The sequence below is a fragment of the Actinoplanes sp. NPDC026670 genome, assembly GCF_040638175.1.
GTDB lineage: Bacteria > Actinomycetota > Actinomycetes > Mycobacteriales > Micromonosporaceae > Actinoplanes.
In genome coordinates, this window is the sequence record NZ_JBEZXU010000034.1 from 1 (window position 1) to 56,727 (window position 56,727).

General features: G+C 70.6%; 51 protein-coding genes and 2 pseudogenes (1 of these 53 only partly in view). 21 read left to right on the forward strand and 32 right to left on the reverse strand.

The genetic code is table 11. The features are described 5' to 3' along the window. Positions 1–555: 555 nt before the first annotated feature. Both AB0E94_RS29595 and AB0E94_RS29600 read right to left on the reverse strand, forming a co-directional pair. Positions 556–963, reverse strand: a complete 408-nt coding sequence (locus tag AB0E94_RS29595; RefSeq protein ID WP_360332594.1) for an NUDIX domain-containing protein — start codon at positions 961–963, stop codon at positions 556–558. After that, positions 960–1,445, reverse strand: a complete 486-nt coding sequence (locus AB0E94_RS29600; RefSeq protein ID WP_360332597.1) for an NUDIX domain-containing protein — start codon at positions 1,443–1,445, stop codon at positions 960–962. Before AB0E94_RS29600 ends, AB0E94_RS29595 begins: the two co-directional genes overlap by 4 nt. Before the next feature lie 46 nt (positions 1,446–1,491). Here AB0E94_RS29600 and AB0E94_RS29605 point away from each other — a divergent pair, with 46 nt between their 5' ends. Next, the gene (locus AB0E94_RS29605) at positions 1,492–1,971 is read left to right on the forward strand and encodes a signal peptidase I (protein ID WP_360332599.1); all 480 of its coding nucleotides are present in this window, start codon (positions 1,492–1,494) and stop codon (positions 1,969–1,971) included. Here AB0E94_RS29605 and AB0E94_RS29610 read toward each other — a convergent pair. The 7 genes and pseudogenes from AB0E94_RS29610 to AB0E94_RS29640 form a co-directional block, all read right to left on the reverse strand. Further along, on the reverse strand, positions 1,937–2,716 hold the full coding sequence (locus tag AB0E94_RS29610; RefSeq protein ID WP_360332602.1) for an HAD-IIA family hydrolase: 780 nt from the start codon (positions 2,714–2,716) through the stop codon (positions 1,937–1,939). The genes AB0E94_RS29605 and AB0E94_RS29610 overlap by 35 nt on opposite strands. After that, the gene (locus AB0E94_RS29615; protein WP_360332604.1) at positions 2,713–3,744 is read right to left on the reverse strand and encodes a ferrochelatase; all 1,032 of its coding nucleotides are present in this window, start codon (positions 3,742–3,744) and stop codon (positions 2,713–2,715) included. The genes AB0E94_RS29610 and AB0E94_RS29615 overlap by 4 nt, the downstream gene beginning before the upstream one ends. A gap of 20 nt (positions 3,745–3,764) precedes the next feature. Continuing rightward, a complete protein-coding gene (gene fabI / locus AB0E94_RS29620) occupies positions 3,765–4,532 on the reverse strand; it encodes an enoyl-ACP reductase FabI (protein WP_360332607.1) in 768 nt (255 codons plus the stop codon). 34 nt (positions 4,533–4,566) lie between these two features. Further along, a complete protein-coding gene (fabG, locus tag AB0E94_RS29625; protein ID WP_360332610.1) occupies positions 4,567–5,271 on the reverse strand; it encodes a 3-oxoacyl-ACP reductase FabG in 705 nt (234 codons plus the stop codon). Between the two features lie 475 nt (positions 5,272–5,746). Next, on the reverse strand, positions 5,747–6,697 hold the full coding sequence (locus tag AB0E94_RS29630) for a VWA domain-containing protein (RefSeq protein WP_360332613.1): 951 nt from the start codon (positions 6,695–6,697) through the stop codon (positions 5,747–5,749). Then, the gene (locus tag AB0E94_RS29635) at positions 6,694–7,707 is read right to left on the reverse strand and encodes a DUF58 domain-containing protein (RefSeq protein ID WP_360332616.1); all 1,014 of its coding nucleotides are present in this window, start codon (positions 7,705–7,707) and stop codon (positions 6,694–6,696) included. Before AB0E94_RS29635 ends, AB0E94_RS29630 begins: the two co-directional genes overlap by 4 nt. Before the next feature lie 419 nt (positions 7,708–8,126). Next, positions 8,127–9,155: pseudogene (locus AB0E94_RS29640) on the reverse strand (MoxR family ATPase); the annotation flags it as partial. A 357-nt stretch (positions 9,156–9,512) separates the two neighbouring features. Between AB0E94_RS29640 and AB0E94_RS29645 the strand changes: the two are divergent. From AB0E94_RS29645 to AB0E94_RS29660, 4 genes and pseudogenes are all read left to right on the forward strand, one after another. Continuing rightward, positions 9,513–9,734 carry a hypothetical protein gene (locus tag AB0E94_RS29645; protein WP_360332618.1) on the forward strand — a complete coding sequence of 74 codons (222 nt, stop codon included), beginning with the start codon at positions 9,513–9,515 and terminating at the stop codon, positions 9,732–9,734. 9 nt (positions 9,735–9,743) lie between these two features. Next, complete coding sequence (locus AB0E94_RS29650; RefSeq protein ID WP_360332621.1) at positions 9,744–10,259, forward strand: PH domain-containing protein; 516 nt, start codon at positions 9,744–9,746, stop codon at positions 10,257–10,259. A 254-nt stretch (positions 10,260–10,513) separates the two neighbouring features. Continuing rightward, a pseudogene (locus tag AB0E94_RS29655) lies at positions 10,514–11,764 on the forward strand (PH domain-containing protein); the annotation flags it as partial. A gap of 318 nt (positions 11,765–12,082) precedes the next feature. After that, entirely contained in the window at positions 12,083–12,475 is a 393-nt protein-coding gene (locus AB0E94_RS29660) for a hotdog domain-containing protein (RefSeq protein ID WP_360332623.1), read from the forward strand. Between the two features lie 906 nt (positions 12,476–13,381). On the opposite strand, the gene AB0E94_RS29665 is transcribed toward AB0E94_RS29660, so the two are convergent. After that, positions 13,382–14,389 (reverse strand): carbohydrate kinase, encoded by a 1,008-nt coding sequence (locus AB0E94_RS29665; protein WP_360332626.1) that lies wholly within the window; start codon positions 14,387–14,389, stop codon positions 13,382–13,384. A gap of 94 nt (positions 14,390–14,483) precedes the next feature. Between AB0E94_RS29665 and AB0E94_RS29670 the strand changes: the two genes are divergently transcribed. The 4 genes from AB0E94_RS29670 to AB0E94_RS29685 all read left to right on the forward strand — a co-directional run bounded on the left by AB0E94_RS29670 (position 14,484) and on the right by AB0E94_RS29685 (position 20,331). Further along, positions 14,484–15,029 (forward strand): superoxide dismutase family protein, encoded by a 546-nt coding sequence (locus tag AB0E94_RS29670; RefSeq protein WP_360332628.1) that lies wholly within the window; start codon positions 14,484–14,486, stop codon positions 15,027–15,029. Between the two features lie 80 nt (positions 15,030–15,109). Beyond that, on the forward strand, positions 15,110–16,579 hold the full coding sequence (locus AB0E94_RS29675) for an aminopeptidase P family protein (protein WP_360332631.1): 1,470 nt from the start codon (positions 15,110–15,112) through the stop codon (positions 16,577–16,579). Positions 16,580–16,600: 21 nt separating this feature from the next. Further along, the gene (locus AB0E94_RS29680) at positions 16,601–19,318 is read left to right on the forward strand and encodes a BTAD domain-containing putative transcriptional regulator (protein ID WP_360332634.1); all 2,718 of its coding nucleotides are present in this window, start codon (positions 16,601–16,603) and stop codon (positions 19,316–19,318) included. A gap of 53 nt (positions 19,319–19,371) precedes the next feature. Beyond that, a complete protein-coding gene (locus tag AB0E94_RS29685; RefSeq protein ID WP_360332636.1) occupies positions 19,372–20,331 on the forward strand; it encodes an alpha/beta hydrolase in 960 nt (319 codons plus the stop codon). An 82-nt stretch (positions 20,332–20,413) separates the two neighbouring features. On the opposite strand, the gene AB0E94_RS29690 is transcribed toward AB0E94_RS29685, so the two are convergent. Together AB0E94_RS29690 and pulA are read right to left on the reverse strand one after the other, a co-directional pair. Beyond that, a complete protein-coding gene (locus AB0E94_RS29690; protein ID WP_360332639.1) occupies positions 20,414–20,944 on the reverse strand; it encodes a hypothetical protein in 531 nt (176 codons plus the stop codon). 211 nt (positions 20,945–21,155) lie between these two features. After that, complete coding sequence (gene pulA / locus AB0E94_RS29695; protein WP_360332863.1) at positions 21,156–24,332, reverse strand: pullulanase-type alpha-1,6-glucosidase; 3,177 nt, start codon at positions 24,330–24,332, stop codon at positions 21,156–21,158. A gap of 207 nt (positions 24,333–24,539) precedes the next feature. Between pulA and acnA the strand changes: the two genes are divergently transcribed. Then, the gene (gene acnA, locus AB0E94_RS29700; RefSeq protein WP_360332642.1) at positions 24,540–27,326 is read left to right on the forward strand and encodes an aconitate hydratase AcnA; all 2,787 of its coding nucleotides are present in this window, start codon (positions 24,540–24,542) and stop codon (positions 27,324–27,326) included. A gap of 109 nt (positions 27,327–27,435) precedes the next feature. On the opposite strand, the gene AB0E94_RS29705 is transcribed toward acnA, so the two are convergent. After that, entirely contained in the window at positions 27,436–28,026 is a 591-nt protein-coding gene (locus tag AB0E94_RS29705; protein ID WP_360332645.1) for a sugar O-acetyltransferase, read from the reverse strand. 59 nt (positions 28,027–28,085) lie between these two features. On the opposite strand from AB0E94_RS29705, the gene AB0E94_RS29710 reads away from it, so the two are divergent. Beyond that, a complete protein-coding gene (locus tag AB0E94_RS29710) occupies positions 28,086–28,331 on the forward strand; it encodes a DUF2630 family protein (RefSeq protein ID WP_360332648.1) in 246 nt (81 codons plus the stop codon). A gap of 39 nt (positions 28,332–28,370) precedes the next feature. Here the strand turns inward: AB0E94_RS29710 and AB0E94_RS29715 are convergent, their stop codons facing one another. Next, on the reverse strand, positions 28,371–29,255 hold the full coding sequence (locus AB0E94_RS29715) for an RIO1 family regulatory kinase/ATPase (protein ID WP_360332866.1): 885 nt from the start codon (positions 29,253–29,255) through the stop codon (positions 28,371–28,373). Positions 29,256–29,457: 202 nt separating this feature from the next. After that, complete coding sequence (locus AB0E94_RS29720) at positions 29,458–30,105, reverse strand: HAD family hydrolase (protein ID WP_360332651.1); 648 nt, start codon at positions 30,103–30,105, stop codon at positions 29,458–29,460. Between the two features lie 164 nt (positions 30,106–30,269). On the opposite strand from AB0E94_RS29720, the gene AB0E94_RS29725 reads away from it, so the two are divergent. From AB0E94_RS29725 to mug, 5 genes are all read left to right on the forward strand, one after another. After that, positions 30,270–30,848: a helix-turn-helix domain-containing protein gene (locus tag AB0E94_RS29725; RefSeq protein WP_360332654.1), complete on the forward strand. Its 579-nt coding sequence runs from the start codon at positions 30,270–30,272 to the stop codon at positions 30,846–30,848. 5 nt (positions 30,849–30,853) lie between these two features. Continuing rightward, positions 30,854–31,603 carry an SDR family oxidoreductase gene (locus AB0E94_RS29730; protein WP_360332657.1) on the forward strand — a complete coding sequence of 250 codons (750 nt, stop codon included), beginning with the start codon at positions 30,854–30,856 and terminating at the stop codon, positions 31,601–31,603. Between the two features lie 60 nt (positions 31,604–31,663). Continuing rightward, complete coding sequence (locus tag AB0E94_RS29735; protein ID WP_360332660.1) at positions 31,664–32,443, forward strand: helix-turn-helix transcriptional regulator; 780 nt, start codon at positions 31,664–31,666, stop codon at positions 32,441–32,443. Further along, complete coding sequence (locus AB0E94_RS29740) at positions 32,424–33,185, forward strand: SDR family oxidoreductase (protein WP_360332664.1); 762 nt, start codon at positions 32,424–32,426, stop codon at positions 33,183–33,185. Before AB0E94_RS29735 ends, AB0E94_RS29740 begins: the two co-directional genes overlap by 20 nt. Before the next feature lie 113 nt (positions 33,186–33,298). After that, positions 33,299–33,886 (forward strand): G/U mismatch-specific DNA glycosylase, encoded by a 588-nt coding sequence (gene mug / locus AB0E94_RS29745; protein ID WP_360332869.1) that lies wholly within the window; start codon positions 33,299–33,301, stop codon positions 33,884–33,886. A gap of 1,237 nt (positions 33,887–35,123) precedes the next feature. Here mug and AB0E94_RS29750 read toward each other — a convergent pair. From AB0E94_RS29750 to AB0E94_RS29770, 5 genes are all read right to left on the reverse strand, one after another. Beyond that, positions 35,124–35,339 (reverse strand): hypothetical protein, encoded by a 216-nt coding sequence (locus AB0E94_RS29750; protein WP_360332667.1) that lies wholly within the window; start codon positions 35,337–35,339, stop codon positions 35,124–35,126. Then, positions 35,339–37,207: an ABC transporter ATP-binding protein gene (locus AB0E94_RS29755; protein ID WP_360332670.1), complete on the reverse strand. Its 1,869-nt coding sequence runs from the start codon at positions 37,205–37,207 to the stop codon at positions 35,339–35,341. Before AB0E94_RS29755 ends, AB0E94_RS29750 begins: the two co-directional genes overlap by 1 nt. A 74-nt stretch (positions 37,208–37,281) precedes the next feature. After that, a complete protein-coding gene (locus AB0E94_RS29760; RefSeq protein ID WP_360332673.1) occupies positions 37,282–38,073 on the reverse strand; it encodes an enoyl-CoA hydratase/isomerase family protein in 792 nt (263 codons plus the stop codon). Further along, positions 38,070–38,297, reverse strand: coding sequence for a helix-turn-helix domain-containing protein (locus AB0E94_RS29765; protein WP_020510159.1), 228 nt, complete (start codon positions 38,295–38,297; stop codon positions 38,070–38,072). The genes AB0E94_RS29760 and AB0E94_RS29765 overlap by 4 nt, the downstream gene beginning before the upstream one ends. A gap of 405 nt (positions 38,298–38,702) precedes the next feature. Beyond that, positions 38,703–40,307, reverse strand: a complete 1,605-nt coding sequence (locus tag AB0E94_RS29770; protein ID WP_360332676.1) for an ABC-F family ATP-binding cassette domain-containing protein — start codon at positions 40,305–40,307, stop codon at positions 38,703–38,705. Between the two features lie 271 nt (positions 40,308–40,578). Here AB0E94_RS29770 and AB0E94_RS29775 point away from each other — a divergent pair, with 271 nt between their 5' ends. Next, positions 40,579–41,484: a neutral zinc metallopeptidase gene (locus tag AB0E94_RS29775; protein ID WP_360332678.1), complete on the forward strand. Its 906-nt coding sequence runs from the start codon at positions 40,579–40,581 to the stop codon at positions 41,482–41,484. A 64-nt stretch (positions 41,485–41,548) separates the two neighbouring features. On the opposite strand, the gene AB0E94_RS29780 is transcribed toward AB0E94_RS29775, so the two are convergent. After that, positions 41,549–42,181 carry an acVLRF1 family peptidyl-tRNA hydrolase gene (locus AB0E94_RS29780; protein WP_360332681.1) on the reverse strand — a complete coding sequence of 211 codons (633 nt, stop codon included), beginning with the start codon at positions 42,179–42,181 and terminating at the stop codon, positions 41,549–41,551. Positions 42,182–42,351: 170 nt separating this feature from the next. Between AB0E94_RS29780 and AB0E94_RS29785 the strand changes: the two genes are divergently transcribed. Further along, positions 42,352–43,074, forward strand: coding sequence for a DNA alkylation repair protein (locus AB0E94_RS29785; protein ID WP_360332684.1), 723 nt, complete (start codon positions 42,352–42,354; stop codon positions 43,072–43,074). A gap of 10 nt (positions 43,075–43,084) precedes the next feature. On the opposite strand, the gene AB0E94_RS29790 is transcribed toward AB0E94_RS29785, so the two are convergent. After that, a complete protein-coding gene (locus tag AB0E94_RS29790; RefSeq protein WP_360332687.1) occupies positions 43,085–43,684 on the reverse strand; it encodes a LysE family transporter in 600 nt (199 codons plus the stop codon). Positions 43,685–44,381: 697 nt separating this feature from the next. Here AB0E94_RS29790 and AB0E94_RS29795 point away from each other — a divergent pair. The 3 genes from AB0E94_RS29795 to AB0E94_RS29805 all read left to right on the forward strand — a co-directional run bounded on the left by AB0E94_RS29795 (position 44,382) and on the right by AB0E94_RS29805 (position 47,237). Continuing rightward, the gene (locus tag AB0E94_RS29795) at positions 44,382–45,065 is read left to right on the forward strand and encodes a histidine phosphatase family protein (RefSeq protein WP_360332690.1); all 684 of its coding nucleotides are present in this window, start codon (positions 44,382–44,384) and stop codon (positions 45,063–45,065) included. A gap of 61 nt (positions 45,066–45,126) precedes the next feature. After that, positions 45,127–46,413 (forward strand): MFS transporter, encoded by a 1,287-nt coding sequence (locus tag AB0E94_RS29800; protein ID WP_360332693.1) that lies wholly within the window; start codon positions 45,127–45,129, stop codon positions 46,411–46,413. A gap of 74 nt (positions 46,414–46,487) precedes the next feature. Beyond that, positions 46,488–47,237, forward strand: coding sequence for an alpha/beta fold hydrolase (locus AB0E94_RS29805; RefSeq protein ID WP_360332696.1), 750 nt, complete (start codon positions 46,488–46,490; stop codon positions 47,235–47,237). On the opposite strand, the gene AB0E94_RS29810 is transcribed toward AB0E94_RS29805, so the two are convergent. The 10 genes from AB0E94_RS29810 to AB0E94_RS29855 all read right to left on the reverse strand — a co-directional run. Continuing rightward, the gene (locus AB0E94_RS29810; protein WP_360332699.1) at positions 47,206–48,066 is read right to left on the reverse strand and encodes an LLM class flavin-dependent oxidoreductase; all 861 of its coding nucleotides are present in this window, start codon (positions 48,064–48,066) and stop codon (positions 47,206–47,208) included. The genes AB0E94_RS29805 and AB0E94_RS29810 overlap by 32 nt on opposite strands. Further along, positions 48,063–49,637 (reverse strand): glycosyltransferase, encoded by a 1,575-nt coding sequence (locus AB0E94_RS29815; protein WP_360332702.1) that lies wholly within the window; start codon positions 49,635–49,637, stop codon positions 48,063–48,065. Before AB0E94_RS29815 ends, AB0E94_RS29810 begins: the two co-directional genes overlap by 4 nt. Further along, positions 49,618–50,397, reverse strand: a complete 780-nt coding sequence (locus AB0E94_RS29820; RefSeq protein ID WP_360332705.1) for an inositol monophosphatase family protein — start codon at positions 50,395–50,397, stop codon at positions 49,618–49,620. The genes AB0E94_RS29815 and AB0E94_RS29820 overlap by 20 nt, the downstream gene beginning before the upstream one ends. Beyond that, positions 50,394–51,479 (reverse strand): glycosyltransferase, encoded by a 1,086-nt coding sequence (locus AB0E94_RS29825; RefSeq protein ID WP_360332708.1) that lies wholly within the window; start codon positions 51,477–51,479, stop codon positions 50,394–50,396. The genes AB0E94_RS29820 and AB0E94_RS29825 overlap by 4 nt, the downstream gene beginning before the upstream one ends. Continuing rightward, positions 51,472–52,536 (reverse strand): alcohol dehydrogenase catalytic domain-containing protein, encoded by a 1,065-nt coding sequence (locus tag AB0E94_RS29830; protein WP_360332711.1) that lies wholly within the window; start codon positions 52,534–52,536, stop codon positions 51,472–51,474. Before AB0E94_RS29830 ends, AB0E94_RS29825 begins: the two co-directional genes overlap by 8 nt. Next, positions 52,533–53,786 (reverse strand): aspartate aminotransferase family protein, encoded by a 1,254-nt coding sequence (locus AB0E94_RS29835; protein ID WP_360332714.1) that lies wholly within the window; start codon positions 53,784–53,786, stop codon positions 52,533–52,535. The genes AB0E94_RS29830 and AB0E94_RS29835 overlap by 4 nt, the downstream gene beginning before the upstream one ends. 226 nt (positions 53,787–54,012) lie before the next feature. Then, positions 54,013–54,768 (reverse strand): maleylpyruvate isomerase family mycothiol-dependent enzyme, encoded by a 756-nt coding sequence (locus AB0E94_RS29840; RefSeq protein ID WP_360332717.1) that lies wholly within the window; start codon positions 54,766–54,768, stop codon positions 54,013–54,015. A 79-nt stretch (positions 54,769–54,847) separates the two neighbouring features. Beyond that, on the reverse strand, positions 54,848–55,213 hold the full coding sequence (locus AB0E94_RS29845; RefSeq protein ID WP_360332872.1) for a metal-sulfur cluster assembly factor: 366 nt from the start codon (positions 55,211–55,213) through the stop codon (positions 54,848–54,850). 200 nt (positions 55,214–55,413) lie between these two features. Then, a complete protein-coding gene (gene sufU, locus AB0E94_RS29850) occupies positions 55,414–55,869 on the reverse strand; it encodes a Fe-S cluster assembly sulfur transfer protein SufU (protein WP_360332720.1) in 456 nt (151 codons plus the stop codon). After that, positions 55,869–56,727, reverse strand: the 3' portion of a protein-coding gene (locus tag AB0E94_RS29855) for a cysteine desulfurase (RefSeq protein ID WP_360332722.1). The gene runs 371 nt beyond the window's last position; the window shows 859 of its 1,230 coding nt (coding positions 372–1,230); the start codon falls outside the window, past its right edge — the gene reads right to left on this strand; its stop codon occupies positions 55,869–55,871. The genes sufU and AB0E94_RS29855 overlap by 1 nt, the downstream gene beginning before the upstream one ends.

The following is a 56,727-nucleotide window of genomic DNA, read 5'->3' on the forward strand; positions in this document are numbered from 1 at the left end:
ACCGCCCCCGCGAAACCCTCAACTGGCGCACCCCCACCGAAAAACTCAACGAGTTCCTCACCAGCACCGATGCAACCACCCCTTGACTCCAAGCCGGCGAGAAGAAAGCTGCAAGGTCTCCCCGGCGCAGTAGACCTTGCACGACAAACCACGCCCAGACCTGAAGAACCATGCAAGATCGCCGCGAAGGTGGAGAACCGTGCAAGATCCACGAGGCCGAGCCGGACCAAATCCTCGGAGAACAGAACATTTCGGCCCGGTGTCCCGGTCGCATGCGTGACCGGTGCGACAGTCCGAAGGCCGGGGAGGCCCGGGCAGGCGCGCAATCACCGCACGGCATAGGGATTCACCGTGGACACGGCGAAGCCTTGAAGGAGCTTCCCCGTCTCGCGGAGCTTCACAAGATCAACAGGAGATCCGGGCTCGACGGCCACCACCGCCAGGTCCACGACCGGCGACGGGCTCCTCGTCGCGGCGGCAGTCTCTCAGCACCGGGTGTGGTGACCTGTGGTGTGGATCGGACCGTAGGTCGGCACGTGGGTTGGAGCGGTGTGGTCAGTCGATCTGGCCGGTCGACTGGAGTTCGTGCAGGACCAGGCGGATGGCGGGGGCGCAGCGGGCGGCGTCGGCCGAGGTGAACCAGGCCAGCTCGGCGATCTCGGCGGCCGGGTGTGGGGTTCCGGTGGCGTCGCCGGTGAAGCAGATCAGGTGGACCCGGGTGCCGGGCGGGCGGTTGTGGGCCGGCGCGTCGAACGTGGCGAACGGTCGCAACTCGGCCGGGTCGATGGTCAGGCCCACCTCTTCGAGGACCTCGCGGGCTGCGGCCTCGGCGTCCGACTCGCCCGGCTCGGGTTTGCCGCCGGGCAGGTAGAAGGCGTCCGAGCCGTTCGCGCGGACGGTGAGGACCCGCCGGTCCCGGACGTGCACCCAGGCCGCCGCCACGACCACGTCGACGGCCGTCATGCGAGCACGAACGGTTCGCCGGCCTCGAAACGGGCCAAGTGGTCGAGGGTCACCGGCACCGCCGCGGACAGGTCGCCGGGCAGCGCGTCGAGGGCGAAGAACCCGGCGTCAAGGGTCTCGTCGGTGACCCGGACGAGGTCACCAGACCACGAGTCGACCCGGACGGCCAGGGACACGTGCTGGTACGTCGCCCCGAACACATTGGTGTGCAGGTGCTCACCGGAATAGAGGGCGAACGGCGTGACGGTGTGCGCGGTGAGGCCGGTCTCCTCATACACCTCGCGGATCGCGCAGTCGCGCAGAGTCTGGCCGAGCTCCATGGTCCCGGCCGGCCACGACCAGCGGCCGTTGTCGTTGCGCTGGATCAGCAGGATCCGGCCCTCCGGGTCGCGGACCACGGCTCGGGCCCCGATCGTCATCAGGACCGGCTCGGCTCCGGTGATCGCCCGTAACTTCCCCAGGTACGACTCTTCCCACGGCACGGCAGAAGGCTACCGGGCTCAGGCTGGGAGGGTTTCGGCCGACCGGATGGGTGTGATCCGCGTGCTCCTGGCCGTGGCGGGGGTGCTGCTGGTCGGCGGCGCCGTCCCGGCCCGGTTCGGGTGGTCGTCGTCGGTGGTGATCTCCGGTTCGATGAGCCCCGTCGTCGAGGCGGGTGACGTCGTCGTCACTTCACCGGTGCCGGCGGACCGGCTGCGGGAAGGGCTGGTGATCCGGTTCCACGACCCGCGCCGGCCCGGACGGTACGTGCTGCACCGCATCGTCGGGACCACCGCGGACGGGCGACTCGTCACCAGAGGCGACGCGAACACGGTGGCCGACGCGGCCCCGGTGCCGAAGGGGACGGTCACCGGGGTGTGGCGTCTGCGGGTGCCCCGGCTCGGGCTGCCGGTGCTGTGGTGGATCGAGGGCCGGCACCTGTACCTGGTGCTGACGGCGCTGGCTCTGGCCGTACCCCCGTGGTGGTTGTGGTTTAGATCTCGTCGATCAGATCGGCGACCGAGTTGATGATGCGGGACGGCCGGTAGGGGTACGTCTCGCTCTCCAGCCGGCTGCTGATGCCGGTCAGCACCAGGATCGTCTCCAGCCCCGCCTCGAGACCGCAGAGGACGTCGGTGTCCATCCGGTCGCCGATCATCGCGGTGGTCTCGCTGTGCGCGCCGATCGCGTTGAGCGCCGAGCGCATCATCATCGGGTTGGGCTTGCCCACGAAGTACGGCTTCACGCCGGTCGCCTTGGAGATCATCGCCGCGACCGAGCCGGCCGCCGGGAGCAGGCCCTCGTTGGACGGCCCGGTGGCGTCCGGGTTGGTGCAGATGAACCGCGCGCCGCCGCTGATCAGCCGGATCGCCTTGGTGATCGCCTCGAAGCTGTACGTCCGGGTCTCGCCGAGGACCACATAGTCCGGCTCGAACTCGGTGAGGATGTAGCCGGCCGCGTGCATGGCCGTGGTCAGGCCGGCCTCGCCGATCACATACGCGGTGCCGCCGGGCCGCTGGTCGGCGAGGAACTGCGCGGTCGCCAGCGCGGCCGTCCAGATCGACTGCTCGTCCACGTCGAACCCCATCCGGTGCAGGCGGGCCTGCAGGTCGCGGGGCGTGTAGATGGAGTTGTTGGTGAGGATGAGGAACGGCTTGCCGCTCTCCTTCATCCTGTTGACGAACTCGGGTGCGCCCGGCACCGGCTCACCCTCGTGGACGAGAACACCGTCCATGTCGGTGAGCCAGCTCTCGATCGCCTTGCGCTCCTTCATCGGGGGGCTCCTCGTCGCACGGGGGTGGGACAACAATCGGCTTGGCACGTGTCCCAGGTCGGAAGCGTACCGAGAGCTGACCGGGATTGATCATCGGTCCGCTCCTGGACCAACTCGCGGACCAGGGACACGAAATCGGGGTGAACTCCGGGCGTCGCGGCCCGCGCGTAACCGAGGCCGAGCCGGGCCGCGGTGTCCTTCGCCTCGTTGTCGAGGTCCCAGATGACCTCGAGATGGTCGGAGACGAAGCCGATCGGGCTGACCACCACGTCGGTGACGCCCTTCTCGGCGAGGATCTCCAGGTGGTCGTTGATGTCCGGCTCCAGCCACGGGATCTGTGGCGGGCCGGAACGGCTCTGCCAGACCAGGTCGTAACCCAGGTCGGCGGCGGCCGCGGCGTGCACCAGACCGGCGGTCTCCTCCAGCTGGGCGTTGTAGCGGCCACCGGTCGGACCTGCTGCATTCGCCATGCTGACCGGAATTGAATGGGCCGTGAAAACCAGGCGAGTGGAGGCCCGGCGGGCCGGATCCAGTTTCGCCAGAGCCTCCTGCACGCCGGCCACGTGCGGGTTCACGAAACCCGGATGGTCGTGGAACTGCCGCAGTTTGGCAATCCGTGGCGCGCCGGCGCCTACATGCCGACGGGCCGCGTCGATGTCCTCCCAGTACTGCCGGCAGGACGAATACCCGCCGTACGCGCTGGTGGCGAACCCGAGCGCGTGCTCGACACCGTCGTCGCGCATCTGGGCCACGGTGTCGGCGAGCATCGGGTGCCAGTTGCGGTTGCCCCAGTAGGTGGGCAGCTCGATCCCGTACTCCTGAAACTCGGTCTTGATCGCCGAAAGGAGGTCACGGCACTGCTGGTTGATCGGGGACACCCCGCCGAAGTGCATGTAGTGCTCGTACACCTCGGCGAGGCGCTCATCCGGAACGCCCCGCCCGCGGACCACGTTCCGCAGGAAGGGCATCACGTCATCGGGTTTCTCGGGGCCGCCGAAGGAGAGCAGGACGAACGCGTCGTAAACCACCCGACCATCCTGCCACCGGGTCAGGCCCCGATCGCGTGGTAACCCCCGTCAACGTGCACAACCTCACCTGTGGTGGCCGGGAACCAGTCGGACAGCAGCGCGCAGATGGCCTTGCCGGCGGCGCTGGTGTCGTGCAGATCCCAGCCGAGCGGCGACCGCTCCGCCCACGCCTCCTCGAACTGCTCGAAGCCGGGGATCGACTTGGCGGCGATGGTGCGCAGCGGGCCGGCCGCCACCAGGTTGCTGCGGATGCCCTGCTTGCCCAGGTGCAGCGCGAGGTAGCGGGAGGCGGACTCGAGGCCGGCCTTGGCCACGCCCATCCAGTCGTAGACCGGCCAGGCGCTGGTCGCGTCGAAGGTCAGGCCGACGATGCTGCCGCCCGACGACATCAGCGGCAGGGCCGCCGTGGCCAGCGACTTGTACGAGTACGTGGAGACGTGGACAGCGGTGGCCACGTCCTCCCACGGCGCGTCCAGGAAGCCGCCGCCGAGGCAGGACGGCGGAGCGAAGCCGATCGAGTGGACCACGCCGTCCAGCCCGTCGACGTGCTCGCGGACCTTGTCGGCCAGCCCGGCGAGGTGTTCCGCGTTGGTCACGTCCAGTTCGATGACCGGCGCCGGCTCCGGCAGCCGCTTGGCGATCCGCTCGACCAGGGACAGGCGGCCGAAGCCGGTCAGCACGACCGTCGCCCCCTGCTCCTGGGCGATCTTCGCCGCCGAGAAGGCGATCGAGGCGTCGGTGATGACCCCCGTGATGAGCAGCCGTTTTCCGGCCAGCAGTCCAGACACTTTGATTACTCTCCTGAAAAAGTTTCCCGAGCTTTCAGTGGCCCATTCCGAGGCCACCGTCGACCGGCAGCACGGCGCCCGAGATGTAAGCCGCACTGTCGCTGGCCAGGAAGGTCACCGCCGCGGCGACCTCGTCGGTGGAGGCGAGACGCGCCGCCGGGACGGCCTTGATGATCTCGGCCTTGCGGGCGTCGGTCAGGACCGCGGTCATCTCCGTCTCGATGAAGCCGGGGGCCACCACGTTCGCGGTGATGTTGCGGCCGCCCAGCTCACGCGTGATGCTACGGGCCATGCCGACCAGGCCGGCCTTGCTCGCCGCGTAGTTCACCTGGCCGGGACCGCCGTACAGGCCGACCACCGACGAGATGAAGATGATCCGGCCCCACCGGGCGCGCAGCATCTTCATGCTCGCCCGCTTCGCCACCCGGAACGCGCCCGTCAGGTTGGTGTCGATGACCCGCTCGAACTGCTCGTCACTCATCCGTGGGAGCAGCGTGTCGTCGGTGATGCCGGCGTTCGCCACGACCACCTCGACCGGGCCGAGCTCGTTCTCCACGGTCGTGAACGCGGCGTCGACGGCGGCCGAGTCGGTGATGTCGCACTGCACGCCGAACAGGCCCTCGGGCGCGCCGGAACCACGGTGGGTGACGGCCACCCGGTCGCCCTGCTTCGCGAACGCACTCGCGATGGCCAGGCCGATGCCGCGGTTTCCTCCGGTCACCAGAACGGTGCGAGCCACAACACACTCCATTCGACAGGCGTTACTCACTCAGGGTCACTCAAGAGCGAGACTATCGGCCCGCCGTCCCACCTCGGAGGGACGGTCCCGCCGACTTACGGCCCGTTCAGTGCGGGGCCGATTTTCTTAAGTTGCGATTAAGGAGTACGCTCCCAACCGGTTCCCAGGCCCGACGAGCTGATGGAGGTGATCGCTGTGCGAGATAGCGATCCTCCTAGTCGTGGCCGGGACGCTCGTCAGCGTTTCTGACCGCTGACCAGACGACTCCCCATCTGCACGCCCACCGGCTTTCCGCCGGCCTTTTCGGCGTGCGATGGTTTCCGGCCGCGACCGACCACAGCGCCCTTTGCTCAGTCGCCAGCGGAAGACGGTTCAACCATGCGTAACTTCGTCGCGCCCCTCGGATTCACCCTGCTCTCGGCATGGGTCCTGGTGCTCTTCGTGCTCGCCCACAACACGCCCTGACCGGCACCGGTCAGGGCAGCCGGGACGTCCACAGCAGGCTCATCGCCGCCCCGGCCAGCCCCAGCAGCAGGCCGATCGCCGCATACCACTGCGTCACCTCACGTGGCTCGGTGCGATGCCCGATCGAACTGCCCATGTCCTCGTAGACCTGCTTCAGCTCGCTGACCGACGCCGCTTCGTAGAAGTAGCCCTTCGTCTGCTCGGCGAGGTCCTGCAACGACAACCTGTCGACGGGCACCCGCTGCACCGAGCCGCGGATGTCCACCACACCCGTGTCGGTGCCGAACGCGATCGTCGACACCGGCACGTTGGCCTGCACGGCGGCGGTCGCCGCGTCCTCGATCGACCGGCCCGACGTGCGGTAACCGTCCGAGAGCAGCACGATCCGGGCCGGTGGGGCGCCGTCCGCGCCGTCCGACGGCACCATCCGGATCGCGTCCAGCGAGGTGAACACCGCCTCACCCGTCGCGGTCGCCTCGGCCAGCGTCAGCCCGTCGATGGCGGAGATCACCGCGGACCGGTCCTTGGTCGGCGCGACCAGCACGTTCGCCGCCTTCGCAAAAGACACCAGACCCAGGTTGTACGTCGGGGGCAGCTCGCTGACGAACGCCTTCGCCGCCTCCTGTGCCGCCTCGATCCGGCTCGGCTCGACATCCTCGGCCTGCATCGACAGCGACACGTCGATGGCGAGCATCACAGTGGCCCGTTCCAGCGGTTCCTCGGTGTCCACCGACGGGCGGGCCGTCGCCGCCGCCAGCGCGCCCAGCATCAGCAGGAACGCGGCAGCCGACACGTGCTTACGCCAGCCCAGGCCCTTCGGCGCCAGCGTGCGCAGCAGGTCGACGTTGGTGAACCGCATCGCGTACTGCCGCTTGCGGAACTGCCGCCAGACGTACGCCCCGGCCATCGCCAGGACCGGCAGCAGGGTCAGCAGCCACCACGGCTCCAGGAAACGGATCATCGTGTGGTCCCTCGGGTACGGGCGTGGCGCGAAGCGGCCACGAAGCGGACCATGTCGAGCAGCCAGTCGGTGTCGGTGCGCAGCCGCAGATGGCTGGCGCCGGCCGCACGCAGCGCACGGGCGATCGCGGCACGCTGCCGGCCGGCCGCCTCGGCGTACCGATGGCGCAGTTTCGCATCGGACGTCTGCACCTCGTGCAGCGCCCCGGACTCCGGGTCGGCCAGAGTCAGCACGCCGACGTCCGGAAGCTCCAGCTCACGCGGGTCGACCACCTCGATCGCCAGCACGTCGTGCCGGACCCCCAGCTTCTTGACCGGCCGGGCCCAGTTGTCCACCGGCGCCAGGAAGTCGGAGATCACCACGGCCACGCCACGCCGCCGCGGCGGCCGGTTCAGCATGTCGATCAGCGCGCCCAGGTCGGCCCGCCCGGGTTTGATCTTCGTCCCGGCGATCGCCCGCAACAGGCCCTGCGCCTCCTTGCGGCCGGGCCGCGCCGGCAGGCGCAGAATCGGAGACCGATGCGTCGGCTCGGCCTGCGCGGCCGGCTTCCGGCGCCACCAGCTTCCGCCAGACCCCTTCTCCGGTACGCCGGACCCGGTGCCCACCACAGCCCCGATCCGGTTGCCGCCCCGGACGGTCAGATGAGCCATCGCCGTGGCGGCCGCGATCACCAGATCCCGTTTCAGCCACTTGGCGGTGCCGAAGTCGAGGCTCGCCGACAGGTCCACGGCCAGCCACGTCTCCAGCTCGCGGTCGGCCACCGTCCGGCGCACGTGCGGCATCGTGGTGCGGGCCGTCACCGGCCAGTCCATCCGGCGCACGTCGTCGCCCGGACGGTACTCCCGGGACTCGCCGGCCTCGGTGCCCGGACCGGGCAGCAGGCCCGCGTAGTCGCCCTGGAGCAGGCCGTCCAGTTTGCGGGTGATGAGTAGTTGCAGCCGGCCGAGGACGGCCTCGGCGCGGGCCGCCTCCTCCGGGGCGACGGGCATCGCGGCGCCCGGCGGGGTCATGACTGGCTCGGCCAGGCGCCGTTACCGCCCGGTTGCGGGGGCCGGCTGTCGAAGGTGGCCGCGGGGACGCCACTGGTCGGCTGCGCTCCCGCCGGGCCGGCGTTTCCGGCAGGTCCTGCCGGGCCGGGGTGGCCGGCTCCCGTCGCGCCTGCCCCCATCACACCCGCGCCGCCCACTCCCGCCGGGCCGCCCATTCCTGCTGGGCCGGCCATTCCTGCCGGGCCGCCCACTCCTGCTGGGCCGGCGACGAACTGGGCGGTGGGTGGCTGGCCGGAGGCGACCGGGGCCAGCGGGCCGGGAAGCGCCGGGACCGGCTGGCCGGGCTGCGGGAACGACGGCTGACCGGGCTGACCGAACCCGGCCGGCTGACCGGGCTGGCCGAACCCGGTGGGCGGGGTGGGCTGGCCGTTCGGTGAGCCCTGGCGCGACGACACCTGCGGCGGCGGGACCATCTGCATGATCCGGGCCACGATGTGGTCGGCCGGGATGTCGTCGGCCAGCGCGTCGTAGCTGAGCACGAGCCGGTGCCGCAGGATGTCCGGCGCGATGTCCTGCACGTCCTGCGGGAGCGCGTAGTCACGGCCGCGCAGCAGGGCCAGGGCGCGCGTGGCCCGGACGATGCCGAGCGAGGCGCGGGGGCTTGCGCCGTACTGAATGAGCTGGGCCACGTCGGGCATGCCGTGCTGGGCCGGGGCGCGGGTCGCCAGCACCAGGCGGACCGTGTAGTCGACCAGGGCGTTGTGGACGAACACCTGGTCGGCGCGGCTCTGCAGGGCCAGCAGGTCGGCCGGGGTGAAGATCTGCTTCGGCTCGGGGGCGCTCACCCCCATCCGGTAGACGATCTCCCGCTCCTCGGCGTCGGTCGGATAGCCGACCAGGATCTTCATCAGGAACCGGTCACGCTGCGCCTCGGGCAGTGGGTAGACACCCTCCTGCTCGATCGGGTTCTGCGTGGCCATCACCAGGAACGGGTCGGGCACGTCGTAGCTCTTGCCGCCGATCGACACCTGGTGCTCGGCCATCACCTCGAGCAGCGCCGACTGCACCTTGGCCGGAGCGCGGTTGATCTCGTCGGCCAGCAGGAAGTTGACGAACACCGGGCCCAGCTCGACGTCGAACTGCTCACTCGACTGCCGGTAGATCCGGGTGCCGACGATGTCCGACGGCACCAGGTCGGGGGTGAACTGCACCCGGGAGAACGTGCCGCCGACCACCTTGGCCAGAGTCTCCACCGCGAGGGTCTTGGCCACCCCGGGCACACCCTCCAGCAGGCAGTGACCGCGGGCCAGCAGCGCCACGAACATCCGCTCGACCATCCGGTCCTGGCCGACGATGACCCGCTTGACCTCGAACATCGCCCGCTCGAGCTGCGACGCGTCCTGCGCGGGCGGCACCGGCACGGCGGCGTCGGCGCTGGTCTCGGTATCGGGCGTGCTCGGCTGCGCCACCGGTCCTCCACAACTGTCGAGAAACGCCGGCTCTTCGACGCCGACGGTCAAGACTTACACGACAGACAACAGCACACGGCTGAGAGGTTCCTAAGAACCCCACGTCCGTACTGCACGGCAGCATAGGGAGCCGTGTCGTCATCCGGGCGTCATCATCGCCGGATCCGAATGTCTTCGCAGCCCAGAATGCCATGGGCCGAAAGTGTGGATCTTTCTGCGCGATCCGCCGGATCGGGCACCGTCACCGGGTACTCACGCGACCTTGGGAAGCGTGTAGCATTTGAATCGTCGCCGGGCGGCTTCCCCCGTGGCCGCCCGGCGCTCAAACTTCTTTCTCCCAGCCGTAGGGTCTATGGCATGGTCGAGGACTTTTCTCCGCAGTGCTCTTCCAAAGGCTGTCGTGCGGCCGCCGAGTGGCAGCTCCTGTGGAACAACCCGAAGATCCACACGCCGGACCGGCGGAAGACGTGGCTGGCCTGCGGCGAGCACCGGGCCACCCTGGGCTCCTTCCTCGACGCGCGTGGATTCCTGCGTGAGGTGACTCCCTTCGCCTCGTCGGACGGTGCGGTCGTCTCCTAGGCTCTAGTTGTGAGCGAGCCGTCCGCGCCTACCGTCGTCGATGCCCTCGAGCCCTGGCCCGGCACCGTCGCCTGGCGCCCGGTCTCCAGCCGGCTGATCATCGTCCATCTCATCGGCATCGCGATCTGGTCGGCGGTGCTGCTCGGCGGGCTGCTCGCCGGATACCTGATCGTCGAGGGCACGCCCTGGCTGGCCGGGATGGGCGCGGTGTTCGCCCTGGCCGCGTGGCGGGCCGTCATCGCCGCCCGCGCCGTCCGCGCCTGGGGTTACGCCGAGCGCGACAAGGACCTGCTCGTCCGGCACGGGCTGCTGGTCCGGCACCTGTCCATCGTGCCGTATGCGCGGATGCAGTACGTGGACGTCACCGCCGGGCCGCTGGAACGCGCGTTCGGGCTGGCCACCGTCCAGTTGCACACCGCCGCGGCGGCCAGCAACGCCCGGGTGCCGGGCCTGCCACCCGACGAGGCGTCCCGTCTCCGCGACCGGCTGACCGCCCTCGGCGAAGACCGGGCCGAGGGCCTGTGACCAGCGCCGGACTCCCCCATCCCCCGCAGGCCACCCCGGGCGATCCCGCCCCGGCCGGCCCCATCCCGACGGGCACCGGCGGTCAGCCACTGCCAGGGACGCCTGGATCGGAGGGCTTCTACTCTTCGGGCTTGCCCGGGGGCGCGAGTCAGCCTCTCTCGGACGGCGGGAACGCGGCTTCCGTACCATATGGGGGGTTTTCTGAGGGAGCGCCGGCCGGGACGGGATCGACGGACGGTGAGGCACGGCAGCGGTTGCATCCCCTCAGCCCGCTGCTCAAGGGCGCCAAAAGCATCGCGGTGATCATCGCGGCGCTGTCCTGGAACACGCTCGGGCAGGTCGGGGCGACCGACTTCGCGCTGATCGTGCTGGGGCTGGCCGTCGCCGTGGTGATCTTCTCGGCGATCGGCTGGTGGAACACGGGGTATCACGTGGTCGGGCGAGAGCTGCGGATCACCGAAGGGCTGATCTGGCGGCGCAACCGGGCCATTCCGCTCGACCGACTCCAGGCCGTCGAGGTGCGGCGGCCGCTGCTCGCCCAGCTCACCGGGCTCGCCGAACTGCGGCTCGAAGTGGTCGGCGGCGGCAAGACCGAGGCGCCGCTCGCCTATCTCACCGTCCGTGACGCCGGCACGCTGCGGGAACGGCTGCTGTCGCTGTCCGGGCGGGCGCCCGCCGTCGCCGCGCCCACACCCGGCGACACCGCCGCCGAGATTCCCCTCTACCGGGTACGCAACCAGGACCTTCTGATCAGCCAGTTGCTCACACCGCAGGCGTTCTTCCTGCCGTTCGGGGTCGCGTGGGTGATCACCCAGTTCGTGATGGAGGGGACCTGGACGTTCATCGGCATCGCCAGCACCGTCACCGCGATGGCCGGCGTGCTGCTGCAACCCATCCGGCGGGTGCTGCGCGACTGGGACTTCCGGCTGTTCCGCGGAGAACGGCTGGTCCTGCACTACGGGCTCACCGAGACCCGCAGCCAGGTCGTGCCGCCACACCGCGTGCAGACCGTCCGGGTCACCTGGCCCCTGCTGTGGCGGGCCAAACAGTGGCTGCGCCTGACCCTCGACATCGCCGGCGTCTCCGGCCCCGAACCCGGCGAGGACCACAGCTCCGACCGCCTCATGCCGGTCGGTGACCTGGCCGCCGCACGTGCGCTCGTCGCCGCCGCCCTGCCCGGCGTCGACCTGGCCGGGCTGGCCACGTCGCCGCCGCCCGCCCGGGCCAAATGGCTGCACCCGTTCGGGCTGCGGTTCTACGGGGCCGGGCTCGCCGACCAGGTGTTCGTCAGCCGGTCCGGGCGGCTCACCCGGGAGATGACCCTCGTGCCGTACGCGCGGTTGCAGAGCGTCCGGGTCGTCCAGGGGCCGTTGCAGCGGCGGCTCGGGCTCGCCACCGTCTACGCCGACACCGCCGGTGGGCGGGCCGGTGAAGCCCGCGACCGGGATCTGGCCGAGGCCTACGCGATCGCCGACCAGCTGGCGGCGCGGTCCCGGCAGGCTCGTGCTGTCCCGCAGGTGGTTGCTGGGGCCGGGGTGCCCGGGTCCGGTCCCGCGCTCGCGCCGCCGGCTCCCGGTTTCCCGCCGCCGGCGTCCGGATTCGCGCCGCCGGCGTCCGGATTCGCCACACCGGCTTCGGGCATTCCGACGCCTGGTTTCGTTCCCCCTGGCCCGAGCCACGCGGCGTCGGCACCTGGCGTCGGGGGTGATTCGTCCGGCTTCGGGGCGTCCGGGGTGGTACCTCCGGACGCGGGTGGGCGGCCGATCAGCGAACCCGACGACGAGACGTACTGGCAGCGGCCCGAACAGTCTTAAGCTTTGGCAATGGAGCTTCCGGAGTTCGCGCCCGGTCTCAGCGCCCGGGTCGAGTTGACGGTCACCGACGCCGACACCGCCCAGTCCATGGGCTCCGGTGACGTCCCGGTTCTCGGTACGCCCCGGCTGCTCGCCCTCGCCGAAGCCGCTACGGTCGCCGCCACCGCCCGGCAGATCCCGGGCGGCATCACCACGGTCAGCAGCCGGGCCGAAGTCGAACACCGGGCACCTTCTCCGGTCGGCCGCCGGGTCATCGCCCAGGCCACGCTGACCAAGGTGGACGGGCCGAAACTGCTGTTCGAGGTGACCGTCCACGACGGGGACACGCAGGTCGCGGAGGTACGCATCGAGCGGGTTCTGCTGGATCGGCAGCGGTTCATCGCGCGGGCCCTCGGCGACTGACCCACCCGACAAGCGCCCAGCCCGTCCCGGACCCGCGGGCGCGACCCGTCCACGACCCGTCACAGCTCGGCTCGGCTCGGCTCCACGCTCCGGTCGGCGCAACCTTGCCCGGACCGCACCGTCGGCCGATCTTGTGCGCCTTAGCGATCTTGCATGCCCGCCTCACTCTCGGCGGTCTTGCACGCTCCTCCACGCCCGCGGCGATCTTGCGTGTTTCCCCACGCTAGCGACACTTTTACACATTTCTCCATACTCGCGGCGAAATTGTTGTATTTCTCCGCACTAATGGAGAAGTTGTTACGTTTCTCCACACTCGCGGCAACCTTGCACGGCTGTTCACGCCCGCGACGATCTTGCACGCTTGTTCATGCTCGCGGCGATCTTGCACGGTTCTCCACGCTCGCGGCGATCTTGCATCGTTGTTCATGTCCCGGTGTGGTTTTCCTTGCAAGATCTACTTCTGGGCGAGGACCTTGCAGCTTTCTTCCCGTCGGGGCGTGGAGAAGGTTGCAAGATCGGCGCTGGGGTGCAAATTCGTGCAAGATCTGCCCCGGGCGGAGATTCGTGCAAGATCCGTGAGGGCTGCGGAAGCGGGCCGCGTTGATCGGAACACCGGAGCACCAGAACGCCAGGACATCGGAACGCCAGGGCACCAGAACGCCAGAACGTCGGAGCACCAGGACGCCAGGACGCCGGAGCGCCAAAACGCCAGAACATCGGAGCGCCGGAACGCCAGGGCTTCGGAGCTTCGGAGCGTCGCTCGAGTGGTGTTCCGGTTACTCGGCGTGTTGACGTGGCTTGGAGTGGGGTGGCGGTGAGCGGCGGCTACGCCCGTGAGGCGCCTTTCGGTCCTGGGACGGGCCTGCGTTGCGGTGTAGGCAGAGGGCTCTTCGTGGCCGTACCGAATCAGAGATCTCCCCAGCGGGCCCGCAAGTCGGACGGGGTCGGCATCGCGGTGGCGCCGCCCTGTCGTTCGCAGACGAGGCCGGCTACCGAGAGTGCGAAGCGGACGTGGCCGGACCAGGCGGTCAGGCCGGCGGGACGGCCTTCGGTGAGCAGGCGGCTGATCAGGGCGGCCATCACCGAATCGCCGGCGCCTGTCGCGTCGATCGCGCTGACCAGCGGCGCCGGGATGTCGGTGGCGCCGCCGGAGGTCGCCACGTGCGCGCCGCGGGAGCCGCAGGTGACCACGACCGCGCCCGCGCCGAGGGCGAGGATGCGGGCCGCGGCGGCGGCCGGATCGTGTTCGCGGTAGAGGGCGATCGCGTCGGCTGAGCTTAGTTTTACCAGGTCAGCGGTGGCGAAGAACTCTTCGGTGAGGTCGCGGAGGGCGTCCACGGCGGCGGCGTCCGGCAGCAGGGTGGGCCGCACGTTCGGATCGAAGACCCGCAGCGGCCCGGAGGCGGACACCCCAGCCGGAGAGGAGGCGGCGGAGGAGGCTGCGGCGGAGACGGAGGCAGAGGCTGGGGCAGCGGCGGACCAGGCGGCTCGGGCGGCGCTCAGGAACGGCTCGCGGAGCAGGCTGATCGAACCCGCGTACAGCACCGCCGCCCCCGCCACCGCCGGCAGGTCCAGGTCGGCCGGGGTGAGCAGGGCGTAGGACGGCGGCTCGCCGTAGAAGGTGAACGTCGGCTCGGCGCCGTCGAACGTGGTGACGGCGAGGGTGGTCGGCGCGGCGACGCGGCGGACGCCCTGGCCGTCGACGCCCGCGGCGTGCAGGAAGGCGGCCATCCGGTCGCCGAGGATGTCGGTGCTGAGGCTGCCGGCGAACCGGGCGTCGCCGCCGAGGCGCGCCACGCCGACGGCGACGTTGAGGGGCGCGCCGCCGATCGCCTGCCGGTAGACCTGTTCGCCGTCGACGTCCGCTTCGAGCAGGTCGATCAGCGCCTCGCCCATCACCATCGCGTAGCCCACGACGCCAGCCTCTCATCCCGCGGCGGGTGGTCCCAAGCGGGCCAGACCCAACCGATCAACAGGTTGATTTCCGGAGATTTGCGACAATCGGCAGATGAATCCGTTAATGCTGGCGATGGCGGCGCCGCTCCTGCTGACGCCCCCGCCCGTCACCGAGGGGACCTTCAAGACCTGGCGCGACGAAGCGCGCGCCGTCACCTACGACACGGCGGTGGTCCCGGCAGGCGCGCGGGCCACGGTCACGATCATTCAAAACCATGCCGGGGTACGGGTGAGCCTGCTCGCCACCGGGCTGAGGCCCGGCCGGCCGTACGGCGCCCACCTGCACACCAGCCCGTGCCAGAAGGATCCGGCCGCGGCCGGCCCGCACTACCAGAGCCGCCCCGACCCCGCCGCCGGACCAGGCAAGCCCTCGACCGACCCGGCCTACGCCAACCCGCGCAACGAGGTGTGGCTGGACTTCATCGCCGACCGCAACGGCGTCGGGCGGGCGGTGAGCGCGCAGGACTGGACGTTCGCCGCCGGCCGGCCGCCCCGCTCGCTGGTGCTGCACGCCGAGCACACGCACACCATGCCGGGTGAGGCGGGCACGGCCGGCGCCCGGCTGGCGTGCCTGACCCTGCCGGTCACCCCGTCTTGATCATGGCGGCCGGGCCCGGGCCTGCCGGGCCCGGAGCTTCGGCGGTAACGTCGGGGGCACCGAGAACGGAGGCACCCCACATGGCCGAGAACAGCGGCACCCAGCCCGCGCCGAAGACGGAGTCACACGATCCCGACTTCCCCGAGGCGTTCCTGAGCTTCATGCGCCAGGGCTGGCGGGAGGATCCGCTGGCCGTGTCGCCCCTGCCCGAGGTGCCCAACTACGCGAAGCGCCGCAACGCGCTCTCTGAGGCCTTCCCCGGTGAGACGCTGATCATCCCGAGTGGCAACGAGAAGGTGCGTGCCAACGACACCGACTACCACTTCCGGCCGGGCAGCGACTTCTTCTATCTGACCGGCGACCGCGACCCGGACAGTGTGCTCGTGCTGCACCCGAGCGGGTCGGGGCACGACGCGGTGCTGTATACGCGGCAGCGCAACTCGAAGGACACCGACCGGTTCTTCCGGGACCGCAACGGCGAGCTGTGGGTGGGCCGGACGCACACGCTCTCGGAGAAGTCGACCGAGCTGGGGCTGACCGCGGCGCCGCTGGGCGACCTGGGCGCGGCGCTGGCCGGTTCGGCGCCGGGCCGCACCCGGGTGCTGCGCGGCCTCGACCCGAACGTGGACCGGGCGGTGCTGGCGTACGAGCCGGACCGGGCGAAGCCGCGCGACCGGGCGCTGGCCGCGGTGATCTCCGAGCTGAAACTGGTCAAGGACGAGTGGGAGATCGCCCAGCTCCAGGCCGCGATCGACGCCACCGTGCGCGGCTTCGAGGACGTGGCCCGGATCCTGCCGGCCGACCGGAGCGTCAAGGAGCGGCTGCTGGAGGGTGTGTTCGGGCTGCGGGCCCGGCACGACGGCAACGACGTCGGCTACACCTCGATCGTGGGCGCCGGCCCGCACGCGACGATCCTGCACTGGGTCCGCAACACGGGTGTGACGACGCCCGGCGACCTGCTGCTGATGGACATGGGGGTCGAGGGCGACAACCTCTACACCGCCGACGTGACCCGGACGGTTCCGGTCAACGGCACGTTCACGCCGCTGCAGCGGCAGGTCTACGACATCGTGTACGCGTCACAGCAGGCCGGCATGGACGCGATCAAGCCGGGTGTGGTCTTCCGGGACGTGCACAAGGTCTGCATGCGGGTGCTCGCCGAGGGCCTGCACGACCTGGGCCTGCTGCCGGTGAGCGTGGACGAGGCGATGGCCGACGACAGCACGGTCTACCGGCGGTGGACGCTGCACGGCTTCGGGCACATGCTCGGCATCGACGTGCACGACTGTTCGGCGGCGCGCAACGAGACGTACCGGGAGGGTCAGCTCAAGGAGGGCTACGTGCTGACCGTCGAGCCGGGCCTCTACTTCCAGCCGGAGGACGAGCTGGTCCCGGCGGAGCTGCGCGGTCTCGGCGTCCGGATCGAGGACGACGTGCTGGTCACCGCGGACGGCTGCCGCAACCTGTCGGCCGGTCTGCCGCGCGCCTCGGGTGAGGTCGAGCAGTGGCTCGCGTCGCAGCGGGAGGCCGGTCCTCGCCTGCCCGGCTGACCATCCGGCAGGATCAGGGGCATGAGCACCACCGGGCCCGCCGTTCGACTGCGTTCCTACGGCGGGCTCCGCATGTGGCGTTCCGGCGCCGAGGTCGACATCGGGGCGCCCCGGCTGCGGATCCTGCTGGCGGCGCTGCTCGCGGCCCGCGGCGGCACGGTCGGGGTGGACACCCTGATCGAGCTGATCTGGGGCGCCGAGCCGTCGCCCAGCGCGGTCAATCAGCTGCACCGGCTGGTCGGGCAGGCCCGGCGGCTGTTCGAGCCGGAGCTGGCCAGCCGGGCCACCGGGGGCTGGGTGTTCCCGGCCGGGCAGGGGTACCGTCTGGTCACCGGCGCGGACAGCTGCGACCTGATGGCGGTGCGCGCGCTGCTGGACACGCCCGGGGCGGTCCGTCAGGCGCTGGAGCTCGTCCAGGAGCCGGTGTTCGCCGGGCTGGACGCCGAGGTGCTCACCCATCCGGCCTTCGTGGCCCTGGAACAGGAGCGGATCCAGATCGCGGTGGACGCCGCCGACCTGGCCGAGCCGCGGCTTCTGCCCCTGCTCCAGCGGATCGCCTCGTCGGCGCCGCTGCACGAGCCGCTCCAGGCCCGGCTGATCCGCCTGATGACGTCGGCGGGCCGCCGGGCCGAGGCGCTCGTGCACTTCGACACGACCCGCCGCCTGCTCGCCGACGAGCTGGGCGCCGACCCGGGCGCCGAGCTGCGGGCCGCCCACCTGGCCGCGCTCACCGACGACGAGCCTTCACTGGAACGCCGGCCGGCGCAGCTGCCGCGCCGGGTGGCCGGTTTCGTCGACCGCGGCGAGCTGCCCGACCCGGGCACCGGCATCGCGGTGCTCAGTGGCATGGGCGGCATCGGCAAGACGGCTCTCGCGGTGGACTGGGCGCACCGGCTGGCACCCCGGTACCCGGACGGGCAGCTCTACCTCAACCTGCGCGGCTTCGACCCGAGCGGCCGGGTGGTGATCCCGTCCGACGCGCTGGCCACGCTCCTCGAGTCGATCGGCGTCTCTCCCGCCGAACTGCCGGACGATGTCGACGCCCGCTCCGCCCGGTTCCGCTCAGCGGTCGCCGACCGGCGCATGATCATCCTGCTGGACAACGCCCGCGACTCCGACCAGGTGCGCCCGCTGCTACCCGGCGCATCAGGCTGCCTGGTGCTGGTGACCAGCCGCAACCGGCTCGCCGGCCTGGTGGCGCACGAGGGCGCCCGCGCCGTCCCGGTCGGCCGGCTCAGTGACGCCGGCGCCCGGGAACTGCTTGCGAGACGGGTCGGTGCTCCCCGGCTGGCCGCCGAGCCGGCCGCGGCCACCGACCTCGTCCGATTCTGTGCCGGCCTGCCTCTGGCGCTGTCGATCACCGCAGCCCACGCGGCGGTCCGGCCCGGCCTCAAACTCGCCGACCTGGTCGACGAGCTGACCTCACAGGCCCGGCTGGACGCCCTCACCACCGGCGAAACCCACGATGACGTACGGTCCGCGCTGTCCTGGTCCTATCTGGCGCTCAGCCCGGCCGCGGCCCGGCTGTTCCGGTTGATCTCGGTGCACTCCGGGCCGGAGATCCCGGTCGAGGCGGCGGCCAGCATCACCGGGACAGGTCCGGCCGTGCGGGCGGCGCTCGCCGAGCTCAGCGCGGCCAACATGATCACCGAAGCCGGCCGGCAGCGGTACACCCTGCACGACCTCCTCCGGGCGTACGCCGGAGAGCTCCTCGGCGACGAGCGTGGCCCTGCGGTCGCCCGCTTGGTCGAGCACTGTCTGCGCGACGCCCGGGCGGCGTACCTGGCGTTCGGCCGGCCCGAGATCGCCCCGATCGGCCCCGCCTCGCCGGGCATGACGGCCACCCCGATGGGCTCCCTCGACGACGCTCTGCGCTGGTACACCCGGGAGCAGGCCGCGCTCGCCTGCATCATCGACCTGGCGCTGCTGCACGGCCACCACCGGGCGGCGGTGCTCACCGTGCTGTACCTGCGGGCGGTCCGGTCGGCCCGGCTGGAGCCGTACGCCGACTCCCGCGAACAGACCATGCGGGTCCTGGCCGTGGTCGGCGGCCTCGGCGAGCCGGTGCTGGAGGCGGCCCTGCTGCGGGAGGCCGCGCTCGCCGAGCGCCGCACTGATCCGGCTGTCGCGCAGATGCTGCTGCGCCGGGCGCTGGACATCGCGGACCGGGCGAACGACGTGATCGGCCAGGCACACCTCCAGCGCAATCTGGGGTTGATGGTGGCCGACCAGGACCCGGGCCAGGCCCTCGTCCTCCTCCGGCAGTCGGTGCGGGCGGCCCGGCTGACCGGGGAACCGACGGTTCTCGTGTACTGCGTCGACGCGCTCGCCCGGACCCTCCAGGAGGACGGTCAGCTGGACGAGTCCGTGGCACTCGCCCGGGAGGCGTTCGACATCGCCGCCGCCACCGGCCTCTCCGACCTCCGGAGCAACGCGGCGACCCGGCTCGCCGAGATCTCGCTGCTGATGGGTGATCACCGGCAGGCCGCCGCGATGGCACGGTGGGCGGCCGAGCACATGTCGCCCGGCGAGATCCACATGCGGCTCCCGGCGTACGCCTTCCTCGCCGAGGCCAGCGACCACCTGGGCGACCACGAACAGGCGCGGGCCGCGTGTGACGTCTTCCGGGAGCTGATGCGGCGGCACGGTCCGGCCTACCGGCAGGCTCTCGGCAGTGCGGAGGTGGACCGGTTCGTCGCCACCGTGGACCGGATCACGAGTGCATCGGAAATGCACTGATCACGCACTGAACTCGGGTTGGCTGATCCTCGACCGATCTCCAGGAGGATCCGATGAGCTACCCGAAGCCCGTGCTCGAACCGGCCGCGCAGGCCTTCGTCGAGGCGACCGCGAACCCGCCGTACCTGTTCGACCTGGGCCCCGAGGAGGGCCGCAAGGCCGTCGAGTCGGTGCAGGACGGCGCCGGAGTCGAGACGCCGGCCGCCGACGTCCAGGACCTGACGTTCGCCGGCGGCCCGACCGGTGAGGTGAAGGTGCGTGTCCTGCGGCCGGCCGGGGTGACCGGGCCGCTGCCGGTGCTGATCTACACGCACGGCGCCGGCTGGGTCTTCGGCGACGCGAACACCCACGACCGGCTGGTCCGGGAGCTGACCGTACGGGCGAACGCCGCCACCGTCTTCGTCGAGTACGACCGTTCCCCCGAGGCCCGCTACCCGGTCGCGATCGAGCAGGTCTACGCCACGCTGGAGTGGGTGGCCACGCACGGCGCCCAGCACGGGCTGGACGCCACCCGCATCGCGGTCGCCGGTGACTCGGTCGGCGGCAACATGACCGCCGCCCTGACCATCCTGGCCAAGCAGCGGTCCGGCCCGGCGATCAGCGCGCAGCTGCTGTACTACCCGGTGACCGACGCGAGCTTCGACACCGACTCGTACCACCAGTTCGCCGAGGGCTACTTCCTGCGCCGCGACGGCATGCAGTGGTTCTGGGACCAGTACACGACCGACGAGGCGGAGCGGGCGCAGATCACCGCGTCGCCGCTGCGGGCCACCACCGAGGACCTGGCCGGGCTGCCGAAGGCGCTGGTCATCGTGGCCGAGGCGGATGTGCTGCGGGACGAGGGCGAGGCGTACGCGGCCAAGCTGCGCACCGCCGGAGTGGACGTCACCGCCGTCCGCTACCAGGGCATCGTCCACGACTTCGTGCTGCTCAACGCGCTCAAGGACACGCACGCCGCGAAGGCCGCCACCCGTCAGGGCGGCGACTTCCTGCGGGATGCCCTGCACCCCTGATCCCGCCCGGGGCGCGGCGCGCCTTCGAGGGCCGGCCGGGGCGCGGCGTGACACGCTGTGCCCCGGAGGAGGCCCGGCCCGGTCAGGATGCCGGTTTGTACTCCGTCACGTTCCAGCACTCGGCGGCGGCCGGATCGTCCTCGACGTTGATCTTCACCTGGACCGGGTGGCCGTCGGTGGTGTCGAACTTCGTCTCCACGGTGGCGCCGTCCTCACCGGCGGTCGCCGCCATGGCCAGCAGCTCGCCGAGTGTCGGCACGTCGATCTCCTCGCCCTGCTGGCCCTCGGTGACCGGGCCGAGATCCACCTCGGCCGACGTGGACGGCACCACGGACTCTGCGCCGACCCGTTCGGCGGCGCTCAGCACACCGTCCTTGACGGTCGCCCGGTACTCGCCGATCGCCGCCGCCTCGCACCCGCGGGTCAGCGTGAAGCTGTAGGCGGCCGGCTCGGTCCAGGCCGGCGCCGACGCGGCGGCGGCCGGTGAGCTGGGGTCCTCGACGACCGGTTTCTTCTCGTCTCCCGACGAGGTGCAGCCACCGATGAGCCCGGCCAACACCAACGCGCACAGGGCACGCTCTACCCGCACCACGACCTCCGCTCGACGCCTCACGCGGCGCAATGTAGCGCAGCCACGCCCGCCCCAGCGGCCAGGGGGATGCCGGCGCGGCGGCCGCCGCGCCCGGACACCGGCGCTTCTGGAAACGGCCGCCGCGCCCCGCACGACAGCGTCTCCGAAAGCGCCGCCGCGCCCCGCACGACGGCGTCCCTGAAAGCGCCGCCGCGCCTCGCACGACAGCGTCTCTGGAGCGCGGCCACCGCGGTCAGGCGATGTCGGCGACGAACACGGCGGTCGAGCGGGCGGGCACGCCGGACGGGGTCGCGGTCCGCAGCACCGGATCGGCCGAGCCGGTCAGCTCCGGGTGCAGCCGCAAGCCGTCCGGGCCGGGGATCGCCGGATGGACCCACCCGTCGGTGGCGTTGAACACCACGACCACGCGGGCCCACCGGGGGTCGAGGCCGGTGCCGTCCAGGCACATCACGATCACGCCCGGCTGCTCCGACCCGCCGCCCGGCGCGAACGACAGCCGCCGCTGCACCTCCTCGGCGGTGGGCAGCCCGAAGACCGGCGACGACCGGCGGATCCGCAGCAGCTCCCGGTAGCGCTCGGCGGCCAGCTCGATCACGTCGGGCGCCGGGACCAGCGACGGGTCACCGAGCAGCGGCCGAGACCAGTCCCATTTGTCGCCGTTGTCGGACTCCGGTGGCAGGCCCACCCCGAACCCGTTGCCGAGCGCCGGATCCCAGCGGATCTGGTTGAACCAGTCACCCGAGTTGTACGAGTTACGGTCCAGCGACTTGGACCGCAGCCGCTCGGTGCCGAGCGCGACGAAACCCGCGCCCTGGCTCAGCACCACCAGCGACAGCGCCAGGACCTGCATGCGGGCCCGGTCGATCTGGGAGATGCCGGCCGGCAGCTTGAACGCCATCGCGTCATACAGGATCTCGTTGTCATGGGCGTCCACATAGTTGACCGCCTCGCCCGGATCGTGGGCGTAACCGGCCGGTGAGCCGTTGTAGCCGATCTGCGCGCCGCTGCGCTCGACGTCGTCGTGCGCCCGGAACCGGTAGGTGGCCAGTGCCCCGGACAGGCCCACCTTGACCTGGTCGTGCAGCCACAGTGGAACCGCCGAGCCGAGCCCGGTCGCGAAGCCGCGCACCGCCGGGTCGTCGCCGAACGCCCCGCCACCGCGGATCGCGTCGCGCAGCCTGTCGTTGAACGTGCCGACGCCGGTGCCGGCCATGTTGACCTGGGTGGCCTGGACGAACCGGGCGTCGTAGGCCACCTCGCCGAAATTCCACCCCTCGCCGTAGAGCGCGATGTCCGGCCGGACCTGTTCCAGCGCCTCCCGCGCGGCCAGGACGTTGGCCCGTGGGTGGTGGCCCATCAGATCGAACCGGAAGCCGTCGATCCGATACTCCCGGGCCCAGGTGACCAGCGAGTCGACCACGAGCCGGCCCATCATGGTGTGCTCGGTGGCCGTGTTCGGGCAGCAGCTCGACTCGGCGACGCTGCCGTCGGCGAGCAGCCGGTGGTAGTAGCCGGGGACGATCCGGTCGAGCACGCTGAACCGGTCGAGCCCGTCGCCCATGGTGTGGTTGTAGACGACGTCGAGGACCACCCGCAGCCCGGCCGCGTGCAGTGCCGCCACCGCCGCGCGCATCTGGGTGATCCGGGGCGCGCCGGCCGGGTCGGTGGCGTAGCTGCCCTCCGGCGTCGTCCAGTGCCAGGGGTCGTAACCCCAGTTGAAGCCGTCGGAGTCGGCCACCGCCATGACGGCCCGCTGCTGCTCCGGCGAGTCGGGCGGGAACGACGCCAGGTCACAGAGCGGCGCCGCCTGGTCGGCGCGCCGGTCGGGCACGGTGGCGAAGTCGTTGACCGGCAGCAGGTGCACGTGGGTGAGCCCGGCCTCGGCCAGCGAGCGCAGGTGACGCATCCCGGCCGACTCGTGGTGGGTGAACGCCAGGTAGGTGCCGCGCTCGCCGGGCGGGACGGTGGTGTCGGCGATCGAGAAGTCGCGGACCGAGACCTCGGTGATCTGCATCCGGGCCGGCGCCACCGCCTCCGGCGCGGCGGACCCGGCCCAGCCCGGCGGGGCGAGCTCCGGGTCGGACAGGTCGACGAGCTGGCTGTGGGTGGAGTCGGTGGCCAGCGACACCGAATACGGGTCGGTGACGCTGGTGGTGACGATCCGCTGGGCGGCCGGCTGCCACACCTGGACGCGGAATCTATACCACCTGTTGATCCACTTGCGCTTGCCGGCGACCGACCAGACGCCTGTCGTGTCGTCGCGCTCCATCGGCAGCACCCGCGGCTCCTCGCCGGGCTCGCGGAACAGCTCCAGCTCCACGGTGCGGGCGGTGGGCGCCCACACCGACAGGCGCGGCCGCTCCGGGTCGTCGAGCACCGGGCCCAGCTCGGCGCCGGCGGCGTCCGCATACAGATCGTCGAGCACGCCCTGCAACTGCACGGCGGTGACCGCGACCACCTCGCCCGCGCCGTCACGGCCGGTGACCAGGATCTGGTCGCGCAGCATCGCACCGAGCGTCGCGTCGCCGAGCTCACGCACCGCGAAGGCGCGATAGGCCCGGAGGTGCGGGAAGCGGCGGCTCTGCGCCTGGAACAGGCCGCCGGGCCGGGGCACGAGCGGTAGCGACCCGAGGGTGAAGCTCGCGGCCCGGGACGCGAACCACTCGGGCAGCGCCACGGTGCCCCGGTCGATGAAGACGGCGTGCGCCCGGGCCGGGTCGAGCTCGGGGCCATGCGTCCCGACGTCGGGCCGGACCGGCTGGACGGAACCGGCGACCAGCCACGCCTCGCGGGCCACGGTGAGGTCGAGGCGCTGGTCGTCGGGCAGATCCTTCTCCTCGCCGCGGTGCAGCACGTAGCGCAGGCCGACGGCGTCGGGCCGGACCCGCACCTCGAAGACGGCGCCGAACGCGTCGTAGCGGGTGGGCATGTGCGGCCGGCCCCACCTGGTCTTCTCGGTGACCGGGACGCCCTCCCAGGCGTGCAGTCCCCACCCCGCGTAGTCGCCGGCCGGACGCCGGTAGTGGATCACCACGGTCTCGGCGGGCGGCTCGGGCAGGGCCGGCGGGGTGTACGAGACACGCCTGTCGCCGGCCGTGACCCAGATCTCACTGCCCTCACTCAGCGTGACCCAGCGGTCGATCTCGACGTCTTTGCCGCCCTGTCGGCTGAGCACCAGGAAGCCGATCTCCTGAGCATCCTCGGCGATGCGCACCCAGGCGAAGCGGCCCCATGCGTCCTCCCCGGCGAACGGCACGCCGTCGGGATAGAGCGGGTCGGCGCCGGGCGCGAGATCACCCCAGGCGTGCAGGATCCAGTCGGCGTAGTCGCCGTCGGGCCGCTGGTAGTGCACGATCAGCCACTGCGGCCTGGTCCTGGAAGAAGCCGGGGCGCCCGCAATGATCTCCATCGTCGTCACCGGCACATCATCCCAGCGGGATACGACATTTTCCGGGTCTCTCGACTACAGGCTGCGAGGATCGTCGCGTGGGACCCGCCTTGCAGCGGCTAGCAAGACGGACGTACGGTTTACCGAAGACGCACAACCGAGAGTTAGGCATACCTAACCAAGAGGTCGCCCTTTCGGTGCGAAAGACTTGACTTCCAGTCGCTGGGTGTGAAGGAGATGACGGTGGCCAGCCTCGACACCTTTGGTGCGAAGAGCGAGCTGCGCGTCGGAGACGCGAGCTACGAGATTTTCACGATCGACAAGGTGAAGGGGCACGAACGCCTGCCCTACTCCTTGAAGGTCCTCCTGGAGAACCTGCTGCGCACTGAGGACGGCGCGAACATCACCGCCGACCACATCAACGCGCTCGGCAGCTGGGACAAGGACGCACAGCCGAACGTCGAGATTCAGTTCACCCCGGCACGGGTGCTGATGCAGGACTTCACCGGCGTCCCCTGCGTGGTCGACCTGGCCACCATGCGTGAGGCCGTGAAGGACCTGGGCGGCGACCCGACCAAGGTGAACCCGCTCTCGCCGGCCGAGATGGTCATCGACCACTCGGTCATCGCCGACCTGTTCGGCCGCGAGGACGCCTTCCAGCGCAACGTGGAGCTGGAGTACCAGCGCAACCGCGAGCGCTACCAGTTCCTGCGCTGGGGTCAGACCGCGTTCAACGAGTTCAAGGTCGTCCCGCCGGGCACCGGCATCGTGCACCAGGTCAACATCGAGTACCTGGCTCGTACGATCATGGAGCGCAACGGCCAGGCCTACCCCGACACCGTGGTCGGCACCGACTCGCACACCACCATGGTCAACGGCCTGGGTGTGCTGGGCTGGGGCGTCGGCGGCATCGAGGCCGAGGCCGCCATGCTCGGCCAGCCGGTCAGCATGCTGATCCCGCGGGTCGTCGGCTTCAAGCTCTACGGCGAGGCCCCGGCCGGCACCACCGCCACCGACCTGGTGCTCACCATCACCGAGATGCTGCGCAAGCACGGTGTGGTCAGCAAGTTCGTCGAGTTCTACGGCCCCGGCGTGAGCGCCGTCCCGCTGGCGAACCGCGCGACCATCGGCAACATGTCGCCGGAGTACGGCTCGACCGCCGCGATGTTCCCGATCGACGAGCAGACCATCGACTACCTCAAGCTCACCGGCCGCTCCGAGCAGCAGGTCGCGCTCGTCGAGGCGTACGCGAAGCGCCAGGGTCTCTGGCTCGACCCGGACGCCGAGCCGGACTTCAGCGAGAAGCTGGAGCTCGACCTGTCGACGATCGTCCCGTCGCTGGCCGGCCCGAAGCGCCCGCAGGACCGGGTGCTGCTGAGCGAGGCGAAGGCCGCGTTCCGTGGCGCGCTGCCGACCTACGCGGCGCCGCACGGCCACGCCGACGAGGCCAGCGAGGAGTCCTTCCCGGCGTCCGACGCGCCCGCCAACGGTGTGCAGGACGACGCCGACAAGCCGGTCATCTTCAGCGCCGCCAACGGCGCCAAGGGCCGCACCTCCAAGCCCACCCTGGTCAAGGGCGAGGACGGCAACGAGTACGAGCTGGACCACGGCGCCGTCGTGATCGCCGCCATCACGTCCTGCACCAACACCTCGAACCCGCAGGTCATGATCGGCGCCGCCCTGCTCGCCAAGAAGGCGGTGGAGAAGGGCCTGACCCGCAAGCCGTGGGTCAAGACCACCCTGGCCCCGGGCTCGAAGGTCGTCTCCGACTACTACAACCGGGCCGGCCTCACGCCGTACCTGGACAAGATCGGTTTCAACCTGGTCGGCTACGGCTGCACCACCTGCATCGGCAACTCGGGCCCGCTGCCCGAGGAGGTCTCGGCCGCCATCAACGAGGCCGACCTGACCGCGGTCAGCGTCCTCTCCGGCAACCGGAACTTCGAGGGCCGGATCAACCCGGACGTCAAGATGAACTACCTGGCGTCCCCGCCGCTGGTGGTGGCGTACGCCCTGGCCGGCTCGATGGACATCGACATCACCACCGAGCCGCTCGGCACCGGCTCGGACGGCAAGCCGGTCTACCTCAACGACATCTGGCCGACCAACGCCGAGATCGACGAGACGATCGCGCAGGCCATCGGCGCCGAGGGCTTCAGCACCGCCTACCAGGACGTCTTCGCCGGCGACGAGCAGTGGCAGTCGCTGCCGACCCCGACCGGCAACACCTTCGCCTGGGCGGACGACTCCACCTACGTCCGGAAGCCCCCGTACTTCGAGGGCATGCAGGCCGACCCGAGCCCGGTGACCGACATCACCGGCGCCCGCGTGCTGGCCAAGCTGGGCGACTCGGTCACCACCGACCACATCTCCCCGGCCAGCTCGATCAAGCCGGACTCGCCCGCCGGTAAGTACCTCGCCGAGCACGGCGTCCCGCGCGCCGAGTTCAACAGCTACGGCTCGCGCCGCGGCAACCACGAGGTCATGATCCGGGGCACGTTCGCCAACATCCGGCTGCGCAACCAGCTGCTGACCGATGTCGAGGGTGGCTTCACGCTCAACCACCTGACCGGCGAGCAGACCACCATCTACGACGCCTCGGTCGCCTACCAGGAGGCCGGCATCCCGCTGGTGATCCTGGCCGGCAAGGAGTACGGCTCGGGCTCGTCGCGTGACTGGGCCGCCAAGGGCACCATGCTCCTCGGCGTCCGCGCGGTCATCGCCGAGAGCTACGAGCGCATCCACCGCTCGAACCTGATCGGCATGGGCGTGCTCCCGCTGCAGTTCCCGCAGGGCGAGAACGCCGCGTCGCTCGGCCTCACCGGCACCGAGACCTTCTCGTTCGCCGGCGTCACCGAGCTCAACGACGGCACCACGCCGAGCACGGTCAAGGTCACCACCGACACCGGCATCGAGTTCGACGCGGTCGTCCGCATCGACACGCCCGGCGAGGCCGACTACTACCGCAACGGCGGCATCCTGCAGTACGTGCTGCGCAAGATGCTTCGCAGCTGACATTGCCTGGTCAAGGCCCGCTTTCCGGTTCCGGGAGGCGGGCTTTTTCCATATCCGGTACGGCTACCCGCCCCCGCTTCACGAAAGAGGCGCTCACCCCGTACCAGAATCAGGGTTTGAATCCGGTCTTGTCGGCGTCGGTGATCTCACGCAGCACCCGGGCCGGGACGCCGGCCGCGATCACCCCGGAGGGGATCGGCTTGGTGACCACGCTGCCGGAGGCGACAATCGCGCCGTCACCGATCGTGACGCCCTGGTTGATGGTGACGCCGCCACCGATCCACACGTTGTCCCCGATCGTCACCGGCTTGGCGTAGCAGGCGCCGGCCGCCCGCTCGGCCGCGTCGATGGCGTGGTTGGAGGTGTAGATCCCGACCCGCGGCCCGAACAGCACATGGTCACCGATGGTGATCCCGCCGCCGTCGAGCATCACGCAGTCGAAGTTGGCGTAGAAGCTGTCCCCGACGCTGATGTTGAACCCGAACTCGCACCGGAACGTCGGCTCGAAGTGACACCCGTCACCGACCGACTTGAGCAGCCGCCGCAGAATGCCCTCGCGTTCCGCCTGCGGCCGCCCGAAGCTCCGGTTGTACTCGTCGGTGAGCAGCACGGTCCGCTCCCGCGCCTCGACGAGTTCGCTGGTCAGGTCGTTGTACATGGCCCCGGAGAGGATGTGCTCCCGCTGCTCGTCAAGCGTCACCCGGCGATCTTCCCACGGGTCGGCGTGGACACCCCGCCGGTGGTGAATAGGCTTCGGACATGGATGACAAGACCGTTCTGGGACGGATCAGCGAGCTGGTCGACGAGGAGCACAAGCTTCGCCGCCAGCTGAGCGATGGCAAGATCTCGTCCGACGAGGAGCACACCCGCCTCAAGGACCTGGAGGAGTCCCTCGACCAGTGCTGGGACCTGCTGCGCCGCCGCCGGGCGGCCCGTGACGCCGGCCACGATCCGGATGTCGAGCAGGCCCACAGCACCGCCGAGGTCGAGGGCTACATTCAGTGAGGTGAGCCGGGGCCGTGCGGCCCCGGCCCCAGCTGCCGGTCAGCGCAGGCCCGCCTCGAAGTGCAGGCGCTCGATCAGCTCGTCCTCGTCGATGGTCAGGCCCCGCGACCGGAACCAGCTCGCCACGTTGCGCACGTCCCGGGCGATGAACTCGCCCCCGCGCGGGTTGGCGATGACGTCGACGATCTGCGGCAGGTCGATCATGACGAGCCGCCCGTCGTGCACCATCGTGTTGTACGGCGACAGGTCACCGTGCGCCACCTGCGCCCGGGCCAGCACCGACAGCGCGTCGGTCATCTGCCGCCACAGGTCGGCCAGCTGATCCGGATCAGCCCGGACCTGGGCGAGGCGTGGCGCGGCCTCGCCCGTCTCCCAGTCGCCGATGAACTCCATCATCAGCTCGGTGCCGATCAGCTGGACCGGGTAGGGCACACAGACCAGGCCGCTCTCCTGCCCGATCTCCCACAGCCGGCCGAGCGCGCCGAATTCGGCCGCCGACCACTGCCCGGAGATCATCTCCTTGCCGAAGGCGGTCCGGTTGTTCATCGCCCGCATCTCCCGGGACCGGCGGACCCGGCGCCCTTCGAGATAACCGGCGTCGCGATGGAACATCCGATGGTCGCCGTCACGGTAGCGCTTGGCTGCCAGCATGCTGATCTTGTCGGTGCCCGGGATGGCCCGGCGCACCAGGAACACGTCGGCTTCCTTGCCGGTCTTGAGCATGCCCAGCTCGGTGTCGACCGCACCGTACTCGGTGCGGACCCAGTCGGGGCGAGGCTCGGGACCGTGCAGGGCGCCGTCCCACGTGGACCAGCGGTCGCCCTCCTCGGGCAGATCCGGGTCCTCCTGCAGGGCCGGCTCGATCCGGCCGCGCTTTACGAACGTGGGGTCGTCGTCGTCGAACTTCTTGCGCTTGCCGCGCATGGTGGTGGAGCCGTAAGAGTCGTGCTCGCGCACTGGAGGTTCTCCTCGGAGAAAGAAGTTTTCAGGGAAACGCGGACAGCAGGCATCACAACGACAGCCATCTGGTCCACCCCCTTCTTTCTCGTCGGGTCTTGCTCGTCAGGTCGTTCTCTACAGCGCGCCCACTCTCTCCGATCACGGCGGGGCGCGCAACCGAATTAATTCAGCGGTTCGCCATGATCGCGGACAGGCCCTGGATCACGTTACCGACCGCGTGGGTCGGCGCGAACCGGTTGTCCACCCACTCCCGCCCCCGGTGCAGCCACACGCTGGGCAGGCCGAGCGCCGCGGCCCCGCCGATGTCGGCCTCCGGGCTGTCACCGACCACCCACGCGCCGGCCAGCCGCATCCGCACCCGCTGGGCGGCGACCGCGAAGATCCGCGGGTTGGGCTTGCTCACCCCGCACTCCTCGGAGATCACCCAGTCGGCGACATAGCGGTCCAGGCCGGTGCGCCGGATCCGGGCGTCCTGCTGGTCGGCCGGCCCGTTGGTGACCACCACCGGCACCAGCCCGGCATCGCCGGCGATCTCCAGCGCGCAACCGACCATCGGGTCGAGGCGTTCAAAGGTCTGTGGACCGCCGTTCAGCTCGTCGACCAGATCGATCGACGAGACCCGCAGCCGGTAGCGCTCGCGGATCAGGTCGGCGAGGTCCCACCGGGAGGTCAGGCCGTCCGCGTCGACCGCGACGAGCCACTCCAGATCGTCCTGCGGCGCCGCGATCTCATCGAGGAACCCCTTCGCCCACAGCCGGAACGCACCACTGCGGTCAAGCAGGGTGTCGTCCAGAGCGAGGAAGACTAGAGGCACGCGCGCACTTTACGTGAGCATCACGGGAACCAACCAGCCCAGGACTGTTAACAAAACGCTGAGAGGATGACGAAATTCGCATCATCCGATCGTGGGTCACCCGGCTCTAGTAAGCCGTACGTACGGATTGCAAGAAAGTCCTGGCCCATGACACGATCAACGGTGTGCCCAGGGTGAGTCAGGACCAGCTCGATGCTCGACGCCACGAGATCCTCAGCGCGTCCCGCACGTGCTTCGCGCGGTTCGGATACAACGGCGCGACCGTCCACCGGCTCGAAGAGGCCACCGGCATGTCCCGTGGCGCGATTTTCCACCATTTCCGGGACAAGGAACATCTCTTCCTCGCGGTCGCCGAGGACGACGCCGCCACGATGGCTGAGACAGTCGCCCGTAACGGTCTCGTCCAGGTGATGCGTGACCTGCTCGAACGCGCCGGCAACAGCGAGGGCGACACGGCCGGGTGGCTCGGCACCCAGCTCGAGGTGGCGCACCGGCGGCGTACCGATCCGGCCTTCGCCAAACGGTGGGCGCAGCGGTCGGCCGCCATCGCCGACGCCACCCGCGAACGACTCCAGCGCCAGCGGGACGCCGGCGTGCTCCGCGAGGACGTGCCGGTCGAGGTCCTCACCCAGTTCCTCGAGCTCGCGTACGACGGGCTCGTCCTCCACCTGGCCACCGGCCGCCCGGCCGGCGAGCTCGCCGCAGTCCTCGACGTGGTCGAGGAAGCCGTCCGCCGCCACTGACCCCGATGCCCGGCAGACGCGGATCCGCCCTGGTCACGGGGGCCTCACGCGGGCTCGGCGCGGAGATCGCGCGGCGGCTCGCCGCCGACGGCTGGCCGGTGGCGGTCAACTACCTGCCCGATCCGGACGGCGCCGAACGTGTCGTCGCCGCGATCGTCGCGGCCGGTGGCACGGCCGCCGCATTCCGCGCCGACATCACCGACGAGACCGCCGTCGCGGATCTCCTGCCCGCGGTGCGAGACGTCCTCGGGCCGGTCCGGGTGCTGATCCCCAACGCGACAGGACCTCAGCCGGTACGGGCAGCGCTCGACCTGACCTGGCAGGACCACCTCGACCAGCTGCTGTTCTTCGTGAAGAGCCCGACCCTGCTGATGCGGGCGGCCGTCCCGGACATGCGCCGGCTCGGCGGCGGGCGCATCATCCACATCGGCTCCGACCTGCCCGAACGCTCCGCGCCCGGAATGTCGGCGTACAGCGCCGCGAAGGCCGCCCAGCTCTCCCTGACCCGCACGTGGGCCCGGGAGCTCGGTCCGCTCGGCATCACCGTCAACCTGGTGGCGCCCGGCTGGATCCCCGTCGAACGCCACGCCGGGATACCCGCCGACCAGGTCGACGACTACCGGCGAGACGTGCCGCTGGGCCGGATGGGCACACCCGCCGAGGTGTCCGACGTGGTGGCCTTCCTCGCCTCGGACCAGGCCCGTTTCGTCACCGGCGAACGGATCGCCGTGAACGGCGGCCATACCCTGGCGTAATGCCGGCGATTACCCACGAGGTAATGGCCGCCGTCCCGCGCGCCCGCCTACGCTGCCGGAATGAGCGAGGTGGGCAGGTTGCTGCGCGGCTGGCGGGACACCAGGCGGATGAGCCAGCTCGATCTCTCCGGCCGGTCCGGGGTGTCGACCCGGCACCTGTCGTTCGTGGAGACCGGCCGCTCCCGGCCGACCCGGCAGATGCTGCTGCGCCTGGCCGAGGAACTGGACGTGCCGCTGCGGGCCCGCAACGAGCTGCTGCTGGCCGGCGGGTACGCGCCCGCCTACCCGGAGTCCGAACTGGACGGCCCGCCGCTCGCCGACGTGCTGAGCGCGCTCCGCAACGTGCTGGCCGGGCACGCACCGCATCCGGCGATCCTGATCGACAGGCACTGGACGATGATCGACGGCAACGACGGGGTGGCCCGGTTCACCGCCGGATGCGCTCCCGAGCTGCTGACCCCGCCGGTCAACGTCCTGCGCCTGGCACTGCATCCGGCCGGCATGGCGAGCCGGATCAAAAACCTTCCCGATTGGCGTACGCACATCCTGCACCGCCTCGACCGGCAGGCCGCGGCGACGGGCGACCCGGTGCTGCGCGAGCTCCGGGCCGAACTGGCCGCCTACCCCGGCGGGGAGAGCACCGCCCACCCGGACGGTCTCGTCGTTCCGCTGCACTACGAGGACCTGCGTTTCTTCAGCATCACGACGGTGCTCGGCACACCGCGTGACGTGACCCTGTCCGAACTCGCCATCGAGGCGTTCCTGCCCGCCGACGCGGCCACCGCGACGGCGCTGCGGCGGGAGATGGCAGGATCGGGGCATGGACCTTGGGCTCGCTGATCGTGTCTACATCCTCACCGGGGCCTCACGCGGGCTCGGGTTCGCCACCGCGCAGGCGCTCGTCGGCGACGGGGCGAAAGTGGTCATCTCGTCACGTGACGGCGACCGGGTCACCGAGGCGGTCGCCGCGCTCGGCGGCCCGGAGCACGCCCTCGGGGTGACCGCCGACCTGTCCGACCCGAGCACCCCGCGTGAGCTGGTGCACGCCGCGCAGGAGCGGTTCGGGCGGCTCGACGGCGCGCTGGTCTCGGTCGGCGGTCCGGCGCCGGGCAGCGCGGCGAGCATGAGCGACGACCAGTGGACGAGCGCGTTCGAGACGGTGTTCCTGGGTTCGGTGCGGGCCGCCCGGACCTTCGCGTCGGCGCTGCCGGAGGGTGGCGCGATCGGCCTGGTGCTGTCCACGTCGGTGAAGACGCCGCTGGCCGGCCTCGGCCTCTCCAACGGTTTCCGTCCCGGCCTGGCGATGGTGGCGAAGGACATGGCCGACGAGTTCGGGCCGCGCGGCATCCGGGTGCTCAGTGTCCTGCCCGGCCGTTTCATGACCGACCGCAGCCGTGAACTCTTCGAATCGGCCGCCGACCCGGTCGCCGCCGCCGAAGCGGTCGCCTCCGGAATCCCGCTGCGCCGCATCGGCGAGCCCACCGAGTTCGGCCGGGCGGCTGCTTTCCTGCTGTCCCCCGCGGCGAGTTACGTGACGGGCGTGGCGGTGGCGGTCGACGGCGGCGCCCTCCGAACCCTGTGACCGCCCCCACTTCCCCCAGCACCGGCCGGGCGCCCCAGCCCACCACCGTGCCACCCGAAACCCAGCCCACCACCGCCCCACCCGAAACCCGGACCACCGCCGCCCCACCCGAGATCCGGCCCGCCGCCGATCTCTCGTCCAGGCGGCCCAGTGCCGACGAGGTGGCGGCGGCCGCTGACCGCACCATTCCCGACGTGGCGGGACCGGACCTGCTCGTGTTGTTCTCCGGCATCAATCCGAGCCTCTACTCGGCGGCGACCGGCCACCATTTCGCCCGCCCGGGAAACCGGTTCTGGCCCGCGCTGCACGGCGCCGGCTTCACTGACCGGCTGCTGCACCCATCCGAACAGCATCTACTGCCGGCCCTCGGCCTCGGCATCACCAACGTGGTCTCCCGGGCGACCGCCCGAGCCGACGAACTGTCACCCGAGGAGTTCCTCGAAGGCGGCACCCAACTCGCCGCACGGGTGGCCCGGCTGCGCCCGCGATACCTGGCGGTGCTGGGCGTGACCGCCTACCGCGCGGCGTTCCAGCGCCCGAAGGCCCGGCTCGGCCCCCAGAGCGACACAATCGCCGGCGTGCCGGTCTGGGTGCTGCCGAACCCGAGCGGCCTGAACGCCCACTTCCAGCTGCCGGCCTTGATCACCGAGTTCGCCGCTCTCCGAGCAGCAGCGACCCCAGCCCACCCACCGACCTCGTGACCGCCCACCGCCACAAACACGTCCTACCGACCTCGTAACCTCCCACCCGCAGACACCCTTCGCAGATCTCGCAACCTTCCGCCCACAGACACCCCTCGCAGATCTCGCAACTCTCCGCCCACAGACACCCCTCGCCGAGTTTGCGAGCCGTTCGCCCCCGATCCCAGCCATAGCCGCAGCCGCAGCCGCACAAGATCGACGAGGGGTGGGCACCCAGCAATTTTGTTAACTTTCACCCCGGGGGAAGCCGCTTCAAGGCTTTCGCCGCATCCGCGGTCAATCCCTCTGTCGTGCGACGATTTCCCGCCCACGCTTAGGCCATCGCACCGGTCACGCATGCAACCGAGACGCGAACCAGGTCGAAATGTTCATTTTCGCAACGAATTCGCGCCCGACCATTCTTGTAGATCTTGCACGATTCTCCGCGTTGGCGGCGATCTTGCACGAATCTCCGGGTCAGCAGCGATCTTGCATGATTCTTCACGTCTGGGCGCGGTATGTCGTGCAAGATCCACTGCGCCGGGGAGACCTTGCAACTTTCTTCCCGCTGGGATGTGGAAAGAGCTGCAAGATCGACGCGAGCGTGAAAACACGTGCAAGATCCGCGAGCGGCGAGCCGTGGGCGAGAAGACGTCATCCGCCTGAGGGCTGCCCTTATCAAGCAGAGGTGGCTGCGAATAAGGCTCAGAGGCATCCACGACTACACAAGTCTTCCGGGGCGCTTCGCGCCTGCCCCGGATGGGGAAAGCGGCTGTGGGCAGGCGTCATCGCGGGCTGTGGGCAGGCGTCATCGCGCCCTTACGCCCCCGCGAGATCGGGCGAGCCTCGCGTCATGGCCACAGTCACCTGCAGCTTCGCACGGGTCGGGCTTTGTTTTCTATCCAGATCGACTTGGACCCGCCGATCGTGAGGCCCACCGCGACCTGCCAGGCACGAAGCTGGGCGCGGGCCGTCGAGCGCAGAACTGCGCGCGGAACGCCGGGCGCAAAGCTGCGTGCGGGCAGCCGGGCCCAGGGCTGGGCGCGGGCAGCCAGGCGCAGGGCTGGGCGCGGGCAGCCAGGCCCAGGGCTGGGCCCGGGACGCCGGAGCGCGGATGGCCGGGTGTGGGTCTCATTCGGGCGGGATGATCGGTGGGACGGCCGGACTGCGATCGAATCGCCGGACCAGACTCGCCGCCCTCACGACGGGCATGCGGGGACCATTTCGAGCCTGAGCGGCTGGAAAGGGCCCGGCACCGTCATGGGCGGGTTCGGTCGTCGCCTGGCCGGGGTGGCAGGAGCCGCTGCTCGTGGACTGCGGTCTCGCGCCGGAACCGGTCAGCCGACGGATGCCACGCCTCGTCGATCGGCCCCATCACGCCGCCGCCGATCCCCCGGCGCCGGGCCCAGGCAGCGAACCGCATCAGCAACACGCAGATCAACGCGAGCGCCGCGAAGGTCACCAGGTAGGCCATCAGATCACCGCTTCTGTGAACTGGGTCCGGTACAGCGAAGCGTAGAGCCCACCGGCCGCGACCAGGTCCTCGTGCCGGCCGCGCTCGACGATCCGCCCCTCCTCCAGGACCAGGATCTGGTCGGCCTCCCGGATGGTGGAGAGCCGATGCGCGATGACCAGGGCGGTCCGGCCGCGCAACGCCTCGGCCAGGGCTCGCTGCACGGCCGCCTCGGACTCGCTGTCGAGGTGGGCGGTGGCCTCGTCGAGGATCACGATCGACGGCTGTTTGAGCAGCAGCCGGGCGATGGCGAGACGCTGTTTCTCCCCGCCGGAGAACCGGTAGCCGCGCTCGCCCACCACGGTGTCGAGCCCGTCGGGCAGCGCCCGGACCAGAGCGGCGATCCGCGCCCCGGTCAGCGCCTCCCACATCTGCTCCTCGGTCGCGCCCGGCCGGGCATACCGCAGATTCTCGGCAATGGTCTCGTGGAAGAGATGTGAGTCCTGCGTGACCACGCCGACCGTGTCCCGCAGCGACTCCAGGGTGGCGTCGCGGACGTCGATCCCGCCGACCAGCACCGACCCGCCTGTCACGTCATAGACCCGGGACACCAGCATCGACGTGGTCGATTTCCCGGCGCCGGACGGGCCGACCAGCGCGACCATCTGCCCCGGCTCGACGGTGAAGTCGAGGCCGGTGAGCACCTCCGCCTGCTCGGTCCGGTCGAGGGCGCTGACATCCTCCAGCGAGGCCAGCGACACCTGGTCGGCGCTCGGATAGCGGAACCGGACGTCGCGGAACTCGATCCGCCCCGACCCGGCCGGGACCGGAACCGCCCCGGGTTTCTCGGCGATGCCCGGCTCCAGGTCGAGCACCTCGAAGACCCGGTCGAACGAGACCAGCGCGCTCATCACGTCGACCCGGACGTTGCTGAGCGCGGTGAGCGGGCCGTAGAGCCTGGTCAGCAGCAGGGCCAGGGTGACGACGGTGCCGGCCGAGACGTTGCCGTGCACGGCGAGCCAGCCGCCCAGCCCATACGTCAGGGCCTGCGCGAGTGAGGCGACCAGCAGCATCGCGACGAAGAAGGTGCGGGAATACATGGCCTGCTGGACACCGATGTCGCGGACCCGGGAGGCACGCTCGCCGAACCGGGACGCCTCGGTGTCCGGCCGCCCGAAAAGCTTGACCAGCAGCGCGCCGGAGACGTTGAACCGCTCGGTCATCGTCGCGTTCATCTTGGCGTCCAGGTCGTACGACTCACGGGTGATCTCGGCGAGCCGTCGGCCGACGCGGCGGGCGGGCACGATGAACACCGGCAGGAGCAGCAGCGACAGGGCGGTGATCGGCCAGGACAGGGTGAACATCACACCGGCCGTGAGGGTCAGCTGGATGACGTTGCTGACCACCCCGGAGAGCGTCGACGTGAATGCCCGCTGGGCACCGACCACGTCGTTGTTGAGGCGGCTGACCAGGGCGCCGGTCTGGGTGCGCGCGAAGAACTGGAGCGGCATCCGCTGGACGTGGTCATAGACCCGGGTCCGCAGGTCGAGGATGATCCCCTCGCCGATGCGAGCCGAATACCATCTCTGGGCGAGCGACAGCAGCGCATCGGCGACGGCCAGCGCGGCGATCACCAGGGCGAGCCGGACCACCGCCGAGGCGGCGCCGGCGCCACCTGCGGTGATCGCGTTGATCACGTGCCCGGCCAGCAGCGGCGTGGCGACCCCGATGCCGGCAGCCAGCATGACGGTCAGCAGGAAGACCGAGATGTCTCGCCGGTACGGCACGGCGAACCGCACGATCCGCCGAGCGGTGCCCTTGCGCACCTGATGCCGGTTGACGCGATCCGCGCTCTGGATCGAGCGCAGCACACTCCAGCTCGTGGACATGTCTCACCTCCCGGGCGTCGTTCGACGGGCAGAACACATCCTGCCCCGTGGGTACGACAATCCCGGGAGGTGATCTACTCCCCGGAGCCCAGCAGTTCGCTGAGACGCCGTGTCTGGGCCTCACGTTCGGCCCGGTCCTGCTCCGCGTACGACCGCAGGGGCGCACCCGCCAGCAGGGCCTTGATCTCCGCGACCGCTCCCCGGTCCGCCGCCAGCACCGCAGCGGCCAGGTCGGACACGGTCGCGTCCAGGTCGGCACGGGCGACGACGGTGGTCGCCAGGCCGATCCGGTCCGCCTCGTCGGCGGAGATCCGCCGGCCGGTGACGCAGATCTCCAGCGCCCGGGACGGTCCGACCAGCTCGGTGAGCCGCTTCGTACCGCCCAGATCGGGAACCAGCCCGAGGGTGACCTCGGCCATCGAGAACCGTGCGTCGTCCGCAAGCACTCGCATGTCGCAGTTGAGCGCCAACTGGAAGCCGGCGCCGATCGCGTGTCCTTGCACTCCAGCAATCGTCACAATGGACGGACTACGCAGCCAGGTGAACGCGGTCTGGAACCCGGCAATGCGATCGGCGCACTCGGTGGCTGACAACTGCGCCAGCCGGGACAGTGAAGAATCGCCGTCGCCACGGGCCACCGACAGATCCAGGCCCGCGGAAAACGCGCGTCCCTCGGCTCGGACAATGACGACCCGGACGTCACCCGGCAATTTCCGGGAAATGTTGCCGAGCTCCGTCCACATCGCCGGAGTCTGAGCATTGAGAACGTCGGGCCGGCACAACGTCACCGTCGCGACCGGCCCGTCCTGTTCGTAGCGAACGCCTACCTCGTCGGTGGTGGTGGGCCCGGCGTTCCCGGCCGTCACGCCTTCTTGCGGCGGCGGGCGCCACCACGCTGGCGCAACTGCACGCCAGACTCGGTGAGCACGCGGTGTACGAATCCGTAGGAACGGCCGGTGGACGCGGCCAGCGCGCGGATGCTCTCGCCGCCGGTGTAACGCTTCACCAGGTCCTTGGCGAGCGACTGCCGCTCGCTACCGACGATTCGACGACCCTTCTCAGTACTGGTAGCTGTGCCAGTGGCTGCCATCTTGAATCCTCACGTCGCAGACAGTGCGGTCAGATACGGTCCCACCTATTACACCGTCTCGGACGATCATGCGCCAGGCATCTAGCCCCCGTGAACGTGCCCATTTATTACTGTCAGGAACTTGACGGTTACCACGGGCATCAATGTCAGACAGTTTGCGGGGAGCCTCTCGGGACCCATTTCCGCCCTCCGGGGCGGTCCCCCAAGACCATCGATCACCTGCGGAAACACTGGATCGAGGGGACCGCCTCGATCGCTCCGGAGAGTGCTGTGATCGCTCCATGGCGTGACACTCGACCTTGGTACGGACCGCCCGGCACCTGCCCGACCTGTTCGGAAACGCCCGAACATCGCACTGTCTGTGTGGGCACCAGTTGACAACTGAGGATCGACGACGATCGGACCTCAGGCCAGCTCGACGAGCTCCAGCAGATCGTCGCTCCAGGCGTCCTCGTCGCCGTCCGGCAGCAGGATCGCGCGGTCCGGCTTGAGCGCCTGCACGCAGCCGGCATCGTGCGTGACCAGCACGATCGCGCCCGGATAGTTGGCGATCGCGTCGAGCACCTGCTCCCGGCTGACCGGGTCGAGGTTGTTCGTCGGCTCGTCCAGCAGCAGCACGTTGGCGCCCGAACAGACCAGGGTGGCCAGGGCCAGACGGGTCTTCTCGCCACCGGAGAGCACCCCGGCCGGCTTGTCGACGTCGTCACCGGAGAAGAGGAACGCGCCGAGGATCTTCCGCAGCTCGGTGTCGGTCTGCTCGGAGCCGGCGCTGCGCATGTGCTCCAGGATCGTCCGGTCCACGTCCAGCGTCTCGTGCTCCTGGGCGTAGTAGCCCAGCCGGAGGCCGTGCCCGGCACGCACCTCACCGGTGTCCGGTTCGAGCAGGCCACCGAGCATCCGCAGCAGGGTGGTCTTGCCGGCGCCGTTCAGCCCGAGGATCGCCACCCGTGAACCACGGTCCACCGCGACACTCACGTCCGTGAAGATCTCCAGGGACCCGTACGACTTGGAGAGGTTTGCCGCAGTCAGAGGCGTCTTGCCGCACGGCGCCGGACTCGGGAATCGGACCTTGGCCACCTTGTCGGAGGTCCGGACCTCTTCGAGGCCGCCGAGAAGCTTCTCGGCGCGGCGAGCCATGTTCTGCGCGGCGACCGTCTTGGTGGCCTTGGCCCGCATCTTGTCGGCCTGCGCCATCAGGGCGCCGGCCTTCTTCTCGGCGTTGGCCCGCTCGCGGCGGCGGCGGCGCTCGTCGGTCTCGCGGGCTTCGAGGTACGTCTTCCAGCCCATGTTGTACATGTCGACGACCGAGCGGTTCGCGTCGAGATACCACACCTTGTTCACCGCGGCGTCGAGCAGCTCGACGTCGTGGCTGATCACGATGAGGCCGCCCTTGTGCTGCGCCATGTAGCCGCGCAGCCAGGCGATCGAGTCCTGGTCGAGGTGGTTGGTCGGCTCGTCGAGCAGCAGGATGCCCTTGCCGTTCTGCCCGGAGTTGGCGAACAGGATGCGGGCCAGCTCGATCCGGCGGCGCTGGCCACCGGAGAGGGTGCCGATCGTCTGGGCCAGGGCGCGCTCGGGCAGGCCCAGGTTGGCACAGATCCGGGCGGCCTCGGCCTCGGCGCCGTAACCGCCGAGCGCGGAGAACTGGTCCTCCAACTGGCCGTACCGCCGGACCAGTTTCTCCTCGGAACTCTCCTCGAGCTGGATCTCGAGTTTCTGCATCTCGGCGAGGATGGTGTCGAGGCCGCGGGCGGACAGGACCCGGTCGCGGCCGGTCACGTTCAGGTCGCCGGTCCGCGGGTCCTGAGGCAGGTAACCGATCTCGCTCGTCCGCTCGACCTGTCCCGCGTACGGAATGCCCTCGCCTGCGAGAACCTTGAGTGTGGTGGTCTTGCCGGCGCCGTTGCGGCCGACCAGGCCGATCCGGTCGCCGGGCTGCACCCGCAGGGTGGTCGGGGAGATGAGGATGCGCGCGCCGGCGCGGAGTTCCAGTCCGGTGGCGGTGATCATGAGGTTTCTCGCTCTCGGTGAGACGGCTGACTCAGGGCGCAGAAAAGCGCCGGCCATCGGATCGACGGTCGGCGCCGGGGCAGGTCAGCCTTCGCAGAGCAGCACCCGGCCATCTTACCGGGCGCCCGCGGACACCTCCCACCCGATTAATCCGGGGCGCGCCCGCGTGCGCCTCCGGGCTCGATTAATTCACAAGATCATCGGGTACTCGCCCGGCAACCGTGCTGAAGGCGGGTACTCGCCCGGGCAACCGTGCTGAAGGTGGGACGACATGGAACTCAACGAACGCGCCGACATCGACCCCGGATCGATCGAGGACGTCCGCGGATCGGGCGGCGGAGGCGGCATCGGCGGCCTCCCGATCGGCGGCGGCGGGCTCGCCGGGATCGTGGTGACCCTGGCCCTCGCTCTGATCGGCGGCTACTTCGGGATCAACACGCTGGGCGGCGGCGAGGAGAGCGCACCCAGCGGGAACTCGACCGAACAGTGCGCCAACGAGCAGGAACGCACCAAGCTGCTGGAATGCCGTAATGGGCTCTACGTCACATCGATCCAGCGGTACTGGCAGCAGGCCCTGCCGGAGTCGTTCGGCGAGCAGTACAAGGCGGCGCCCACACGCATCTTCTCCAACCGGGTCAGCACCGGCTGCGGCGCCGCCGACTCCGGTGTCGGACCGTTCTACTGCCCCGCCGACGACAAGGTCTACATCGACCTCACCTTCTACCAGGTGCTCGCCAAGGAACTCGGCGCGCCGGGCGAGTTCGCCCAGCCGTATGTGCTGGCCCACGAATACGGCCACCACGTCCAGGACCTCCTCGGCACCGAGGCGGAGATGCGCCGCCGCCAGGAACGTGACCCTGGCAACGCCAACCAGGAGTCGGTGAAGCTGGAGCTCCAGGCCGACTGCTACGCCGGCGCCTGGGCCCACTCGGCCGCGAACACCGTCGACAAGGACGGCGACAAGATCTTCACGAGCCTCACCGACGCCGACATCCAGGAAGGCATCCAGACCGCCGGGCAGATCGGCGACGACACGCTCCAGCAGCGTGGCGGTGGCGAGATCAACCCGGACGGCTTCACCCATGGCACGTCGGAGCAGCGTCAGCGGTGGTTCCGCGTCGGGTGGGAGTCCGGCGACCCCAAGAAGTGCGACACGTTCAGCGCCACGACCCTCTGAGTCTCCGTCTTCCCGGGCGTCTCCGGCTTTCGGCGTCTCCGGCTTCTTGGATGGCCCGGCCCGGTCAGGGCTCCCGGATCAGGATCGGCACGGCACGGGCCGCGGCCACTGCGGACACCAGGACCGCATGCCGCGGCTCCGGCACGTCGAGCATCCTTCCGGTACGCAACGCGGCCACCGCCGCCAGCTGAGGCGCGGACAGGATCGCGTCCACAGCGGAACGATCACCGCCTGCGACCAGTGCGGCCAGTGACCGTACCTCCGGAAGAAGGATCCGGCCGACGATCCCGGCCCCGTCCGCCGACGCCGCTTTCGCCTGGTTGTCGCGGCGGCGCGCGAAGCGCTGCTGCGACCAGCCACCCGCCGCCGTCCGGCCCTGCACGTAGTGGGTGTCCACCTTGGACGTCACCAGTTCGGTTCCGTCGGCGATCCCGACGGCGACCGCGCCCTTGCGCGCCAGCAGCAGCCCCAGCCTCCGCGGCGCACGCGCCGCTTCGATCAGCTCGGCCAAGGCCGAGACGGGCAGGACACCCGGTGGCTCGTGCAGCGTCGCCGACGCACCGTCCGAGCCGATCACCGTCAGACCCTCTTCGGTGTACGACCCATGGCGCGCACCGAAGTTCTCCAGCCATCGAGGCAGTCGCTCCGGAGCTACGTCGACCCACTTCCCGCCGCCGGCGGCCGCGCGTTCCCCCACGTCACCACCCTACGGCGAAGGGCCGCCCGTCATCACCGTCACCCTACGACCGTTCATCCGCTCTCCACTCCCCCGCATGCGCCCTCCGCCGCTCGTCTCGCCTGTGTCCGGCATTCTCCCCCTCCGCTCGGGCGCCGGAATTTGTCGGACCCTGGTGGGAGGATGCGGGGATGAGTGACCTCGGGACGGCTCCCGGCGGCGCGGCTCCCGCTGACCAGCGGGTTGGCACGGTTCTCGTCGGCCGGCTGGCTGATGCGTTCGAGGAGGCCCGTGATCCGGAGCGGGCCGTCGGCATGGCCGCCTACATGCGCGATCAGTTCCCGTTCCTCGGTCTGACCAGCGCGGTCCGCCGCAGCCGGGCCAAGGTCGCCCTGGCCGGCCTGCCGAAACCGGCCGAGGCTGACCTGCGCGAGGTGGCCCTGGCGTGCTGGGCGCGTGACGGGCGGGAGTTCCAGCAGTTCGCCTGCGACTACCTGACCACTCACGTCAAGGTCGCCGGGCCGGCTTTCCTCGACACCACGGCCGAGCTGATCACCACGAAGTCCTGGTGGGACACAGTGGACCCACTCGCGACCCGGGTGGTCGCCGGCCTGGTCCGCCAGCACCCGGCCCTGACCGCCCGGATGGACGAGTGGTCCGAGACGGCGAACATGTGGCTGGTCCGCACCGCGATCCTGCACCAGTTGCACTACCGCGAGGCGACCGACACCGATCGCCTGTTCGGTTATTGCGCCCGCCAGGCCGGTCACCGCGACTTCTTCGTCCGCAAGGCGATCGGCTGGGCGCTACGCCAGCACGCCCGGACCGATCCCGAAGCGGTCCGCGCTTTCCTCGCCACCCATGCCGACACGCTGTCTCCGCTGTCGATCAGGGAGGCCGCAAAGCACCTGTAGACACCCCGCGTCAGGTCGTCAGCAGACGTAGGGCCAGGACCGCGATCACCAGGCTGGAGACGAGTGCGGTGATCAGGCGGCCCCGGTCGCTGGTCAGGGTGCGCCCGATCAGGGAACCGCCGCCGGCGATCAGCAGTTGCCAACTCGCCGAGGCGAGAAAGGCGCCGGTCACGAACCAGACGCCGCCTCCGGCGCCGCCGCTGGCGAGCACCAGGGCCGCGAAGTAGATCACGGTGGCCGGGTTGAGCAAGGTCAGGGCCAGGATCCCGGCGTACGCACGGAGCGCCGTCGCCGGACGCTCGGCCCGTTCCGTGACACCGGGCCGGCGGACGGCTCCCCACGCGGTCCATCCGGCCAGTGCCAGCAGGACCGCGGCGCCGAACCAGCGCAGCGGCGTCTCCACCGGTGCGATGATCCCGGCCACCGCCGCTCCCCCGGCCACCGCGACCAGCGCATAGATGCCGTCGGCGGTGGCCGCGCCCATTCCGGCGGCCGCGCCGATCCGCAGTGACGTTCGAGCGCTGAGCCCGGCGATCAGGACACCGATGGCGCCGACGGGCACAGCGATGCCATAACCGGCGACCACGCCGGCCAGGAACGCCCCGCTCATGACCGCTGCCGGAGACCCGCCGTTCGGTAGGCGGCCGTCTGCTGTCGCACGGCCCGATCGGCCACAGCGACAGGGACGGCGAAGTACGGCTTCAACTCGGTCACGCCCACATCCTGTTCCCCGCAGTCCCCACCGAGCCACCGATTTTCAGCGGGGCCTGAACGCCGCACTCGCTTGGCAGCCCGGCAGTGAGGCGGATGCGTCGGCCGTTGTCCAGGAACCATGGACGCACACGATGACCGTTCGCGTGCGCTGGTCGCCGCCAGGGCGATGGTCAGCGCACACGATCGGCCATTGTGTGCGCTGATCGTCGCGGTCGGCGTCGACTGTGTGATTCCATCGCCGCTACCGACAGGACCGTGTGCGTTCATCGCCGCTACCGGGCATCTCGTTCGCCCCTGAGGCTGGGGGTTCGGCGGCCGGCAGCGGGCGGTGGGCGACAAGGACGGCGGGCGTGGGTGGCGGGCAGCCGACGCGGGTAGCCGGTGACGGGCCTGGGTGGCGGGCAGCCGACGCGGGTAGCCGGTGACGGGGGCAGGTGGCCGGTGGCGCGGGCAGGTGGCGGGCCGCGGTCGCAGGTGGCGGGCCGCGGGTGGCCGGTGGCGGCGGCGGACGGTGGCGGGGTTGTTGATCACTGGAGGTTTGGGGGTGGTTTCTGAGCGTGACCGGAAGGCCGTCCAATCGGTAGGGTCGGATCATGGTCGCTGAGCTGATTCTGGTCCGGCACGGGCAGAGCCTCGCCAATGTCGCCTTCCCCGCCGCCGACGCGGAAGGGCTGATGGAGGCGGTCGTCAGCGGCCGCGACGCCGACGTCCCACTGACCGCGACGGGCGAGGAGCAGGCCGCCGCCGTGGGCCGCTGGCTGGCCGCCCGCCCAGAGGAGCGCCGCCCACAGGTGGTGATCACCTCACCGTACCTGCGGGCCCGGGAGACCTGGCGGATAGCCGCCGACGGTCTGGATCTGCCGGCCCCGACCACGGACGACCGTCTCGTCGACCGTCTGATGGGCGAGCTGGAGCTGCTGACCAGGGCCGCGGTGGCCGCACGTTTCCCGGGCGAGGCGGCACGGCGGGCGCAGGCGGGTGAGTTCGAGTACACCCCTCCGGGTGGGGAGTCGTTCGCCGACATCGCGGTTCGCCTGACGTCCTTTCTGGACGATCTGCACGCCGGTCATCCGGGTGAGCGGGTGATCGTCGTCGCGCACGATTCGGTGGTGCTGATGATGAGGGCCGTCATCGAGCGGCTGGACTGGGCTGAGGTGATCGCTGTGGAGAAGAGTTCGGGAAATGTGCGCAACGCCTCGATAACTCGTTTCGACGGCTCTTCGGGCGTGCTCAAGCTGGACCGATACAACGTGATCGACCATCTGACGCCGGCCTGACACCCGTCGAGACATCGATGACTGTCTTGCTTTGGATCGCCGGGAAAATTAGGTTCGGTCAGTGCCCGTCGCCATTTCCTCCCGCGGGCCGGCCCGCCCGCCCGTCACGGTGAACCGTCAGCTGGGCGCTCTTCTCACCGCCGAGGCGCTCTCCATGCTCGGCAGCCGGATCACCTTCGTGGCCGTACCGTGGCTGGTTCTGACCACGCAGGATTCCGCGCTGCTGGCCGGCCTGGCCGGACTCGCCGAAATGCTGCCGTATGTGCTGGCCGGCCTGATCGGTGGCCCGATCGTGGACCGGGTCGGGCCGCGCCCGACCGCGGTGGCCGCGGACACCGCGAGTGTTCTCGCGGTCGCCGGCATTCCGCTCGTCGCCCACTGGGAGCTGAGCGCCCTGCTGCCGCTGATCGCGCTGGCCGGGGCGCTGCGCGGGTTCGGTGACGCGGCGAAACGGGCGCTGCTGCCACGGACGATCGCGGCCGCCGGGCTGTCCACCGAACGCGGCACCGCGATGTACGACGGTGTCTGCCGGGCGTCGACGCTGGTCGGGCTGCCGCTGGCGGGAGTGCTGATCGCCGCGTTCGGGCCGGCGACGGTGTTGCTCTTCGACGCGTTGTCGTTCGCGGCGAGCGCGATCATCATCGGGTTGCTGGTGCGGGTCGGCTGCGCCGACGCCGCGGCGCTGGCCGAGAGCGAGCGGCAGGGGTACGCGGACGCCCTGCGCGACGGTTTCCGCTGGGTACGTTCGGACCGGCTGATGCTGGGGATCATGTCCATGCTGTTCGCCACGAACATGTTCGACCAGGCGTTCGCGACCGTGTTCGTGCCGGTGTGGGTGCGCGAGGGCCCGCACGGGCCGGCCGCGCTGGGGGTGATCGGCACCGCGTTCGGTCTCGGCGCGGTGGCCGGCAACATCCTGTACACGGTGGCCGCCCCGCGGTGGCCACGGCGGATGACGTTCGGTATCTGTTTCTTCCTCGGCGGCCCGGCGCAACTTCTCGCGCTGGCGTTCACCGATCGGATGTGGACGGTCCTGGTGACGGCGGCGCTGGCGGGCGCGCTGATGTCGACCGTCAACCCGATCCTGATGGCCGAGGTGTACCGCCGGATCCCGGTGCACCTCCAGGGCCGGGTGATCAGTGTGCTGATCGCGGTGTCGTGGGCGGGCATCCCGTTCGGCGGTGTGGTCGGCGGCTGGGCGACGGACCGGTTCGGTCTGCAGAACGCCGCCCTGATCGCCGCGGTCGGCTATCTGGCGGTCACCGTCTCCCCGTTCCTCTTCCCGGCCTGGCGGGAGCTCGACGCCCGCCCACGCTCGGAGGCGAAACCGGCGATGGCCACCGCCTGAGGAGACGCCCGGCAAGATCCAGAACTTCGAAAACCGGATGTGGTACGCCGTACGCGCGGGCTACGGTCGCGTCGATGACTCTTGACTTTGACGTGACCGGCGATGGCCCGGCCGTGCTTCTGCTGCATTCGACCGTCTGCGACCGCCGCATGTGGGATCCCCAGGTGGCGGCACTGTCCGCGGCCGGCCACCGGGTGGTGCGCCTGGATCTCGTCGGCCACGGTGGCACCCCGGTGCCGCCCGGCCGGTTCGACGAGGCAGGTGAGGCGGCCGGGCTCCTCGACCGGCTCGGCATCGACGAGCTGGCCCTGGTCGGCGCGTCCGGTGGCGGCCGGCTGGCGCTGGAGTTCGCCGCCCGCTGGCCGGACCGGGTGACCGCGCTGGCCCTGCTCTGCACCGCGCTGCGCGGCCACCCGGCCGGCCCCGAACTGGAGGCGTTCGACGAGCGCGAGGAGGCGCTGCTGGAGGCTGGTGACGTGGCCGGCGCCGTCGACCTGAACGTGGATCTGTGGCTCGGCCCGGAGGCCGGCGACGCGACCCGGGAGCTGGTCCGGACGATGCAGCGGCACGCGTTCGACGTGCAGCTCGCCGCCGAGGACGTGCCCTACGAGCCGGTCCGCACCGAGCCTGACCTGTCCCGGATCACCGCGCCCACGCTGCTGGTGACCGGCGCCCACGACCTGCCCGACTTCCGGGAGATCGCCCTGCACCTGGCCGGTGTGCTGCCGAAGGCCCGGCACGTGGAGCTGGACTGGGCCGGTCACCTGCCGAGCCTGGAACGCCCCGAGGCGGTCAACGAGCTGCTGCGGGAGTTCCTCGCCTGACCGCGGCGACGGCGGCGGCGAACCGCACGAACCCCTCCGGGTCGGGATCGTCCGGGGCCGGTTGCAGGACCACCGTGTCCGCGCCGGCGCCGGCCCACCGCTCGACCTGTTCGGCGACCGCGTCGACGTCACCGGTGACGGCCCGGTCCTCGATGGTGTCGTAGCCCCAGCGGACCCGTTCCCCCTCCAGCCGTTCGGCGGAGCCGGGGCCGGTCGCCGTGTGCAGGTAGACGACGAGCGGGGTGTCGCCGATGACGGTGCGCGCCGACCGTACGTCATCGGGGGTGTTGCCCGCGCTGATGATGACGCCGTCGCCGATCTCGCCGGCCAGACGCAGGGTCTTCGGGCCGGAGGCCCCGACCAGGACGGGCGCCGCCGCGGCCGGCGGCCAGTCCAGGGCGACGCCGTCGAGATGCACGTAGCGGCCGTCGACGGTCACCCGCTCGCCGGCGAGCAGCTGCCGCAACGCCGTGACGTGCTCGCGGAGCAGCGTCATCGGCGAGGCGACGCGGGCGCCGACCTGGCCCATCCAGTCCTGCACGCCGTGGCCGACGCCGATGTGCGCCCGGCCCGGGAAGAGCCGGTGCAGGGTGGCCAGCTCCATCGCGGCGATCGCCACGTTGCGCAGCGGCACCGGGAGCAGGCCGACCCCGACCTTGAGCCGGCCGCTCCAGGCGAGCGCCGCCGCCATGGTGGCGACGCCGCTGGTCAGGAAGCAGTCCTCCCACAGCCACAGCTCGTCGAGCCCGGACTCGTCGGCGGCCTCGACGACGCCACGCAGGCGTTCCGGTGGCAGCTGCGGCAGGGCGATCGCTCCTAGAACGGTCACGCTGGGACCCTCTCCTGATCGGTGATCCGCCGGTACAACTCATCCGGTGACAGGTTCGCGTACCAGGGGGTGACCGGGCGGCGTTCGTACCGTTCCATGCCTACCAGGAATGCCAGCACATATCCCGTCCCCAGGCTGAGGAACGCGGCCGACCACGCCGCGATGACCACGTGCTCACCCTGGATCAGCCGGAGCACCGCGAATCCGAGCGCGGACACCTCGGCCAGCGCGAACACCCGGTAGGCCCACTTCAGCCGGGCGTCGGCGCCGCGCCGCGCCCGCTTGTCGGTCACCCCGAACTGCCGTTCCCCGAAGACCGCCGCGGGCAGGGCGGCCAGCATCGGCAGCGTGTCGGCGACGGCGAACGCCTCGCTGTGCAGCATGTGGTAGTGCCCGCGCCCGAACCGGACGACGGTCCAGATCGAGAAGATCGTGAAACCGAGAAAGGCAAACCCATAGATGGCGTACGGTCCACGCACCGGCGCCACCCCGGTGGTGAGCGCCGCGATCGGAACGAGCAGGTAGAGCAGCCGGTTCAGGCCCTGGAAGTGCGCGACCACGGCGCTCAGGTAGTTGAGCCGCTGCCGCCAGGTCAGCCCGCGCACCACGAGCGGCGAGTCGGGGTGCCGCAGCAGCAGGTGCAGGCTGCCGATCGCCCAGCGCCGCCGGGTCCCGTAGTACTGCCGCAGGTTGTTGACCTCCAGCCCGTAGGCGAGCGGCTCCTCCAGGTAGACCGACTTCCACCCGCGGGCGTGCAGCCGCAGGGACGTGTGGATGTCCTCGGTGGACGTGTCCTCGGCGAACCCGCCGGCCTCGTCGAGCGCGGCCCGCCGCAGCATCGCCGACGTGCCGGTGTAGATGGCGCTGTTCGCGCTGTTCTTGGTCGGCTGCACCCCGCCGTAGAACATCTCCTGCTCGTGCCAGCCACCGTCCCGCCCGTGCCGGCGGCGGAAGGTGAACGACTCGGTGTTGTAGAACGACTGCGGCGACTGGACGATCGCCACCTCCGGGTCGTCGAAGTAGCCGAGGGTGCGCTCGATGAACCCGGGCAGCGGGATGTGGTCGGCGTCCAGGGTGACCACGAACTCGGCGTCGCTCACACCCAGCCCGTGGTTGAGGTTGCCGGCCTTGGCGCCCGCGCTGGTGGCCCGGGGCAGGTAGCGGGCGCCGAGCCGGTCGGCCATCGCCCGCACCTCGGGGCGGCTGCCGTCGTCCAGGACGATCACGTCACGGACGCCGCGGACCCGCAGCGCGCCGATCACCGTGGGTTCGAGCACCGGCGCCGGCTCGTTGACGGTGGGGATCAGGATGTCGACGGTCCGGGTGACCGCCCCGCTCACGGTCCGCGGAACCGGGCGGGTGCGGCGGCGCAGCGAGATCACGAAGATCGTGGTGGTGGCGACCGCGAACATCTCGGCGGCCCAGGCGACCGGCCCGTACCAGACGGCCCAGTTGACGACCGCGGTCCGCCAGATCACGAAGACCGGGGCCAGGGTCAGGAAGACGGCGAAGAGGATCGGCAGATGCGGCGGGTCGCGGTCGGCGACCTGCTCAACGCGGTACGGAGACACGCATGGTCCTTTCGAGTCCAGGGTGGAGTGCGGGCCCCGCCGCGAGCACTCCGGAGCCCAGCCGGGTGACGGTGGCGCCCGCCTCGGCGGCGATGAGTTCCCCGGCCGCGAAGTCCCAGGGGGCCAGCTCGTCCTCGTAGTAGGCGTCGCAGCGGCCGGCGGCTAGCCAGCACAACTCCAGGGCGGCGCTGCCGTGGCTGCGGATGTCGCGCACCAGGGGCAGCAGCCCGGCGAGGATCCGCGCCTGTCTGGCCCGTGCTTCAGGGGTGTAGGCGAAACCGGTCGTGACGAGGGCACGGTCGAGGGGCACCGGATCGTTGACCCGGATCGGGAGATTGTTGAGCCGGGAGCCGAGGCCCCTGATCGCGGTGAACGTCTCGGAACGGTAGGGGTCGTGGACGACTCCGACGACGGCCCGCCAGGACCCGTCGGGGAGCTGTTCCTCCGCCGCGACACTCACGGTGACGTGCGGTGACCCGTACAGCAGATTGGTTGTGCCGTCGACCGGATCGACCACCCACCTGATGCCGGACGTCCCCGCCTGCGCCGTGCCCTCCTCGCCGAGAAGGCCGTCGTGCGGCCGTGCGGCCGCGAGGCAGGCGGTGACAGCCGCCTCGCTCGCGAGATCGATTTCGGTCACCGGATCGGTGGGGCTGGACTTGTGGCCGGCTGCCCGGACGGTCCCGGCGGCCCGGATCACCCACCCGCCGTCACGCGCGGCGGCCACCGCGACGTCGAGCAGCGCCTCCGGGGAGGTCATCCGGCGCTCACCCGGCGCACCTCGGCGAGGACCCTTTCGCGGTAGGGGCCGGGCAGCGCGCCGATCGGTTCGAGCACGAGGCTCCGGTCGACGCTGCCGTCCTCGTAGGGCAGGGCCAGCCCGACCAGCGGCAGGACCTCGACGTCGGCGGCGGTGGCCGGCAGCACCCGGCCGGAATCGGGTGGCACGCCGACGACCAGGTGCGTCCGGCCGTCGACCCGGCCGTGCACGACGGTGAGCCCGCCCGCCGCGCGGCGCAGCGGAAGGTAGTGCGAGTTGGCCTCGAAGTCGCCGAACGCGCACGCCAGCTCGACGTCGAGGCCCGGCCATTTGCGCAGGAAGTAGCGGTAGTTGGGGGCCTCGGTGCGGCGGTTGGCGGCGACGCTGCGCAGGTGGGGCAGGTGCACGCCGAAGAAGTCGCGGCCCATCACGATCGGGGTGCCGCCGGCGGCCACCCGGTACGCCCACTCCAGATCCTCCACCCCGTACCCGTGGAAGCCGGTGTCGAACTCCACGGCCAGGTCGCGGGGCAGGGCGATCAGCGCGGTCCACGCGAACGACCACGGGATCACGTGCTCCGCGGTCATCCGGGGGTCCTGCCCGGCCGTCCCGGTCGCCTGGAGGTCGTCGAGGATCTTGCGATAGTGCTGGTAGGGCTGCACGTCGACGCTCGTCACGTCACCGGTGTTGTTGTCGTAGTCGATCATCTGGCCGACCACGCAGACCCGCTGCCGATAGGCGAAATGCCTGTCCCACAGGTCCTCCAGGCAGCGGGACGGCAGCGCCATGTCGACGTCCATCAGCACCACCACCTCGCCGGTGGCCTGCCGCAGCGCCAGGTTGCGGGCGTACCCGACCTGCCAGGGCCGCGCCGAGGCGACCGTGACGATGTCGAGCCGGCCGGCGAACTCCCGGCACACCTCCGCGTGCCCGCCGTCGTACTCGCCGTCGTCGAGCACTCCGAGCACCACCTCGAAGTCGCCGGGCGGCAGTGTCTGGTCGGCCAGCGCGGCGAGGGCCAGGCGCAGGTTGGCGGCCCGCTTCCGGTACGGGATGACGACGCTGAACCGGCGCTCACTCATCGCCGCCGCCCGGACTGATCAGCACCTTGCAGCTGGCCTGATCGGCCGGACCGAACCGGCGCTCGCCGATGTCGCAGCCCAGCGCCGCGAACCCGGTGGCGAACTCGTCGAGCGGGACCACGTGGCTGACCAGCCGTTCGGCCGGCACCCGGCCGGTGGTGATCAGGTGGAACGCCTCGTCGAACGAGCCGGGCAGCGAGTCGATCGAGCCGATCACCGACAGGCTACGGTCGGCCAGCAGCATGGTGTCGATCGACGCGACCCGTTCCTTGAGACCTATCGACATGTACGTCCCACCCGGCGCCATCTGCGGAAAGAGGTCCTCCAGCAGTGCCGACGTGGTGTCGACGACGATGTCGAGGGGCGCGGCCGGGTCGTTGAAGTACTTGCCGCGGGCCTCCTCCAGGGACGCGTAGGCGGCGGTGCCGTCGGGCAGCCGGTCCCGGGCGAACTCCAGCCGGGCCGCCGAGTGCTCGATCAGCACCGGGGTCAGGCCCTTGAGCGACAACACCCAGGTGTAGAGCAGGCCGAGCGGCCCGGCCCCGAAGACGTAGGTGAACGCGGCCAGCGACGGCGGCTGCAGCTTGCGGGCGCCGGCGACGACGCAGCTCAGCGGCTCGGTGAGGGCGGCCGCCCGCAGCGACACGTCATCCGGCACGCGGTGCACGAACGCCGACGTGGTCCGGTACCGACCGGCGTAGGCCCCGTCGTAGCTGACGCCGCACTCGGTGCCGTGTTTGCCGACGCAGTGGTTGATCCGCTGGGTTCGGCACATCCGGCAGCGGCCGCAGTACGGCGTCGGGTTGATCACCACCCGGTCCCCGACGGCGACCGAGGTGACTGCCGGGCCGGTCTCGGCGATGATGCCGCTGGCCTCGTGGCCGAGGGTGACGCCGGGAACCGCCACCGGGTAGGAGCCGGAGACGATGCCCAGGTCGGTGCCGCACACACCGCAGAACCTGATGTCGACGACCACGTCGTCGGGGCCGGTCACGTGCAGGTCGGGGACCTCGCTGAGCTCGACGTCCCAGGGGCCTCGGTACTTGAGCGCTTTCACGGCCGGGTGACCTCCCTCTGATAGGAGCGCAGGGTCTCGTGCAGGCGGGCGAGCAGATCGTCGACCTGCTCGGGGGTGATGATCAGCGGCGGCCGGACCTTGACGGTCCGGCCGAAGCCGTAGCGGCTGCCGCGCAGGAGGAGGCCGTGCCGCCGGCCCAGGGCGATGAACTGCGCGACGTCGACGCTGGTCGGCAGGTCGAACGCCTGCATCAGGCCGACCCCGCGGACGCCTGTCATCTCCCGGAAGGTCCGGGACAGGGCGAGCAGGCCACGTTGCAACAGGTCGCCGGCGACCCGCACCCCGTCGAGCACCCGGTGGCCGCGGAGGTAGCGGATCGTCTCCTCCAGCGCGACCAGCGCCAGCGGGTTGGCGCCGGAGGTGCTGGAGTGCTCCCACGGCTCCAGGACATCGAGCTCCGGCCGCATCAGCACACCCGCGACCGGGATGCCGACGCCTCCGGCGCCCTTGGCGAAGGTGATGACGTCGGGGCGCAGCGCCGCGGCATATCCGGTGGAGGCGAAGAACGATCCGGTACGCCCGAAGCCGGTCTGCACCTCGTCGGCGATGATCAGGACACCCAGCCGGTCGCAGGTCTCGCGGAGCACCGAATACCACTCCGGGGGCGGGACGATGTTGCCGCCGTTGCCCATGATCGGCTCGACGACCACCGCCGCCACCCGGCCGCTCGACGCGAACTCCACGAAGTCCTCCAGCCGCCGCGCGCAGAGCATCGCGCAGCTGCCGGGGGTCTGGCCGTAGAAGCAGTTGGCACAGTCCGGGCCGGGCATCTTGACCGAGTGCGGGAACGGCAGCGAGAAACTGCGCTGCCGGAAGGCGTTGCCGGACACCCCGGTGGTGCCGACGGTCTGCCCGTGGTGGGACAGGAACAGCGAGACGATGTCGGATCGGCCGGTCGCCTTCTGCACGATCCGGATCGCGGCCTCGTTGGCGCCCGAGCCGGTGATGTCACGGAACCAGAACGCGCCGATGTGCTCGGGCAGATCATCGCGCATCAGGTCGAAGATCTCCGCCGACCGGGAACGCGTGAAATCGGAGGAGAGATGCGCCGTCCGGTCGAGCTGAGCGTGCAGCGCCTCGATGATCTCCGGCGCCGAATAGCCGAGCGAGACGTTGAACGTGCCGGACGCGCAGTCGATGAATCGTTCGCCACGGACGTGCAGGTAGATCCCGTCCCCGACGTAGTCCGGCAGACCGGTGACCGGTCTGGAGACGATGCTCGAACTCATTTCTCGCCTTTCCGCGTCGTATTTCCTGGACTGCGATCCACAGTGGGCAATCGCAGTGATACGCGTCAAGACCTGAACCGGTTAAGTGACCTCCGTCAGAGCACTGAGCTGCTGATACAAGTAAATGTGCCGCTCGTCACCGCTAATTAGAAAAGACGGTTAAGTCGCCAACAGGTTTCCGAGATGACAAGCCATAATTGCCGGGTCGTTGCAAAAAAGAATTCGACTAACCCGACTTGCTCCACTCGGTGAGCTGATCGGCGACCGAGCGATCACCGTCGACCCGGACGTCGGCCAGCGGGACACGCCGGTAGAGCGCCAGAACCAGGTCGCTCGCGGTGGCCTGGATCCGGGTGACCGGCTCACCGCTCGCCGGTGGGTCGGCCTTGGCTCCGGACGGGGAGAGATCAAGCGTCCAGGAGGGGCCCTCGATCGCCTGGAACGCCACCCGGGCCGGGCGGTGCGGCCACGCGCCGAGCGAACCCAGGCCGACCTGGAGGAACTCGCTGACCCCGTCGACCGCGACGGCGGCCGGCAGCGGCTCCGCCTTACCGATCGACTCCTGCGCGTCATAGGCGTGCACGGCCGCCTCCTGCACCTGGTGACGGGCGACCGCGGTGGAGGTCAGCGGGGCGTCGGAGGCGCCCCACCACGCCCAGCAGGCAGCGTCGGGGCCGGCGTCGCGCAGGGCCGCCAGCAGCAGCGCGGTCGAGGTGGCCGACCACTCCAGCAGGTCACCGTGTGGCTCGCGGTCACCGAGCTGGCCGGCCGACGGCGGCCCGGACTCGTCACCGGCGGCGACCGCGGCCGCCCAGAAACGGTGCACAGCGCCCAGGTGGGCGACCAGATCGGTGATCGACCAGTCAGGGCAACCGGGGACGGTGACGGACAGGTCCGGGGCGGCGGCCACGGCCTCTCGGAACGCCGCCGACCGGCCCTCGATCAGCGCGAGCAGATCGGAGAACGGCGGTGTCGAAGTCATACCCGGTTTCTATCACCGGGGTACGACAAAGGGCGGCCGCATGATCGCGGACCGCCCCTGTGCCGTACGGAAGACCGGGTCAGACGTTGAAGCCGAGCGCCCGGAGCTGGTCCCGGCCGTCGTCGGTGATCTTGTCGGGGCCCCACGGCGGCAGCCACACCCAGTTGATCCGGAAGTCGTTGACGATCCCGCCGCCCGGGCCGGTCGTCAGCGCCTGCCGGGTCTGGTCCTCGATGACGTCGGTCAGCGGGCAGGCCGCCGAGGTCAGCGTCATGTCGATGGTGACCACGTTGTCGTCGTCCACGTGGGTGCCGTAGACCAGGCCCAGGTCGACGACGTTGATGCCGAGCTCGGGGTCGACGACGTCCTTCATCGCCTCCTCGACGTCCGCGATCGACGCCTTCTTCACGTCGGTCTTCGGCGACTCGGCGGGCGACTCGGCCACCGCCTCGGGCGTCTCGGCCGGAACCGCCTCACCGGACGGCGACGCGGCGACACTCACCGACGGCGTCTCCACCGGGTCGCCGGCCTCAGCCGCGGCGGCCCGCTCGTCGGCCAGCCAGCCCGGCACCTCTTCACCGTCGCCGGGGGCGGCGCCGGAAGCCGGAGCCGTGGCGACGGTCCGGGCCGTGTCCAAAGAATCAGTCATGCCTTCACCTCCGGGCTCACGCCCACGTCCACACCAGCGCGCGCCGCCGCGTCCTTGAACGCCATCCACGGCAGCAGCGCGCACTTAACCCGGGCCGGGAACTTGGCCACCCCGGCGAAGGCGATCCCGTCACCGAGAACCTCCTCGTCCGGTTCGGCCTGGCCGCGGCTCTGCATCAGCTCCACGAACGCGTGGTGGATCTCCGAGGCCGCCGCCGCGTCCTTACCCTCCAGCAGCTCGTGCAACACCGAGGCCGAGGCCTGGCTGATCGAGCAGCCGAGACCGTCGTACGAGATGTCGGTCAGATCGGCCGACACCCGCACGGTGATCTCGTCACCACAGGTGGGGTTGACGTGGTGCGCCTCGCCGTCGAACGGGTCCCGCAGACCGCGCCCGTGCGGGTTCTTGTAGTGGTCGAGGATGATCTCCTGGTACAGACCGTCGAGCAGCATCAGCCGAACACCTTCCGGACCTGGTCGAGCCCACGCGCGAGCGCGTCGATCTCCGCCGTGGTCGTGTAGAGGTAGAACGAGGCCCGGGTCATCGCGGGCACGCTGAACCTCGAGCACACCGGCCGCGCACAGTGGTGCCCGACCCGCACCTCGACGCCGAGCGCGTCCAGAACCTGTCCCACGTCGTGCGGGTGTACCCCGTCGACGCCGAACGACACCGTGCCGCCGCGACCCTCGATCGTGGCGGGACCGAAGATCCGGACGCCCGGCACCGACGAGAGCGCGTCGAGCGCGTACCGCGTGATGGTCTGCTCGTGCTCGTGGACCGCCGCCATGCCGAGCCCGGTCAGATAGCCGACCGCCGCGCCGAGGCCGATGGCCTCGGTGATCGGCGGCGTGCCGGCCTCGAACCGGGCGGGAGGCGCGGCGAAGGTCGTGCCGCCCATGGTGACCGTCTCGATCATCGACCCGCCGGCCAGGAACGGCGGCATCTGGGCGAGCAGATCGAACCGCCCCCACAGGACGCCGATGCCGGTCGGGCCGAGCATCTTGTGGCCGGTGAACGCGATCAGGTCGGCGCCCAGGGTGCCCACCGAGATGGGCAGGTGCGGCACCGACTGCGAGCAGTCCAGCATCAGCAGGGCGCCGACGGCCTTGGCCCGCGCGGCGATCCGTGAGACGTCGTTGACCGTGCCGAGCACGTTGGACATGTGCACCAGCGAGACGATCTTCGTCCGTTCGGTGAGCAGCTCGTCGAGGTTCGACTCGTCGAGACGGCCCTCGTCGGTGATGCCGAACCAGCGCAGGGTCGCGCCGGTCCGCTCGCAGAGCAGCTGCCACGGCACCAGGTTGGAGTGG

What these genes read in the sequence shown, in the direction of transcription:
- AB0E94_RS29595 (WP_360332594.1), bottom strand. Translation starts at nt 963, where the DNA reads ATGACGGCCGTCGACGTGGTCGTGGCGGCGGCCTGGGTGCACGTCCGG.
- AB0E94_RS29605 (WP_360332599.1), top strand. Translation starts at nt 1,492, where the DNA reads ATGGGTGTGATCCGCGTGCTCCTGGCCGTGGCGGGGGTGCTGCTGGTC.
- AB0E94_RS29610 (WP_360332602.1), bottom strand. Translation starts at nt 2,716, where the DNA reads ATGAAGGAGCGCAAGGCGATCGAGAGCTGGCTCACCGACATGGACGGT.
- AB0E94_RS29630 (WP_360332613.1), bottom strand. Translation starts at nt 6,697, where the DNA reads ATGATCCGTTTCCTGGAGCCGTGGTGGCTGCTGACCCTGCTGCCGGTC.
- AB0E94_RS29635 (WP_360332616.1), bottom strand. Translation starts at nt 7,707, where the DNA reads ATGACCCCGCCGGGCGCCGCGATGCCCGTCGCCCCGGAGGAGGCGGCC.
- AB0E94_RS29645 (WP_360332618.1), top strand. Translation starts at nt 9,513, where the DNA reads ATGGTCGAGGACTTTTCTCCGCAGTGCTCTTCCAAAGGCTGTCGTGCG.
- AB0E94_RS29660 (WP_360332623.1), top strand. Translation starts at nt 12,083, where the DNA reads ATGGAGCTTCCGGAGTTCGCGCCCGGTCTCAGCGCCCGGGTCGAGTTG.
- AB0E94_RS29670 (WP_360332628.1), top strand. Translation starts at nt 14,484, where the DNA reads ATGAATCCGTTAATGCTGGCGATGGCGGCGCCGCTCCTGCTGACGCCC.
- AB0E94_RS29675 (WP_360332631.1), top strand. Translation starts at nt 15,110, where the DNA reads ATGGCCGAGAACAGCGGCACCCAGCCCGCGCCGAAGACGGAGTCACAC.
- AB0E94_RS29680 (WP_360332634.1), top strand. Translation starts at nt 16,601, where the DNA reads ATGAGCACCACCGGGCCCGCCGTTCGACTGCGTTCCTACGGCGGGCTC.
- AB0E94_RS29685 (WP_360332636.1), top strand. Translation starts at nt 19,372, where the DNA reads ATGAGCTACCCGAAGCCCGTGCTCGAACCGGCCGCGCAGGCCTTCGTC.
- pulA (WP_360332863.1), bottom strand. Translation starts at nt 24,332, where the DNA reads ATGGAGATCATTGCGGGCGCCCCGGCTTCTTCCAGGACCAGGCCGCAG.
- AB0E94_RS29710 (WP_360332648.1), top strand. Translation starts at nt 28,086, where the DNA reads ATGGATGACAAGACCGTTCTGGGACGGATCAGCGAGCTGGTCGACGAG.
- AB0E94_RS29715 (WP_360332866.1), bottom strand. Translation starts at nt 29,255, where the DNA reads ATGCGCGGCAAGCGCAAGAAGTTCGACGACGACGACCCCACGTTCGTA.
- AB0E94_RS29730 (WP_360332657.1), top strand. Translation starts at nt 30,854, where the DNA reads ATGCCCGGCAGACGCGGATCCGCCCTGGTCACGGGGGCCTCACGCGGG.
- AB0E94_RS29735 (WP_360332660.1), top strand. Translation starts at nt 31,664, where the DNA reads ATGAGCGAGGTGGGCAGGTTGCTGCGCGGCTGGCGGGACACCAGGCGG.
- AB0E94_RS29740 (WP_360332664.1), top strand. Translation starts at nt 32,424, where the DNA reads ATGGACCTTGGGCTCGCTGATCGTGTCTACATCCTCACCGGGGCCTCA.
- AB0E94_RS29750 (WP_360332667.1), bottom strand. Translation starts at nt 35,339, where the DNA reads ATGGCCTACCTGGTGACCTTCGCGGCGCTCGCGTTGATCTGCGTGTTG.
- AB0E94_RS29755 (WP_360332670.1), bottom strand. Translation starts at nt 37,207, where the DNA reads ATGTCCACGAGCTGGAGTGTGCTGCGCTCGATCCAGAGCGCGGATCGC.
- AB0E94_RS29765 (WP_020510159.1), bottom strand. Translation starts at nt 38,297, where the DNA reads ATGGCAGCCACTGGCACAGCTACCAGTACTGAGAAGGGTCGTCGAATC.
- AB0E94_RS29770 (WP_360332676.1), bottom strand. Translation starts at nt 40,307, where the DNA reads ATGATCACCGCCACCGGACTGGAACTCCGCGCCGGCGCGCGCATCCTC.
- AB0E94_RS29775 (WP_360332678.1), top strand. Translation starts at nt 40,579, where the DNA reads ATGGAACTCAACGAACGCGCCGACATCGACCCCGGATCGATCGAGGAC.
- AB0E94_RS29785 (WP_360332684.1), top strand. Translation starts at nt 42,352, where the DNA reads ATGAGTGACCTCGGGACGGCTCCCGGCGGCGCGGCTCCCGCTGACCAG.
- AB0E94_RS29790 (WP_360332687.1), bottom strand. Translation starts at nt 43,684, where the DNA reads ATGAGCGGGGCGTTCCTGGCCGGCGTGGTCGCCGGTTATGGCATCGCT.
- AB0E94_RS29795 (WP_360332690.1), top strand. Translation starts at nt 44,382, where the DNA reads ATGGTCGCTGAGCTGATTCTGGTCCGGCACGGGCAGAGCCTCGCCAAT.
- AB0E94_RS29805 (WP_360332696.1), top strand. Translation starts at nt 46,488, where the DNA reads ATGACTCTTGACTTTGACGTGACCGGCGATGGCCCGGCCGTGCTTCTG.
- AB0E94_RS29820 (WP_360332705.1), bottom strand. Translation starts at nt 50,397, where the DNA reads ATGACCTCCCCGGAGGCGCTGCTCGACGTCGCGGTGGCCGCCGCGCGT.
- AB0E94_RS29825 (WP_360332708.1), bottom strand. Translation starts at nt 51,479, where the DNA reads ATGAGTGAGCGCCGGTTCAGCGTCGTCATCCCGTACCGGAAGCGGGCC.
- AB0E94_RS29835 (WP_360332714.1), bottom strand. Translation starts at nt 53,786, where the DNA reads ATGAGTTCGAGCATCGTCTCCAGACCGGTCACCGGTCTGCCGGACTAC.
- AB0E94_RS29840 (WP_360332717.1), bottom strand. Translation starts at nt 54,768, where the DNA reads ATGACTTCGACACCGCCGTTCTCCGATCTGCTCGCGCTGATCGAGGGC.
- sufU (WP_360332720.1), bottom strand. Translation starts at nt 55,869, where the DNA reads ATGCTGCTCGACGGTCTGTACCAGGAGATCATCCTCGACCACTACAAG.